The following is a 57671-nucleotide window of genomic DNA, read 5'->3' on the forward strand; positions in this document are numbered from 1 at the left end:
CTGTCACATTGGGTTTGTGTGGCCGAAAGTTATCTGCAGGATCAGGATGATGCAGTTGAAATGGCTATTAAACATGCCGACCATTTACACGCAAGGGTAGGCCATATCCAGGGCCCACAGGTAACTGATCCCCGAAGTCCTGAAAACGCTGAAGCGCTCAATAATCACCTGCAATGGTGGGATAAATGGATTGCCCTGCAGGCGGCCAACAATGCTGAATTTTGTTCAATCACACCCGAATTTGGCCCTTATCCTTACATGAGTTATCAGCCCGGTACAACTAAACCCGTTGCAAATCAGTGGGAGATCAATGTTTACATGAAAGACCTGTTGAAAAAACGCTATGCTAAATATTTATAATAAGCTTATTGCCGTATTGTTTATAGCGGCTATGTTAAGCCCGTCATTAACTAAAGCGCAGGGAATAAATTATCAGGCTATCACGGCAAAGAGATCGGGAGCGACAAATCCGTTGTCGCCCGATCCATTAGTTAATTATAGCTGGCCTAATCCTAAAGCAACCGACGATCTGCAAACATATTCATTGCACTCCGTAAGTTTTAAAACCAATGATGCCGGTTTTGATATGTCTAAGTTTAAAGAGGATAACCTGATAACGGTAAAAGGTAAAGGGGATATCCGATTTGATTTTGGCCGTACGAACGCCGGATGGCTGGAATTTGAGTCGGATGATTTAACGGATAGCATAGCCTTAAGCATCAGCGAGTATAACGAACCAGCTATTGTTAATGAAGGCGCTCTGCACAGATTTAAAACGTTGGCGCCGGTTAAACATGGAAATACTTATCGATTGGAATTGAACCCTGAACTTTATGAAGGCGTACGCTTTGGCTGGGTACATGTATTATCCCATAAAAAAAACTGGCATATCAAAAATCTGCGCCTGATTTGCCAAATTAAACCAACCAATTACAAAGGCAGCTTTGCGTGCAGCGACCCCGAACTTACCCGGATATGGTATACCGGCGCTTATACGGTTAAGTTAAATTTACTCAAAAGTTATTTCGGTGCTATATTGATGGAAAGGAGTGATCGCCAATCATGGACCGGTGATGCCTATCCGTCGCAAGCGGCATCAATGGTAGCATTTGGAAATTATGATTTTGTTAAGGCCAACCTGATTAATACTTCAGGGCTGGACAACGGTATAGCCAGCTATTCATTATACTGGGTATTAAGTTTGATTGATTATGTCAACTACTCCGGCGATACTGAATTTGGGGAAAAATACATTGAAAATGCTTGCGAAAAGTTGGATAAGGCCTATCAGAATTATGGTAAATCACCCCGGCTTGGGTTTTACGGTTGGGATGAGCGGCTGGGTGCTGGATTTGAAAATCCTGATAATCCAGAAACGGAAAATGCGTATTCGATGCTTTCTATCCGTTCATGGGCAGAATTTGGCCGGTTAATGAAGCAGATCGGCAGAGCCGATCTGGCTGAAAAGTACACCGGTTATGCACAGGCAAAGATCAATGAAGAACGTAACCAAAATAGCTGGTTAACTACGTTCGGCCTCCATGCATCTGCCGACGCTGTTAATACCGGCTTAACCAACTTTCATGAGGATTCGGTTTTTTATCAGCTCAATTATACCGACAGGGTAAATCGGGTATCGTACTCGCCCTTTAATGAGTATTTTATAATTGGTGCGCTGGCAAAAATGCAACGGTATGATGATGCCTTAAGCTCCGTAAAAGATGTTTGGGGCGGACAGTTGCGATATGGTGGCACCACTTTTTTTGAAGTATATCGCCCAAGTTGGAACCAAATATTGGCTAATAATGACGCGCCGGTAAATAACCAATGCGGTTATACCAGCTTAACCCATCCCTGGAGTGCGGGTGTGGTGAAATGGTTGTCTGAAGAAGTTCTGGGTATAAAACCTTTAGAACCCGGTTTTAGCGTATTTCGAATTTTGCCGCATTTAGGATCGAGACTTACATCGGTTAAAGGTGTCACTCCGACGGTACACGGTTTGATATGTGTTGATTTTAATTTACGCTCGGGTATTAACAGGTTTACCATCCCGACAGGGGCAATTGCAAAAAGTGTCGCTATTCCGCTGGCGGGTACAATCAGTTCTGTTTCTCTGAATGGTAGATTGATCTTGCATACGGGTATGTCGCGTAAGAATATAGAGATCAAAGATCGCTATCTCAATTTATATGAAGTGACGCCAGGTAAATATGAATGCAGGATAATTTACAAATCCGTTAACAATCAAACTCTGACAAAGGAGGTTGCCTGGAAATACGCGATCAATAAAATAACACAGGATAGCCTGACAGGTGGTCAATGGATAAAACGATATGGTAAAGACGGCTATATGCTGTTTAACTATTTTAATAGCGGTAAACATTTGCAAAAGTTACCTACCTGCATTTCTGCGATAGGCTTGAGGCACGAGGCTAATGTATTGCATACGATTGCTACACCTGGTAACTATCTGTTAACTGATACTGCGGGTTTTGCCCATCATCTGGGTGCAATTACTACCCGCGATCCCAAGGCTTGTTTACAAACCATGACGCTGGATATTAAGGTCACTGACAGCAACGTGCATCAAATAGCTTTATACCTTTTAGACTGGGATAGCAAGGATCGTCGGAGTGCCATCGAAGTTTTTGACTTGAAAACACTGAACCTGCTGGCGCCGGTGCAACTCGTAAAGAATTATCAAAAAGGAAAATATATGGTGTTTAATTATTCGGGGAGTATAAGGATACGTATCAATCAGATCACGGGAAAAAACGCGGCCCTAAGTGGTGTATTTTTTGATCCGGTATTATAAATTATGTTATATCTGATTTTACCAATGTGATTATGTTTTATTCAAAATTATCTATAGCTTTTCTGTTTTTGATGAGCGGCCTACTTGTTCAGGCCCAGATTGTGAAATATCCACCCATCGTCGCGAAAAGAAGTGGCCCGGCAAATCCGTTATCTCCCGATCCATTGGTTAATTATAGTTGGCCAGATCCCAAAGCTGACGACGATCTGCAAACTTACCCACTGCGCCCTGTCAGTTTTAAAATAGATAATGACGCTGGCTTTGACATGTCGGGATTTAAAAAAGATAATGTGATTGCCGTAAAAGGTAATGGAAATATCCGCTTTGATTTTGGCCAGACCAACGCCGGTTGGCTAGAGTTCGAGTCGGACGACTTGGCTGACAGTGTCACGATGAGCATAAGCGAGTACAACGAGCCTGCAATTGTTAATAATGGTGCCATACACCGGTTTAAGACCCTGGCGCCTGTAAAATATGGGCATACCTATCGCCTGGAGCTAAATCCTGAGCTTTATGAAGGTGTCAGATTTGGCTGGATCCATGTGCTTAACCATAAAAAGACCTGGCATATCAAAAACTTTAGGGTACAATGTCAGATAAAGCCGACCAACTATCGGGGCAGCTTTGTGTGCAGCGATCCCGAGCTTACCCGCATTTGGTACACTGGCGCCTACACGGTGAAATTAAACATTCTTAAAAATTATCTGGGAGCTATATTGATAGAAAGACAGGACCGTTTTTCATGGACGGGCGATGCCTATGTCGCACAGGCGGCATCAATGGTTGCGTTTGGTAATTATGATTTTGTTAAGAAGAATATCAATTATACCTCGACGCAAGATAATGGTATAGCCAGCTACGCGCTTTACTGGGTTTTAAGTTTGATTGACTATGTTAATTATACCGGCGATATTGAATTTGCCAAAAAATACATAGCTAACGCGACGGGCAAGTTAGACCGGGCTTATCAAAATTTCGGTAAATCGCCGCGATTAGAATTTTACGGGTGGGATGAAAGGTTGGGCGCCGGATTTGAAAATGCTAATAATCCCGAGTCGCAACGCGCATATTCGATGCTAAGCATCCGTACCTGGCTCGAATACGGAAGGTTGATGAAACAAATCGGCGACGATGACCTGGCAGCTAAGTACACTAAATATGCCAATGAGAAAATTGCCGAAGAAAGAAGCAAAACTACCTGGCAGGATGATTTCGCACTGCATTCGGCCGCGGATGCTATTAATACCGGCCTCCTGACATCCGGGGAATCGGCCGCATTCTACAACCAAAACTTTACCGATAGGGTGAACCGAATCTCATATTCGCCGTTTAATGAGTATTTTATTATCGGTGCATTGGCCAAAATGCAAAAGTATGATGACGCGATAAGTGCAATTAGAGATTGCTGGGGTGGCCAAATAAAATACGGCGGAACAACCTTTTTTGAAGTGTACCGTCCCAGTTGGAATGCTATTTTAGGTAAAAATGGTGCGCCGCCCAATAACCAATGCACCTACACCAGTTTAACTCATCCGTGGAGTGCGGGCGTGACTAAGTGGTTGTCCGAAGAGGTTTTGGGTATTAAGCCCTTAGAACCGGGATTCAAAATATTTGAGATTGTGCCACACCTGGCCGATACGATTACGGCTGTTAAGGGCAGCACACCTACCGGGCATGGAATTATCTCGGCTGGGTTTGATTTAAAAACGGGCCGGTCGACCATCGTAATACCAACAGGAACTATGGCAAAACTGACAGCCGTCCCGATAGGAACAAATACGGCTAAAGCGCTTTATTTAAACGGTAAGTTAATTTGGAATGGAAAAGCAATAAAAAGCATTTTTCATAACGATATTGAAGTTAAAGACGGTTATTTAAACATCGCCGGACTATCTGCAGGTAAATATCAATTTAAAGTTGTTTATACTGGTTATCATAAACCAAAACCAGTTACCGGGCTGCCCTGGCATTATGTCATAAACAATTTCAGGCAAGATAGCGTGACATCCGGAAAGTGGAGAGGCCATTATGGTAACAATGGTTTCGTACTGTTAAATCAGGCAGAAAAAGGTAAGAACGTGCAAAAAATGCCCTCTTACATATCATCTGTTAATTTAAAAAACGAAGCGAATGTTCATTTAGATTCACCGGCAGATAGCAGGGTTTTAACTGACGCCACCGGTGCTGTTACCGGGTTTGGCGCAGCAATAACCCAGGACCCGATACCGTTGCTGGAAACAATGACTGTTGATATACAGGCGAACGGAAATCAACAACATCAGCTGGCTGTTTATTTTCTGGATTGGAGCAGTGAAGCGCGCCGGTCGGCAATTGAAATATACGATGCCGGAACCTTAAAACTGTTAGCGCCGGTTCAAATGGTTAAAAACTATCAAAACGGACGGTACCTGATATTCAATTATACCGGCAGCATCAGATTACGGATTGACCAGGTACGTGGCCCGAATGCCGCAATAAGCGGATTGTTTTTTGACGATCCTAAATAACTATTTGATTAAATATGGTTTAATAGCGCTTTCCCAGATGGCATAGCCTAATTTGGTCATATGCAGTTTATCGCTAAGATAAAGTTCGGGCCTTAGCTTACCGTTGTCGAGCATTAAAGGGTATACATCAATAAATACGGCGTTCTTTTCTGTAGCCAGGAAAGTTTTGATCCTTGAGTTAAATTCAATTTCCTGCGGCATTATTTTCTCACGCGAGGGGCTCGGCTTCATACCTATATAAAGTATAGACACGTCGGGCATTTTTAGCCTTATAGCCTGGTATAGCTTCATCGTGCGGTTATATACCGAATCGGCAGTTGATACTTTGTCCATCAAATCATTTTCGCCAACATAAATTGCAATTTGTTTTGGCTGATATTTAAAAACAATATCATTTAAATAGTAGATAATATCATTGGTAACTGCGCCGCCAATGCCGCGGTTTAATGCGTTGTATTCGGCAAACGTCCATTGAGCATCGTCCCATTTACGTATAGACGAACTGCCAATAAACAAAACGGGGTGTGCCGGTGGTGCAAACATGCTGTCATATTTTTTGATCACCTGTACATCTTCCCAAAAGGCTGGTTTTGGTTGCGGTATCTGTGCAAAAGACGCAGCAACAAATAAATTAAAAATGACTGTAACTACCAGGTGCTTTTTCATTTAAATGGTTTATAAGATGTTTGAATTGGTCTGGCAAATTATGCAAATTTTTAAACAATCACTATGCGCCTGCTTCAAAGTGCTGGCGCAGTTTTTCTTCTTCCAGGTCTAATAGTTCTAATTGGTGCCTGATTAATATGTCGCTGATGTTTTCCTTTTTGTTTAAAGTTTGCAAGAAGACCCGCTGTTCTTTCAACAGGTGGGCCATGATGTCGCGATAATCTTTATAAAACTTATCCGCACGACTAGCATTATCATCTTTCTCCCAATCTTTCAAAAATTCTGCGTCGGCAGCATAGCGTAACTTAAGCGCTTTAATCATGCCGTTATGCACAGTATACTCATGATAATTTTCTTCTAATATTTTAAGCGAAAGATAGGATAACTTCTTTCTTACTAATTGCCGTTGCTGCTCAATTGACATAACGGCAAAATCAGGATCGGGCATATTTACCAGTTTTACCAATGCAGGTAATGTCAGTCCCTGCAAAACCAGTGTCACCAATATTACGCTAAAGGTGATAAACAAAATCAAATCACGATTTGGAAACAGGTGCCCCGTATTCAGTGTGATAGGTATGCTCAATGCCGCCGCCAATGATACTACACCACGCATTCCGGTCCAGCCCAGCAATATTGGTGCCCGCCAGCCCGGATTGGGATCAGCTACGGTAATGATCTTACTCATAACCATAGTGATAACCGTTGCGCCAAAGGTGCTTGCAAACCGGGTCACAATTAAAACGCCGGTAATAATGGCGCTATACCTGATGGCTGACGATAAACCATCGGGCCCTAAGTTTTTGATCACCACAGGGAATTCCAATCCAATTAGTATAAAAACTATTCCATTTAACACAAAAGCTACAGCCTCCCATACATTAACACCCTGCAGCCGGCTGCGATGCGACAGGAATTGCTGCTGCCGGGCAGACAAAAACAATCCGCCACTAACCACGGCGAGTACACCTGAAAAATGAAATTCCTCAGCTGCCATATACATGGCATAGGGGGTGATAAAAGTAAGCACCACATCCATATTGTTTGAGGTAGGTAACCAGCGATGAATGGTATAAAATATAAATCCAACGAGCAGCCCTATAGCAACTCCCATAACAATCACCAGTACAAAATCTGTGGCTGCATTAATAAAAACAAAATTACCTGTAAGCACAGCTGCCAGGGCAAACCTGAATACTACCAAACTGGAGGCATCATTCATCAGACTCTCGCCCTCCACAATGGTGATAAAACGCTGGGGTACTTTAATGTTTTTGAGTATGGCACTTGCCGATACCGCATCGGGTGGCGAAACTATACCGCCAAGTAAAAAGCCGGTAGCCAAAGTAAAACCAGGTATCAAACTGGCTGATACCAAAGCCACCACACACGAAGTAATAATAACCACCGGAAAAGCAAAGCTACTGATTACCCGCCGCCACTTCCAAAAGTCCTTCCATGAGGTGTTCCAGGCAGCTTCGTATAACAATGGTGGCAAAAATATAACGAATATTAATTCGGGTTTTATTTCAACACCGCGTAAAAAAGGGACGAAACCAAGCGGCAGGCCAACCAAAACCAATACGATAGGGTAGGCTATCTTTATTTTTTGCGCCAGCATTACACTGAATAAAACAATGGCAAGCAGGCAGGTATACTGTATAACGGCATTATGCATAACAATAAAAATACAATAAACTGCCAAAATATAATAACGCTATTTGCTGTTGTATTATTAATTAAAAACGCCGGTTATTTCGTAATTAAGTGTAATAAATACAATTATGGTTACTTGTAAATACAAGACGGCAGGTTTAAGTTCGTTAATCTAATTTTTGGCAGCTATATTTTTAGAGAGTATATTTTTTTAGGATTAGAATTACTGGGATAATTAACTTATTAATTACATATTTGTACAAACCAATATTTGCAATTCTTTCAATTGCCTTATTAAATTAAAATCATGCAACACAAGTACCTGCCAAAATTTATCCCATTAAAGGTGTTTTTATGGGCAACCTGTATCCCGTTTTTTGCTGCGGCACAAAACCGGTTACCTCAGCAAATTTCGCTGAATGATCTTTCGGCTTTTAAAAGCCCAAGTGCAAACTGGTCTATAGCAAGCGCTGTAACCGCCGATTTTGCTAAACCGGAAACCATGACCAAAAAAGAGGGCACGGGCATTTTGGTAAGCATCCCTACGAAGGGGAAAAATGAAGATCTTTTTACCAATATGGAACATGGTGATATTGATCTGAGTGTTGATTTTATGATGCCAAAAGGATCAAATTCAGGCATTTACTTACAAGGTCGTTATGAAATTCAGCTATTGGATAGTTGGGGTAAAGAAGCGTTAACCAGCGGTGATTTAGGCGCTATTTATGAGCGTTGGGACGAAACTCGGCCGGCGGGACAATTTGGGTATGACGGCGTTGCACCACGTATAAACGTAAGCCGTGCACCTGGCCTTTGGCAAAATATCCGTATCGTTTTTCAGGCGCCTAAATTTGATGGCACCGGAAAAAAAATCGCTAATGCACGCGTAATCAGGATCGTGTTAAATGGTGTCATAATTATTGAAAATGCAGAGTTGCAGGCGCCAACCCGTGGTTCGGCTTTTGCTGGTGAGGCTGCTACCGGTCCATTGCGCCTGCAAGGTGATCACGGACCGGTTGCCTTCAGAAATATAAAATATGGTACCAGGGTTAATAGTTTCCAGGTTGACGGTACCAAAAATGTTTGGGACGCAAACGATAATCCGGTTGCTATAGATGTTAAGGGCGAGCCGGTTGTTTTCCGCAGCTTTGTTGATATTCCTGGTAAAAGGGTTACCCATTCTGCAAGTGTTGGTTTACTACATCACATCAGCTATGGTTATGATTTGAGCAATGGCGCGGTTTACCAGGTATGGAAAGGCGCGTTCCTTGATGCCTCACCAATGTGGTTATCACGTGGTGATGGTAATGCCCGCCCGGTTGGTAGCGTAGTAGCCTTAGGCGATAAACCTTCGCTGGCTTTAATTCATGATGATAATCAGGCTTGGCCGGATACTTTAGCAAAAGGCGTTTTCCGCCCTAAAGGCTATGAGCTTGACGAAGCCGGTTTACCTACATTTAAATATATTTTTGAGGGTATTTCAATTAATGATAAATCAACCAGTGATGATGGTAAATCTTTAATGCGTAAGATCAGCGTAGATGGCCCGGCGCCAAAAGATTTATTTACCCGCGTTGCTGATGCCCATGACATTACCGACTTAGGGAATGGTTTATTTGGCATAGACGATTTTACCTATTACGTGCAGCTGGATAAGGGTGTAAAGCCAATTATCCGCCCGTCGGCAAAAGGTAAAGAGTTATTGTTGCCGATAAAGAATACCGACAAGGGTACCTCGGTTCAATATTCATTGATCTGGTAATTTAAAACACATTAAAATGAAAACTATTTTTAAAAATATATTAGTTACTGTTACAGCAACTTTAAGTTGCACTGCCACTTTTGCGCAGAGCAAGGCGGTCCCTACCGAAAAAGATTTTTATCGCATTGTTACGGTTCCGGTTCCTGAAGGTGTAGAGTTAGAAGTTGGTGGACTGGCATTGATGCCTAATGGCGATATGGGTGTGTCAACCCGTCGTGGGGATGTATATATCATACAAAATCCCTATCAGCTTAACGGAAGCCTGCCTTATTATAAAAAGTTTGCCACAGGTATGCACGAAGTACTGGGTTTGGCCTATACCGGTGGTAATTTTTACTGCGTACAACGCGGGGAACTAACCAAATTAATAGATAAAAACGGCGATGGTAAGGCTGATGTTTATGAAACAGTTTACGCGTGGCCGGTTTCAGGCAATTACCACGAGTACTCATACGGGCCGGTAGTAATGCCCAATGGCAACATGATGGTGAACCTTAACGTAGGTTTTGACAACGAATGGTGGCGCGGTAAAAGTTTAGTACCCTGGAGGGCCTGGTGTTTGGAGATCACTCCGGATGGCACAATGAATCCCTATGCCACTGGTTTCCGCTCACCATGTGGGCAGGGATTAATTGATGGAAAATATTTTTATTCTGAAAACCAGGGCGACTGGGTTGGATCCGGTTATATTATGCAGCTAGACAGGGGCGATTTTGCAATGCACCCGGCCGGTTTGCGTTGGGCCGCCGATCCGTCATCGCCAGTTAAAGTTCGTACTGAAGATATCTATTCGCGTGTTAATCCCCGTTTTAATGATCCGGAAGGAAAGATTGAAGACAGGGATCCAAACCGCCCGTTTAAAACATTGGCTGAAGTGGCCGGCGAGGTTAAGAAAGGTTTTAAAACACCTGCTGTTTGGTTGCCGCATGGTACAATGGGTAACTCCACATCATCAATGGTACAAATACCTAAAGATGATAGCTTTGGCCCGTTTGCCGGCCAGGTATTGGTAGGCGACCAGGCACAGAGCCGTATTAACCGCGTGTTTTTAGAACAGGTTAAAGGTTTATATCAGGGCGCTGCATTCGCTTTCCGCGAAGGTTTTGAGTCAGGTGTGTTAAGGCTGGCCTGGGGCGCTGATAATTCTTTATTTGTTGGCCAAACAAGCCGCGGCTGGGGATCAACCGGGCAAAAAATATTTGGCTTGGAGCGGTTGGTATGGTCTAAGAAAACGCCGTTCGAGATGAAAGCTGTGCGGGCAATGCCTGATGGTTTTGAAATTGAATTTACTGAACCGGTAAACAAAAAGGCAGCAGCCGACCCGGATAACTATACTATTACCGGGTTTACTTATAAATACCACCCGGTATATGGCAGCAGCACCATAAGGGAGAAAGTACATTTGGTTAACGCCGCTATCGTATCAGAAGACGGCCTACGTGTACGTTTGGTGGCAGATAGTCTCCGTGAAAAATATATTCATGAAATTAAGGTTGATAAAAATGTAGTTTCTGCTGATAGCAGTTTTAATTTGCTGCACCCGGTAGCTTACTATACATTGAACAATATCCCTGACGGTATTAAGCTTAACTTGCCTAAAAGAAAACCCAAAATGGTGCATAATATGGCTGGAATGAATATGGACATGGGTGCTGTTAAGTCATCAAACGCCAAAGCTGTTGCGGTTGCCGGTGTTGCGCTTAAAAAGAACCAAACTGTTAAGCCGGCTTCATGGACAAAAATTGATCAAACTGTTGTACTGGGCACTAAACCGGGTTTAAAATATGATAAAACGGATATTACCGTAAAATCCGGCAGCAAAATTAAATGGACATTTAACAATAATGATGATATGCCGCATAACTGTGTAATTGTACCGCAGGGAGAAGCAATTGCCGTTGGTGAACTTGGGTCAAAGCTTGGGTTACAAAGTGTTAAATTAAGCTATATAGCAAATACGCCAAAATTGTTGTTTAACACAACACTTGTTGGGCCGGGATCATCACAGACAATTTATTTTGTGGCCCCTAAGCCTGGTAAATATACTTACGTTTGTACTGCACCCGGGCATTATTATGTAATGCAGGGTACATTATCTGTTGAATAAAAGTTAAAGAAATAAACAAATAATTTAAAGCTGGATGGTGATACTGACGAGACATATAGTCGAATCAGTATTACCATTTTTTGTTGGTGCTTTTTAAAGTATAAACTTGTATAAACAGGTTCATTTATTGTAAATTAGTTTATCAATATATATCTGATGGCGCTTTTTTTTCAAAAATGTTTTGTTTTTCCCGCTCTCGTTTTAGTTATTGGTTTGGTATGTCCTTTTACTATACAAGCACAGGAAAAATCATTTAAACAAAATTTTATGTGGGCTCATGCAGATCCGGAAACTGAGGGAATGTCAGGTGTTAAGCTTGATGCTTTTAAAAAGGCGCTTTTGACAACCGGGACAAAAAAAATACTTATCATCAGGAACGATAAAATAATTTGCGAGGGTTTTGCCAAGGGCTGGGCTGATTCGGTTACAACCAGCGGCACGGCATCATTAGCTAAAGCGCTGGTTAGCGGCATGTCATTAAATGCTGCAATTGCTGATGGTTATATTAATGCCGATGCGCCTGCTTGCCTGTACATACCCGCCTGGAAAAAATCAGACATAAAATCAAAGATCACTATCCGCCAATTAGATACGCATACCTCCGGTTTGGAAGACTCGGAGGGAACGGACGAACAGGAGCAACAGTTAATCAAACAAAAAAAAGACAGGCACATGGATCTGCCGGGGTGGAAGGGCCAATTTTGGCGAAAAGATCCCGACCCAATTACATTGTCGCGCGATAGCGCAAAAGTTTTATTTAAACCCGGTAGCAGTTCGGGGTATAGTAACCCGGGCATTGCTATGGTAAATTATGCGGTGACCAAAAGTCTTCAAGGCTCTCCTTACAATAACATAGCAAGTTATTTAGACCAGCGTATATATAGCCGCATCGGTATTAAAAAAGGAACTTATTCAATAGGATATAAAGCCTCTTATCACGTGGATGGCCTGGACGTAATTCCGGGTTGGGGAGGCGCTGCTTTCACGGCGGATGCTGTTGCGAGGATTGGCCGGCTCGTTTTGAAAAAAGGAAACTGGCAGGGCGGCCAGATTATAGATTCATTGGTTATAAAAAGAGCGTTAAGCTTTAACGGGACCGCAATGCCGTCGGTCTTAAACAATATCCACAGCCCAACCTGGGATAATAGATCAAGCGATAACCCTGTGCCGGTTGCAGCATTGGGTTGGTTTACCAATTATGACGGTGTTTTTAAATCATTGCCCAGGGATGCTTTTTGGGGCGCCGGTGCGGGCGAGCAATTGTTATTGGTGATCCCCAGCTTAAATATAATCGTGGTAAGAATGGGAACCACGATGTATAAAGATAGTGACGGAAGTTACTGGAAGTTTATTGAAAACAATATTTTCGATCCGGTGGTTGATGCGGTTGAAGCGGCACCTTACCCTAAAAGTGATTTCATTACCGCTGCGACATTTGCGCCGGCGAAGGACGTCATCAGAATGGCAGAGGGGGGTGATCTGTGGCCTTCTACCTGGGGCGATGATGGCGCAATGTATACCGCTTATGGAGACGGAAATGGATTTAAACCACAAACAGATATCAAATTAAGCTCTGGTTTGGCCGTGGTATCCGGTACGCCGCCTGATTTAACCGGAGTTAATATACGTACACCATCAGGCGAGCGTGTTGGGGAGGGCCCGGCAGGTGAAAAGGCCAGTGGCATCATTATGGTTGATGGTAAGTTATACTTATGGATGCGTAATACAGGAAACGCACGGTTAGCTTGTTCTGCAGACCATGGAAAAACCTGGGTATGGGCCGACTGGAAGTTTGACACTAGCTTTGGCTGCCCAAATTTTATTAACTATGGAAAGAATAATGCCGGTGCTAAGGATGATTATGTTTACACTTACTCTGTTGATGATGCCAGCGCCTACAAATATGCCGACCAAATGGTGATGGCGAGGGTGAATAAAAACCACATAATGGATTGGGCGGCCTATCAATTTTTTGCCGGTTATGACAGCGCCGGCAGGCCGGTATGGTCTGAAGATATCAGGAAAAGAAAAGCATGTTATGTAAATCCGGGCAAAACCTATCGTTCAGGTATGACCTACGATGCTCCATTGAAAAGATATTTATGGTGCCAGATAATACCGTTATCCGGAAATAAAGAAGAGCAGGGTCCGAGATTTAAAGGTGGCCTGGGAATATTTGAGTCTCGTGATCCGTGGGGGCCGTGGCGAACCGTGTTTTATGCCAGACAATGGGATATGGGTCCGGGAGAGTCTGGTAGTTTGCCAACTAACTGGATGAGTAAAGATGGCAAATCGCTTTATTATTTATTTTCAGGAAACGATTCTTTTTCCGTTAGGAAACTGGTACTTCAAACAAAGTAATATTTGTATCCCCGGCTAACAGACTTATCGGCAATTACATTTAATAATAGGCCAATACAGCTTATTAAATGGAATGATCCTTTGAATACATTTATCGTAAATTAAAGATTTATGCTAAAGAAAAATATTGCCTTGCTTATTTTACTAACAGTGTTTTTTAATGCTTTTAGTAATAATGTAAATAAGCCGCAAATCATTCCGTTCGGTAAAAAGAACCAGCTCATTATTGACTTAGCTACAGGCACATTTAGTATTAAATACAGCGGGAAAATTATAATAGCTAACGCCTATGCAGCTTTTACTACCGGCGAAGACAGATATCAGACTACCGATTATGGGAAGCGTTCGATAGATATAAAACATATTAGTGATAAAATAGGCGCGGGCAGCCTGGTAACGCTTACATCGTTAAAAACAGGCGTGCCAGTTATGAAGCAGCTTTTTTATTGCTATAGCAACAGCGATTTTATTATAACCGGGTTAGAAATAGATGGTCATGACTTAAGTTCAAACTACATGGCACCTTTAGTTACAGGTAAAGCCAGCCTATATGCGGGACAAAAGTTGCAAACATTATTTATCCCATTTGATAATGACACTTTTATCAGGTATCAGTCAAATACATTAAGTGATGATGTTAATACCAGCGCGGAAGTGGGCGTAATATACGATAACGATTCAAGGAAAGGATTAGTTACGGGCTCATTGATGCACGACAATTGGAAATCGGGGGTTAAAAGCAGCGGCGGTAACGGGCAGATTAATAAATTAGAGGTTTTTGCCGGTTTAAACGAGGTTACAATCACGCGCGACTCAATGGCACATGGTTCTTTAAAAGGTGACAGAATAAGGTCACCCAAAATGTTCATCGGTTATTTTGACGACTGGAGAACAGGCTTAGAAACGTATGCGCGCACCAATAGCAAGGTCGAGGGCCGTTATATACAGCCATGGACGAAAGCCACCCCGGTGGGTTGGAATAGCTGGGGCGTTATTGCGCAACATATTAATTATGAAAAAGCAATAGGTGTGGTCGATTTCTTTGACAAGAAAATCCCAAAATTTCGTAATAATGACAGAACAGCTTACATAGACCTTGATTCATTCTGGGATAATATGGTTAAAGGTGGCCTGAAAGGCGATTTTTCAAAACTTAAAGAATTTGTTAATTACTGTAAAGAAAAAAATCTTCAACCCGGGGTTTATTGGGCGCCTTTTACGGATTGGGGATTTAGATCAGCTAATACTAACCGCAAAGCCGAAGGAAGTGATTACAAATTTGCAGATCTGTGGACAAAAACAGATAAGGGTTATCATGACCTTGATGGTGGCAGAGCACTTGATCCGACGCATCCCGGCACACAGGCGCGCATTGCTTTTGTACTTGGTAAATTAAAAGACTGTGGCTTTAAAATGATAAAAATTGATTTTCTGGGTCATGGCGCTGCCGAATCAACCCGATTCTATGATTCTTCAGTTACTACAGGTATGCAGGCCTATCGCGTTGGTATGGAAACTGTTACCCAGGCCCGGGATAATTCTATGTTGGTATATGCAGCTATATCTCCATCACTGGCGACTGCAAGATATGTACACATGCGAAGGATCGCCTGTGATGCTTTTCACTCTATTAAAGATGCAGAGTATACGCTGAACAGCATTAGTTATGGCTGGTGGCAAACCTATTTATATGATTATGTGGATGCCGATCATTTGATCTTTGAAAAAGAAAATGTTGGCACAAACCGGGCGCGGTTAATATCAGGTTTAATAGCAGGTTCAGTGATTTTGGGTGATGATTATAGTAAAGAAGAGCCGTGGCAACAACAGGTAAAAGTTTGGTTGCAGCGCCCCGATCTTAAGCAACTGATAAAAAGTGGTAAGGCGTTTATGCCGGTTGACGGAGATGAAGACGGCGCCGCTGCCGGAGTGTTTATTAGAAAAAAAGCTGACGGGTTTTATCTGGCAGTTTTCAATTATAAAAAACAGCCCGCCATAGTATCGTTTAATGCCAAAAGGCTAGGCTTGGTGGCAGATAAAAAATACAGGCTTACCGAAGTGCTGGGTGGCGATAATATTATTATGTTAAATGATGCCAATGTAAAATTTAACCAGGAGGGTGCTTATTTGTACAAAGTTAGTTTGATTAAATAACTGCTTATTTTTTTATCATTATATTTTGAAGAAATATCCTTGCATTTAATTCACAATCGCCTATTATTTTATTAAAATCATGGTTTACTTGTTTGTAAAATTCGGGTGCTGAATTTTGCAGGTTTGGGCTCTTTAAAAGTATTGACGAGATATAGATCTTCAAAAACTTATAGCTTGCTTTACTAGTGATGTTATTTATGTTTTTCATCTCGGCCGCAATCAGGTTTTCTTTAGATGTATTTATCAGCGTCCGGATTTTTAAACTATAAAAAAGCACCTTCATATAAGGAGTTAATAAATCGTCGTTTTTTTTGAAGGTAACAGCTATTGAATCATATATCTCTTCAACCTTGGCGCGTTCACCAAGTTCAAAATAGGCGTTTGCAGTTAATATTTTTAAGAAAAATCCATATTGCGACATCTGATCTTCCAGATTATCAGTCCTGTAATTCTGTTTCAAAAAAGAAATAAACCTGAGTGTTTTTTTGGGATTATTAGCTAACAATAATGTATATGATCCTAAAAGATAAAGCAGATCATTCGCGGCGCTTTTATTTAATTCCAATGAATTTCCTGAATTAAAATATAGCTTGGTTAAATCGGATAATGCCTCTGTTTTAATGATACCGTATTTTAAGTGGTAATATACGGCATCGAGGCAGTTTATGGGATTTATCGAAAAAGATTCAAATTCGGCTTTCGGGAATGCTTTAAGTTGGGTCAGGCTCATTTCAAGATCATTCAACTCAAGCTGAATGATCGCGATAATTGACAATGTGGAATATATCAGAATTTTCTTTTTATCAGATAATTCAAATTTGAGCAGAACATGAAGGAATTTTTTATAATCAGAATTTATTAGCTCCAGCCCAAAAAAGTAATCAAATAATTTCTCGCTAAATGAATGTTTAAAGTATTGGATTAATGATTCATTCCTGTTGGTTGATGAGTATTCGCTGTCTAGTACTTCGCCAAGGAACGTTATCAGTTCTGATTTTTCATTGTCACTCAGGCATACGCCGATAATATATTCAATGCTTTTTAACTGCCCTGATTTAATGGCATGTATCACACACCATTTTATCACATTTACCTTATGCTCATTGTTAATCAGTAGCTTGTTTATCGCATTAATAAGATCACCATCAAAAAGGTTACTGTTATCATAAAGCAGGGTTTTGGCGATACTATGATCCATAAATTCATTATTGCCAAACACTATATAGATGTCAACCAGATATTCGTTGCTTTCATTAAGCTCTCTTACAAACCCCACACTTAACAACTCCTGGTAAGCATGATTATATTTTTTAATGACATCATTAACGCTTGGTTTATCTATCTTATATTGTTCATTTTTTATATTCAGTTTCTCGACCAGATTTTTTATAAGTAATATTTTCTCGGTTGAATAATTGCCGAGGTAAACTTTTTTGAGAATAAAAGCAGAGACTGTTTCATAAAAGGAAAGATGATCTATGCTGTTTTTGAAAAAAACATTTTTATGTTGCTGATAATAAAATTGAAAATACAGTGGGTGATTAAAATTTTCGATTACTTTAGCAGCTATAAGGTTCTCGATTCCCGGTTGAATTTGATGGCAAAGCAATTTCATTTCGGTCAGGTTGAATAAGGGTACGTTTATACAGCCATCGTCCTTTTTAAACCCAGTGTGCCATAAGTTATCACCCGTTTCAAGTTCATGCCTGTTATTGATCCATGTGGCTGTACGGACCACCAAAACCAGTTTAAACCAATCGTGATCTTTATAAAAGGAAAAAATATCAATAAGCTGGTTGAGTATAACCTTAAAATGATCACTTTTAAACATATGCTCATCGAGGCCATCAATAATAAAATAAAACTTGTTTGATCCCCTTTGTCTTATGTCAAGAAGTATATCAATATCATTATTATAGCCCAACAAGGCCAGCATCCAGTCATGTATGTCTCGGCCTCCCACCAGGACACTCATAATGGCATTACTGCTAAATAATAATATGATATCATTGGTATTATTCAATTCATCAAATTCGATTTTTTTTTCTACCCACTGGCAGAGTGCTATGGTTTTTCCATAGCCGGCCGGAGCAGCCAGTACGGTACCTGTACGGCCCGATTTTATGAATTCATCAAAGTGAAAATCAATAAACGCCCTGTTTATTGTTTGACCATAAGGTATGCCTGATTTGTTTTTTAACGCCCGTAAGGTAAACTCTGTTATTTTATGGGCGCCTTGTCGTAGTAACTGCCAGTTGAAATCTTTTGATGATGTTAATTCTTTTTTGTCTTGCTTTTCGCAAAAGTCGTCCCAGCCTTTATAATTGCAATATTTGGCTAATACATTTAAGGTAAATAATGAAGGGCTATACTTACTATACGCAAAACCATATATACGTTTAAAAGTGGTTTCACTAACTCGGTTGCCATTTTTTTTAAATACCCTGTCTGACAAGGCTCTGCACTCTGACGGGAGGACCTGGGCAATGTTGGCATTAATAAGCACCAATTTTTTTAGTTCCTCATACTTAGGCAATGAAATTTTACCCATATCATTTCCCTTCATTGATTTTGTGGAAGTCTTTCTTTAAATTTTACAGCCTGGCAGTTTGTTATTTTAAATGTAATAAATATAGTTGTCGGGTTTGCTATTATTAGCAACAATAGCTAAATATTAATTTTTTGAAGATATCTTTTATTTTTCAAAAGTTTAATAACTTTTCAATTTCTGAAGATTTTTCTTCAAAGACGATGTGAATTCTTTACCGGAAAGAACTAGCAGGTAGGAATTATTAGCTGAAAAATGTTTATTATGGTTAAGGAACGTCTGATCAAATTTATTCGCTTAAAATATGAATTTCTGTCCTGCGGTTTATCTGATGATCGGCTTCGGTGCAATATTCGCCTTTTACGCATTGATTAAGCAATTGGGTGTCGCCATAACCTTTAGCAACCAACCTGTAACGGGCAACGCCATGCCTGACTAGATAGTCGACAGCAGCAGCAGCTCGTCTGTTAGATAATTCCAGATTATATTTAGATGGCGCACGCGAATCGGTGTGCGAGCCAACCTCTATCCGGATTGACGGACGTTGCTTTAAAACAGCAGCCAGTTTGTTAAGCTCTCTGGCGGCGTCCGGCCGGATGTTTGATTTATTTAAATCATAATAAATCTTATTTAAAATAATGCCCTCACCTTTCTTTAGTGTTAATAAAGCGGTGGCTGGCTGTGGCGCAGGAATAAAAACAGGTTTGGTAGGTTTACCGGCTATCTTAAGAGCAGGTGGCGGGGGCTTATATCCGAAACTATATATATCATCGTTACCCTTTCCGCCTTCCCGGTTTGACGAAAAATAGCCGGTTAGGCTATCACTGGTTATAAAATAAAAATCGTCGCTGGTACTATTAACCGGGAACCTTAGGTTGACAGGTTTACTCCAGCTTGCTTTTTGACCTTTTGCCTTAAATATATCAAGGCCGCCCATGCCCGGTAAACCTTTTGATGAGAAATATAAAGTATTATCGCCACTGATGTTAGGGAAAGATTCGTCTTCTTTAGTATTGATATTTTTACCGCAATTTACCGGAGCTTCCCAGTCGCCGTTACTCTGTTTAATGCAATACCATATATCCGTTTTACCTTCGCCGCCAGGCATGTCTGATGTGAAATAGATCACATCGCCGTTTTTTGACAACGCGGCGTTTCCAACTGAGTATTCTTTTAGATTATTAAAAGGGAAATTCTTGAAACCTGCCCACTGACCGTTTATTTTGGTGGCCATAACTAACTGGAGACGACGGGTATAAAGTCTTTGTGTGCTGTTTTCAGACTTGCTGTCCAAGGGTAACTTCTTTGCCGGGACAGTCGTGGTAATAGTGATGTAAGCGGTATCTCCTGAAGCTGAGAAAGCCATTGGGCCTATATGATAATTATTATCAAAGATCGGGTTGTTTTTGGTGTTTAACTCTAGTGGGATAACGATATCCCCACTTGTTTGATACAGGTTAAAATAACCATCGCCCGTTCTGTTATAAACGTCCTTTTTCTTCGTGTTTGTTATCCTGTCAGACGTAAATACATAACTTGATTTGCCCGTATTGGTTAAACCCCAATCAGAATATTTACTGTTATATTTTTGTTCGTTAGTTACTGTAAACCCATTTTTGGGGGACCTTATCCATTTTTCGGCAGTATCACAGGTAGCCAATTTAAATGGAAGCTGGTCTGAATTCTCTGCTGCATAATAGATTTTGTATTGCTCGCGTGCTTCTGTGAATTTTTTATTGCGCAATAATACCTCGGCGTAATAATAATGGTCGATAGCGGCAGCTTCAGTAAAAGCTATCGCTTTTTGATACCATAGCTCGGCCTTTTCATAGTCATTCATTAACCGGTAACAATCGGCAACGCGTTCAACGGCATAATACCTTGACCCATTTTTACCGGCTAATTCAAGATAAATGCTAACGCTTTTAAAGTATTCATACCGTTCAAAAAGATTATCGGCCAATTGTTTTTTATTAAGCTGTTCCTGGGCGTTTACCCGCGTTAAAAAGCTAATTATTAGTAGGATAAGAATAGTTATCTTTTTCATATAATCGCCTTTAAAAAAAACGTGGACTTAATATTCTTCCTTTAGCTCTTTTGAAACTATAGCTAAACGAAACTTCGTGCGATGCACTTTGATAACCAGATAATTTACCCGTGCCGAAATCATAAGAGTAACCAAAACGGCATTGTGGCGTAATATTTACTGCTACCGCGCCGGTAAGGGCGCCGTTTTTGTTTAAGTCGCCTTGCAAGTTCGGTTTATTCCAGAGTGATATGCTGGTGCTATAGGAGGCACCAACCCATAATATATCACCAAAAAGAAAATAGCTGGCCGCGCTTATGTTGCTGGGCCCTTTAAAATCCTCTTTATATAATACGGAAGGTTTCCAGTTAACATCCGAGGATACAGGTATTACAAATCCAGTGGTTAAATAGTACGTTCTAACTTCCTTGATAAATATGGATACAGGATCCGGATAGGCGTTAGGAATCAAATTAAGTGCGGATGCTCCCAGATAAAACAAAGGCGAATAATAATAAACGCCAGCCCTAAAGTCGGGCGCCAATTTGTTTTGAAGATATGGTGATATAGCGGGATCGGTACTACTGCCTGTATTAAACAAAGAACCATCTATAGTATAAACTATGGCGCCAACGCCAACGCCAAAGCAAAGGCGCTGCGAATCATCATTGTTTAAGCGTATCCTGTATGCGTAGTTGGCGTAAACAGCCGAATTGTTCTCGGGGCCAAGTCGGTCATTGGTAACTAATAAACCCAGACCAATATTTTTTGTATCAGGATCAGTAACACCGTCTACAGATAATGTGCCTGTTTTAGGGGCACCATCAACACCAACCCACTGCAGGCGGCTGCTTAAGTTTACGGTCCAGTCTTCTTTATAACCTGCATAAGCCGGATTTACAACTAGGCCGTTAAATATATACTGGCTTAGCTGTATGGTCTGCTGCGCATAGCTTTTGCTTAGCCCAAGTATAATTATTATGGATAAGATATATTTCTTCAGACAATTCATCTCAATGTTTTAAATATATCCAGCCTTTAAATACCTTGATTTCGCCCGTTTTCTCTTTACGGTTATACATATAAAAATAGGTACCTTCTGCCAGACCTTGTCCAGCCCAGTTGTTAGCATAATTATCTGAGTGAAAAACCTCATTACCCCAGCGGTTATAAATTGATAATTTACTTCCCGGATAAAGTTCTATGCCGGGGATCACTAAAGCATCGTTATTGCCATCGCCGTTTGGTGTAACAACATTATGCACATCTATAGTTGAGGAGGTTACGTTAATAATTACGGTATCGGCACAACCATTGGCGTTAGTGAAAGTAAAATTATACGGTCCCAGATCTGTTAAGCCTGATATTGTAGTTTTGGCGCTTGCCGGTGCGTTAATATTCGCTATACTTGGTGTAATGCCCAATTGTGCCCAGGTACCCGTTGTGTTAGCTGTTAATGTAGCTACGGTGTTTTTCTCCACCACCTGATCGGCACCGGCGTTGGGCGAAATTATAAAGTTTGTACTGTTGGTTTTTATGTTGTTGCATCCGATACCTGATGGTTGTGAGTCACATTCGGCAAGAGGATCTGAAGGAATGGCTGCGTCTGGATTTGTAGCATCCGGGTCAGTAACATCTGCAGGCCGTAAAATAGCCGCAGTCACATCTAAACTTGCGGCTGGCAAGATCGCGACGATACCGGTAATGGTAAAGGTTCTTACGGCGCCATTTGCAATGCTGAGTTTTGTTTTATAAGAGTTGGTTGACGTTGTGTCGCCGACAATGGTTGATACGCCGGTAGTTGCGTCGCTGGTTGCTTTTACGCCAGTTAATTCTTTCGGAAAAGTAAAGGAAAAAGGCGCGTCTGTAACATCATTGGGTCCGTTGTTTTTTACCACTGTAACATAGGTCACTTTTTGCCCGACGCAACCCGTGCTTATATCTGACGTTAAATTAACGACTTCCAGGTCAGCCTCCTGAATAACAAAATTAACCGTTGTAGTGATAGGAGGGCTGCTTACATAGGCCCAGGTGTCCAGGCTTCGGTTATCACCAAAATCAATGCCGTTACTTGGGTCGGCGCTTGGGCTTCCCCATTTATGTCCGTTACTTAAGCTGCTGAGCCCGGTTACGTTTTTAATAGGGGATGATGGTGTACCAATTATCGAAATCTGACTATCATCCCAATAAATAGTATTATCAGGCGCGCCTGCCCCAGTACTCCTGGTTAATTTCATTCCGTTAACGTTACGTTCCACATCAAAAAAAGGAAAATGAACCTCGGCGCTGTAAAGTTGCAGCGTAATATTTACGGTATAACTAATTGTACTGGCAGGCAGTTTATTACCTAGGCCATCTAATCCGTCCCAGTTTACTGCGTTTGCGCCGGCTGCCGATATGCCTGTTAGTTTACGGTCAATAGGATCAGTAAAAACCCCGTTATGATTTGCGTCTATAACTATGGTGTAGCTGCCGTTACTCGTAGCCGTAAAGTTAATCACTCCACCCAGTGGAGCTGTTCCGCTTTTATTTAGCGTTCCTTCAATCCCGGTAAAATTAACGCTGGTTATACTTGGTACAAACGGAGGGTTTGCCAGCCAGGTGCTACCTCCGCCGGGTGTATTAGCCGTTGCCGGCAGATCTAGTGCCGGTGGATTGAAAAATATTTTATGGGTAATGTCTGATTGTGTATCAGGAGCCCTGGGGTCTTGCACATCCGGATTAACAGTGTTATTGAGACTTTGATAACTTGCTGCCCCACCCGGCGTTCTGAATCCCTTATTGTTAACAAAAAAACAAAAGCCGTTGCCGGCTTGTCCGTTATTATCAAGGTCATATTGATATCCGTCTTTAGTAAGGATATGAAGTATACCGTAAAAACCGGTATTATAATTGTTGATCAGCCCTGAAAAAACGTTGGTAAATACCCTGCCTTTTAAAAATGCTGTATTTGCGGTATTTCGCACAGAAATGTCGAACGCCGCAATAAAACTGCCTGAAGGCTGCACCCAATTAGAAACCGCAGTGGTAGGTGTTGGATTTGATTCGACATCATTTGAACTGCTGGGTGCTATAAAGTCGATTTCCCAAATACCTTCCTGTCCCGCCGCAACAGTACGGGTGTATGGATTATATCCGCCAGCGTTCGGTTGTGGCCCGGCCAGTTCCTGGTTACGGCTGTTTATAAGACCTATAGTTGTTGATGTGCCGCTTGTGTAGGTATTGCCGTTAGGTGATCTTAAGTTAATGGTTCCTGTGCCAATCCCCTGCGCGCTTGAACCCAGGTAAATGGTTTCACCAACCTTTACATACACTTTCATAGTGCCTAAAGTAGGGAAGGGGAATGACGACTGACTATTGGTGCTTGAATAAAGAAAAGCACGGTTACCACCATTTGAATTTAATTCTTTACTTCCTTCGGCAAAGTTTTTTTCAGGCAAAAGCAATGATAATAACAGACAACAGCCTAATAGCCACTTTCTGAAAAAAACCTTTAATTGTGATGTATTCTTACTATTATCAGCCAAATATGGTCGCAGCATTTATTTAAAAGGCTTAATGCATAAAACTAAATATAAAATAAACAGATGCTACAATATCTTTGAAGTTTATTGCGCAATTTATTCACCCCCAACAATATTAATTATTTGAAAACGAAATTATATTAATTACCTAAAGAATAATAATCGAAGGTTTAACAATATTTTAATAATGAGTTTTAACGTAAAAAGCCGGTCGTTGGTTACGACCGGCTTTTTAAATTTCCTTTTTTTCTTTTTATATCCAATGGCCTCTGTGCCAGGTATAACCGCGCGGCCCCGAATACCAGCTGCCGCTAACCCAGGTTCTGCCCGCACGCGGCCTTACCCAATGGCCCCCGATATAATTATAACGTCCGCCGCTCCATACCCATTCCCCACCAATCCATACCGCACCTGCATATGGTGAAACCGGTCTTACATAATAAGGTTCTTCGGGGTATGAAGCTACATAATATTCGCCGGCACATGAAGTTAATAAACTGCCGGTTAAGGCCAATAATATTCCAATTTTTGCTATTGTTTTCATCTCTCAACGTTTATTTTATTGACAGCTGATTATTGAAAAAGTTTAATTTTTTATTTGCTAAACCTGTCGGCTACTATTAATTCTTTGTTTCCGACGGTATATTTATAAAATCCGCTCCCAGTTTTAACGCCCAGGTTTTTAGTTGCAACCATATCAATTAGCAGGGGACAGGGCGCATATTTTTCATTGTTGAAACCAGTATATAATACCTTCATAATTGCCAGGCAAACATCCAGCCCGATAAAATCTGCTAACTGTAGCGGCCCCATTGGGTGTGACATACCCAGTTTCATAACTGTATCTATTTCTTCTACGCCGGAAACCTGCTCATACAGCGCATAAACAGCTTCATTTATCATTGGCATTAATATACGGTTGGCTACAAAACCAGGCGCATCATTTACTTCTACTGGGATTTTATCCAGTTGTTTAGCCAGCTCCATTATGGTTGCGGTAACTGTATCCGTTGTTTCTTTGCCTTTTATTACCTCAACCAGCTTCATTAACGGAACAGGATTCATAAAGTGCATACCAATCACATTGCCCGGGTTGCTGGTTACAGCGGCAATCTGTGTTATAGATATGGATGAGGTGTTTGATGCAAGTATAACATCAGCACCGCAAATTTCACTCAATTGTTTAAACAGGTTTAATTTAATGTCGTGATCCTCGGTGGCGGCTTCAACAACAAGTCCGGCGTTTTTAACAGCTTGTTTCAGATCAGTATAAGTTTTAATTCTGCTTAAAGTAACTATTTTCAGCTGATCGGTTATTGTGCCTTTTTTAATTTGCTTATCGAGGTTATTGGTGATAATTGAAATCGCCCGTTGCAGTGCTTCATTGTTTATATCTGCCAGCGCTACATCAAAGCCATGCTGAGCAAAAGTATGTGCAATCCCATTGCCCATAGTTCCTGAACCTATTACTGCAATTTTTTTCATAAGGCTTATAATTAAAGGTCTATTTTAATCCGCGCTATATTTTGTTTGTTAATATCATTAATTGCCGGGATGATTATAGTTTTACATTTGGCGTAACCGGTAATTACACTTTCTGACCACTCATCGCTATCGCCATTAAATATAATGGCTTTTAAAGGTATGTTTCTGCTCTTTAATGCATCTAATGACAGTAAGGTATGATTGATACTACCCAGGTAATGTTTTACGATCAAAACCACTTCGGTATTTAATTGCTGTATCAAATCGATCATTAAAAAATCCTCATTTAAGGGAACCATGAGCCCACCGGCCCCTTCTATAACTAATTGATTGTCAGTGCATGGTTTGGCTATTGTTAAAGGATCAATCCTAATACCATCAAGCGCCGCCGATTTATGCGGAGAATAGGGCTGTGTTAAACGATAGGCTTCCGGATGAAAAATAGATTTGGTATTGGAGACCAGCTCTTTTACTTTTAAAGTATCGCTGTTTTCCAGGTCGCCTGATTGTATGGGTTTCCAATAATCAGCCTTCAGGCTTTCAACCAAAATGGCCGAGACAATGGTTTTGCCAATGCCAGTACCAATCCCTGTGATAAATAATGGTTTATGATGCATTTGCTAAAGTATTGATTTTATGAGCCAATAAATTTATTTCCCCGGTGGTGTTAAATGAATGCAGGCAAATTCTTATTCTTTCGCTTCCCTGAGGTACAGTAGGGCTTACTATCGCCCGGACATCAAAACCTGCCCGTTGTAATTCGGCTGCTGTGTCAGTGGCTTTCTGACTGCTTTTAAGTACTATACATTGGATCGAACTGTCGCTTTCAATCAAGTTACAGGGACTATCTGCCGTTAGTTTTATTGCTTGTTTAAATAAGGCGATGTTTTTGCGCAATTGTTCTGTTTCAATAGCTTCATTAATCAACATATCGGAAGCTGCTTTTATGCCCGCAAGCTGATGGAACGGAGCGGCGGTAGTATAAATAAATGACCGGGCAAAATTAATAAGGTATTGCCTTAACAAATTGCTGCCTAATATAACGGCACCATGACAGCCTAATGCTTTACCAAAGGTTACTGTACGGGCAAAGATGCGGTCTTGCAGTCCTAAATTGGTAACGATGCCTGTTTTATATAAACCGACCGCATGGGCCTCATCTACGATCAGGTTGGCGCCGTATTTTTCTGTCAGCGTCAGTATTTCAGCAAGGGGGGGTGTATCGCCATCCATAGAGTATACGCTTTCTATTACAACATAAACTATCCCTTTGGCGCGCTGTAATTTGGCTTCTAAGCTCACCAGGTCATTATGTTTAAAGGTGTACCGGTTTGCATTGCTTAGGCGCCCGCCGTCAATTATAGACGCATGTATCAGTTCATCATTAATTATGGTATCACCGCGTTGGGGTAGGGATGACAGCAGGCCTAAATTAGCGTCATAGCCCGAATTAAACAGTAACGCGGCCTCGCTATTAAATAATGCGGCAATTTCCCGTTCCAGGAATTCAGTATAAACGAGGTTCCCCGATATTAATCTTGAGCCGGTGGCGCCATTTAAACTGGAATGTTTATTTAACTCAGCCGCTATATTGTTTTTAAGTACAGACGAACGGGCGAAACCCAGGTAATCGTTCGAGCAAAAATCTACCAGGCTATTTTCAGGTTTTAGGGATCTGTAACTTCCTGCCTGTTGCCTGGCTGTAAGCCGTGCTCTAATGTGGTTTTCTGCTGTCGTCAATGCCAAAAAATTTTAGCTAAAATAAAGAAAGCCCCGGTTTTATCGGAGCTTTCTTTATAATATCATTTTTTGATTAATTGCCTTGCATGCGGGCTTTCATTTGTGCAGCGCGCTCATCTGCTATTTTTTGATAAGCCTTAGCCTGGTCGGCAGTTAAAACTGCTTTAATTTTTGCGTCGGTTACGGGCATCATTTTCATGAAAGCACCCATCATTAAGCTGCGGTCGCCGTTTGCGGCAGTCATTAAGCTATCACGCTTTTTTGCAGCTTCAGTATAAATAGCCGTGATTTTTGCAGCCTGGTCATCGGTAATGCCCGTGATTTGCTCTTTTAAACGGTCAGTTTGTTCTTTCGGGGTTCTTCGGTTGCCGCCCTGGGCTAAGCTAACAGCGCTAACGCCAATTACAAAAGCGCATACTAATAATAACTTTTTCATCTTTGGTGTTGTTTTATTTGGTTTATTATAAAGATAACGGGTTATAACACAATATTCAATGTGTAACTTAATTGTTGCTATGGATGCAATCCGTTATAAATAATAAAAGCGCCCGGTAGCCGCTCTTATTAATATGCTTTTAATATTAGTTTCCGTTTCCGTTACTATTTTGCTGCTGTCTTGCAGCTATATCAGCCAACTGTTTTTTATAAATAGTGGCCTGATCAGGTGTCAAAATAGCGAGGATCTTTTCAGTGGTCGCTTTCCTTAACGCTTGTTGAGCGGGCCTTATTGCAGCTCTGTCGCCACCTGCATTAGCAGTTCTTAAGCTATCCTGAACTTTAACCTGAGCAGCATAAATAGCTGTTACTTTTGCCACCTGGTCGTCATTAAGTGTTAATTGCTTTTTTAACCTTTCAGTCATTTGTGCCGGATTTCTTCTGCCGCGACCCTGACCACCCTGGGCTGTTTGATCCTGTGCGAAACTAACAGCGCTAACACCGAACACAAAGGCGCATACTAATAATAACTTTTTCATTTTCTTTTCGATTTATTGTTTGGTGTTTTGATAAAGTTAAATGAATAAGGTTTAACAATGATACTGTAACTTAATTGTTGCCTTCCAGTTTTGCAATCGACCTTTGCATTTGTGCCATCATATTGGTAAGGCTTTCCATGGTTGGTTCGGGTGCGGGCAGCGGCAGATGCGTGGATATATATGCCTTAGCTTTCCATACTTCTAAAATATCTTCACCGTTAATTTCATAAGGTTCATAGACCGGATTGTCAGATACCAGCTTCAGCTTCTTATTATCTTTAAATTTATTGCCGATACGTTTATAAACCACCCCATCGTTTTTTGATATAATAACGTAAGTTTCTGATGGTTTAATATCACCCCAATTCTCTACATACTCACCTATAATAGTAGTGCCCGAAACGAGCGGTAACATTGAATCGCCTTTTATTTCAAACCCACGGTACGTGCCCTGTTTAAACATGGGCAGGTATAACTTAGGGAGCTGCGCCACATATTCAGGGTCGGCATAGCCATTCATATAGCCGGCGCTTGCTTTTAACGGCACCATCTCTATATTCTCATTATCTTCTTTATCAACCGATATACTTAACACGCGTAAGCCGCCCTGGTTAGGCTTGGGTTTAGCTAGCCATTTCTCATCAATGGTCTCGTTTATAAAGTCATCAACAGTAATTTCAAAAAACGATGCTATATTTTTTAGCAAATCATACTTGGGTTCGGCTCTTTCTTCTTCATAAGCGCCCACCAACGATCGTTTTATACCTACCTGATCTGCAAACTGTTGCTGGGTAAGGCCTTTCTTTTTCCTGAGAAATTTAATATTTGATGAAATTTTTGTCATAAAATTTGCATTTGCTAAAATTATTAGTATTTTTATGCTCATAAAATTAGTAATTATTTTTTAACCAGCAAATTTTATTATCAAATGAAACGCTTTATCTACATTATTACAGACAGAAACAGGAATAATTTACATGTGGGCCTTTGCTCTGATCTATTAAAAACGCTTAATTTTTACAGCGAAATGCCTACGTTATTTTTTGACAGTGCACAGCAGCTAAACAGGCTGGTTTATTTTGAAGAGATTAATACCGAAGAAATGGCAATGGAGCGTTTTAAAACGGTAAGTACTTATACCCGGCCCCAAAAAGAAAAAATGATCAGACCCGTAAACCCCGACTGGGTAGATCTGACCATTGGATTAAATTATGAAAGCAGCGTGCGTACCCGGCCGCAGCTACGTCCGGCAATTAGCGCGCGCCGTAGTTCAGTTACTTTTTGATAAATTTTAGTGCGCCCGAATTCATGCAGTATCTTTTGCCCCCCCTGTCTGCAGGGCCGTCATCAAATACATGGCCCAGGTGCAGTCCAGTACTGCGTTCTATAACTTCGTTACGCGTTTCACCGTAACTGTTATCGGTTACGATCTTGATTTTTTTCATATCAACCGGCTTAACAAAGCTGGGCCAGCCGGTTCCGCTATCATATTTATCTTCTGATGAAAACAGAACGTCGCCGGTAGCAGCGCTTACGTAAACCCCTTTTTCATGGTTATTATAATAGGCATTTTGGTATGGGGCTTCGGTGCCGCTTTCCACCATAATATGATAGGCATTGGCATTAAGTACTTTTTTCCATTCAGCAGCCGGCTTGCTTAGTCTTTTAGCATTATTTTGTCCGTTGCTGTTTTGACAGCCAAAGGCGGTTACTACAACTAATGCCGTTACCGCTAAAATTAATTTTTTCATGATTTGTAGTCTTTTAGGATTATAACTAACTACGTAGATATATTTTGCATGGTTTGTCATGCCTGTGCAAGCTTAAATATTTTTAAACCTGGGCATTAGTACGCCGGTAACAATATGGATTAAGCCGTTGTTCTGCCCCAGGTTAAATGTGCTTATCACGCTTTGCCCCCCATTCTCGTCAATTAAAACAATGTTATGGTTTGAGTCGAGCTTAGCCATTAACTTATTTCCGGTGAGCGTTATTAACGTTGCCAGCCCTTTATTTGAATTTATCTGATGAACAATGTCTTTTGAGGTAACTACTCCGGGTAATGCATGATAGGTTATAAAAGCAATCATATCATATTTGCGCTCAGGCCTTTGCAGACTGTCTAATTTGCCGGCCGACAAATTTGCAAAAGCCTGATTAGTAGGTGCAAAAACGGTAATAGGGCCTTTGCTTCTAAAAGTTTGATCTAAACCGGCGCGTTTTACCACTTTATAAAAAGTATTTAGTTCTGGCGAGTTATAAATGTTGGTGACGATATCGGTAGCAGAAGACATGGCGGCGCCCTCCGACTTTTTTAATGAAGAACTGGTCAGCCTGGGCTGCCTGGCCAGGGAATCCTTTCCTACTGCAGGCGCATTTTGGGCAAAGACATTTAAACCGGCTAACAATATCAAACAAACCAAAGAAGTTATTTTACTCATGCTTATATAACCCAAAAGCTATTGATATGTTTAATAATTACCATCCCGGTGTAAATCCTAAACCAAATACCGGTTTTTTAACATCGTTGCGGTTTAATGGTACTGCTAAATAGGGTTCTAAAACAAAATAGCCAAAGACATTTACCCGCAATGATAACCCGGTACTTAGTGCCGGAACACGCTGATTGGTATTGTAAATGCCATTACCATTGGCGTCGGTGCCCACCCTGTCTGGTGCCATCTGGAATTTTACCTGGTTACCTGAGCTCCAGGCCAGGCCTGCATCAAAAAAGAAGTTAAGTTCTGAAAAGAAAAACTTTGATTTTACCGCTGATAATTTCTCAGGCCCGGTAAACGGTAAGCGGACTTCGAAATTCGCTACTGCTGTGCGTGTACCGGATAGCTGATCAATAGTGAAGCCGTTGCTTGGTTTACCGCTGCCGTTATAGAAAGTCTGGGCCTCGTAACCCCTTATCAGGAATGGATAGCCGACATATAACGGGTAAAGTCCATCTGAATTGCCGAAACGCCCATAACCATATAAACGCGCCGCAAATGTTATCGGAGCAACCCTTACATATCTGCGCAGATCAATTGTAGGAGCAAAGAATTTATAAGTGCCAAAATCATATTCGCCCTGGATCCGGTAACGGAAACCATTGAGGGGAGATGCTACACCAAAAAACGAATTATCGCCAACAAGCGAAGTGCTGACATTGTAAACGGTAAATGGCCTTAACAAAGTCCCGCCGTTTAATGGGTCGTTGTTATAATCCGAGTTAGATATGTGGCTTTTTTTATAATCAAGTACATTACCTAATGTATCGTACAATGTGCTGTAGCGATCGACTCTATAATAATATTGTGAAGCGCCGCCACCGAGTTCAACACGTGTTGACTTTGAAAGAGGATAGGAGGTAAATAATGATGCCTGATCCTGGAAAATGCGGATAATGTCGTAACGCTCCTCGGTAACGGGGATTATTTTACCGTTAAAATTATGGTTAGTTGCCACTACATTATAATTGGCAAACTGGTAGGGGATATGTGATATACCGCCACCAAAATTCCACCGGCCTTGTTGATTGATATAAATAACCTGTCCTCCAAAATCATATACCTCACCATTTATTGCCGCCCCGGCATAGATCTGATTTCGGCCAAGAATATCGCTAAACACCCCTTGAACACCGCTTGCCAAACCCGTTCCGAACGAGCTTACAGACGCACCAATGCCGCTGCTGGCTAAATAGTCTAATTTAAATTTTGGTTTATAAGGCTGATCTTTGATAGAGTCGGTTGATATTTTTTGGTAAGCCAGGTAATTCTTAAGGTTTGAGTTTATCAGGTCGACACCTACCGCACGCGCAGGCGGAAGCATAGCCGCGTCAAAATTAATTGACGAACCACCAACGGTTTTAGGTGTAAACTCGGAAGCTTTAGCATTGTAAAGCTGGTATTTTTGAGCGCGGTAGTAAGAGTAAACAATATCATTATTAGCCGAGATGCTTAATGCCGGTGAAAACTCGGTTATACCGCAGATTCCTGTAAACAAGTCTGTCATCTGCTCAACTTTACCGCCGCTGATAGTGTAGCGATACATATTGCGGAAACCGTCGCGGTTTGATAAAAAGTAGATTTGTGTGCCGTCTGACGAATATTGAGGATTTAAATTATTGGCGCCGTCAAATACCGGGATGTCTGTGGTTTTGCCGGTGGCAAGGTCATATTCGGCCAGATTGAAGGTTATATCTTGTGACAGCGTACGGTCATAAGTAGTCCTATCGCTCGAAAAAACGATCTTTTTGCCATCTCTTGAAAAGCTTGGCTGATAGTCGGAGTATTTATCATTGGTTAACTGCTTAACCATTTTCGTTTTAAAATTGTAGAGGTACAGATCACCCTGACCCTCTGATAACCCCTGGAAAACCAGTTGGTTACCATCCGGCGACCATGACAGGTTACTAAACTGCTCGGCTTTGCCCATTGAAATGTCCTCTATGATTTTACCGCTCGGTACCTCAACAACCAACATCCGGTTACGACCTTTGTTAAACACGCTGAAAGCAAACTTTTTACCGTCAGGAGACCAGGCACCTGCCGACTCAATAAAGTTAAATTCGTCAATATGTGTATTTGATATTTTACTGGTGAGTTTCTTGAGTATGACGCCGGTTTTTGCATCGGCCAGAAAGAGGTCTATCGTAAACAAATTTTTCTCTGACAAAAACGCCAGGTATTTACCATCCGGACTAATAGCCGGCGCAATATTCATCTTACCCGAGTTTTTATCGCTTACTACTAATTGCCCCACAGGTTTTTGAACAGTATCTTTCAAAAAAGGCTTGTAAGTGTTCTCAATCGACGTCTTCCATAGTTGCGACAATGTTTTATCATCATAGCCAAATGTGCGTCTTATCCCATAAGACAGGCCGAAACGGGCCGTATTTTTAAAAAATGGCGTGATTATCGTATCGCCGTAAGTCGAACCAATAAAACTCCAGAAAGCCTCGCCGTAGCGGTAAGGAAAGTATTTGTTGCTTTCAGTAAGATCTTTTACCGTTGGGATATCGTGATTTAAATAAGCGTCTCGCATCCACATGGCCGTATAGGAGTCTTTTTTTCCTAAAGACAGATATTCGGCCATACCCTCAATCATCCATAAGGGCAGGTTGTTAATGTTCTCGTAATTGTTATCCTCCTTGCCCAACAACAGGTGATACTGAAACGCATGAACCAGCTCGTGCCCGATAACGTGACGGGTCATCTGGTTGTTCTCCATCACCGGCATTACAACCCGGTTTTTTAAACCTTCAGTGATGCCGCCTGTACCCACGTCAATCTCTCCGTCAATAGCGGTAGTTTGTTGGAAATCGGGATGATTGGCATATAAAATAATAGGATTAACGTTCCTGAAGGTATCCCTGAAAACCTGCTGATGCAGTGTGTACCACAATTCACTTTCCTGAGCAAAACGTTTGATCATACTATCATTTTTCAGGTAGTAGTAGATCTCAAAGTGCGGCGTTTTATAAACCTTGAATTTTAATTTTTTGTAACGCACTTTATTTTGCCCAAAATATTGCGCTTTGGCTATGGGGCTAAATAGCAGCAAACCAATACAACAAGTTAAAATGAATGAATATCTTTTTGCTTTGGTTATATGCGGATTACTTCTATTCATAAGGTCAATATATCAGCGCTAATTTAATAAATCACTATCAATAATACATCAAGGATTGCCGCCGGGCTGGTTCAAGTCGGGCGGAGGTGTGTTGTTTAACGTATCAACCGGCATTTCCAGGCTGTCTGTAGCCGTTGTATCTGCTGAGATCCGCGGCGAAGGGCAGTCATAACTTTTGGTGATCTTTGTCCACGGTTTTGGGAATGGCCCGTACGTATAGCCTGACTCTTTATCAGCATAAACCCGCTCCATAAAACTGCCAAAAATCGGCAGTGCCGTGTGCGAACCCTCGCCGCTTTCTGAAGTAGTGAAGTGAACGCTTCTGTCATCGGCCCCAACCCATATACCGGTAACCAGGTCCTTTGTAATACCCATATACCAGCCGTCAACATAGTCAGACGAGGTGCCGGTTTTTCCGCCGATCTGATTGTCTTTTTTCCATAATCCGGGATATTCCCATAGCGCCTGTGAAGTGCCTCCCGGTTCTTCCATGCCACCTCTAAACATATATAACATCAGCCATGCCACCTCTTCACTTATGGCGCGTTCGGTCTTTAGGGCAAATTCCTGTAAGGTGTTTCCGTCCTGGTCTGTTATTCTGGTAACCAACAGCGGATCTATCTTTTCGCCTTTATTTAAGAAGGTGCTATATGCGCGCACCATTTCATAAACAGATACGTCATTTGATCCCAATGAGACGGATGGCACCGCTTTGAGCGGACTTTCGATGCCGCATTTATGCGCATATTCAACAACTTTATCCCAGCCCACTTTTTCAGTTACCTGCGCGGTTATAGAATTCACAGATTTACCCATCGCCCAGCGTAGTGACATTTCCTGGTACGAAAACTTAAAATCTGCATTATTTGGCGCCCATACCTGTTCTTTGCCGCCATCTTTGTATTTGATCGATACGGGCTGATCTGTAAACTTATCGCAAGGTGTAAACCCATTATCCAGAGCGGTTAAATAAGCAAATGGCTTAAAGGTTGAACCCGCCTGCCTTTTTGATTGGTTTACGTGGTCATAATTAAAATATTTGTGATTAATACCACCAACCCAAACCTTTATTTTACCGGTTGAGGGCTCAATGGTCATCATACCGGTATTTAAAATGCGGGTATAATATTTTATGGAATCAACGCTTGAAAATGTAGTGTCTTTTTCGCCTTTCCAGGTAAACACTTTCATCCGCTTGCGTTTTTCAAAATACTGATTGATCTGGGTAGTGTCGCCATGATACTTTGCCAACAGCATTTTGTAAATTGGCAAGTGCTGCTCGGCTTTTAGCAGGAAGTCCTCAATTTCATTTCCCTTAGAGTCGCGCCATGGATTTTTTTTGCCCCAGATATTATCGAAACGTTTTTGCAGCATCTTCATTTTTTCTGCTACTGCTTCCTCCGCATATTGCTGCAGGCGCGAATCAATGGTGGTGTATATTTTTAAGCCGTCTTCATACAGATCATAATCATTGTCTTTGCACCATTTTTTTAACCAGCGCTCAACCGCCTCACGGATGTAAGAGTCGCCATGCGAATCATTTTCAACGTAACTTAAATTTAAGCCGATGGGCAATTTAATATCATTATTGTATTCAGCGGCACTGATATAGCCATACTTCTGCATTTGGCTTAAAACCGTATTTCTTCGCTCAACAGAACGCTCAGGATTATTGATCGGATTATAAGTTGAAGTTGCTTTAAGCATGCCAATTAATGTAGCAGCTTCGGCAGGGGTAACCGCATCAGGTGTTTTATCAAAAAATTTCAAAGTGGCCGTTTTAATGCCGAAAGAATTATTGCCAAACGGAACCGTGTTAAGATACAGGGTAAGGATCTCTTGCTTATTATAAACATGCTCAATTTTATAGGCAGTTAACCATTCTTTACATTTTGAAACCAACGTACGCACCAGCGGGATATGCCTCAATAATCCCTGCGATTTTCTTTTGCGGGTTGAGTACAGGTTCTTCGCCAGTTGCTGGGTGATGGTGCTGCCGCCACGTTTGTCGCCTTTGGCTGTTGATAGTATGCTGGTAAAAAACGAGAAAAAATCTACGCCGCCGTGTTTATAAAAACGCACATCTTCGGTTGCGACCAATGCATTGACAATGCTTGGAGAGATCTCCTTATATTCAACCGGCGACCTGTTTTCGCGATAATATTCGCCAATTAATTTGCCATCAGCAGTATAGACCTGTGAACCCACAGACATGTTTGGGCTTTTAATATCCTGCATATCAGGAGTGTAACCAAACAACCAAAGGAAGTTTAATTCGACGGCACAGAAAAAGATAATTATAGTGTAGATAAATATGGCAAAATATCTCAGGTATTGGTTTTTTATACGTCTGAACATGCGGTAAAGATGTAAATTATTGGCTCAAAATCATAGCCGGTTTGTAAATAGGTAACAACGCAATTTTAACAGTTAAATTTTAGGGGAGATGCCGGTAACACAAATTTCACTGCCTTACTTTTTGGTTGCCTTTGCAAACTTATTAAAAGCCACCGATCTGTTTATCCAACTGTCAAATTCCTTTTTAGTTTTCATAGCTTCGCTGCTTACAAATACAAAATCTTTTAATGCCTTTCCAGCGCGGATCATACCGCGCACGCCATTTAGTTCTAATGCGTCTTTATATCCGGGACCTATGCGGCAAAGCATTTCGTCGCCGCTTACACAAATACACATTTTGCCATTAACCATAAAACATAGTCCGCGAAACATTTTCTTTTCTTCAATATCCGTCAATTCAAAACCGGTGAGCGCTTCGCGTATTTTATCTGCTAATTTTTCATCGTGAGCCATTGTTTTAAATTGATGCTGTTAGAAATGGGCCTCAGTTACAAAACTTGATTTACCATTTTTAACCGCTATAGCTTTTATAATTGTTTTTACTGATACCGGGATAGGTTTAACATAAACAGGCGACAATGGGGTTGGCGTAGAACCATCCGTTGTATAATGGATCACATTAACTTCGATATCATTACTATTGATAGCTGCCTGTACGGGCGGGGCAAATGTTTTAAGCAGATTAATGGTAGGGTTAGGGACAATAAGATTATCTGTTATGCCCGAGGTTGATTTCTCCAGATCCTGCATAAAAATTTTGTTGGCCAGCCGGCCGGTATAAACCTCAAACTCGCCACCATTGGCTATATCTTCATAATCAAGATAAAGCTTATTATAGGTTTTTTTATTTAAGTTGATCCCCTGCAGATAAATATTATTTCTGGCTACAGACGAACCCGAATTTAAAACAGTGAATTTTTTACCATTTTCCAGGTTAATCACTGCTTTTTCAAACTGGGGTAAACCTATCTGGAACTGCTGTTGGCCCGGTGCAATATTGTACATACCCAAAGCGCTCATAACATACCATGCAGACATTTGGCCGCAATCATCATTTCCGGAAAGACCGTCAGGTTTATTGCTGTATTGTTCTGTTAATATTTTGTTGACGAAAAATTGGGTCTTGTCTGCATCATCGGTAAAGTTGAATAAATAGGCCATGTGATGACTTGGCTCATTACCATGTGCGTACTGACCTATCAGGCCCGTAATGTCGGATTGGTCGATGCCGGTTAACGGGGCCGTGGTGGTAAATAACTCGTTTAGCTTGGTCCCGAAATTAGCCTTGCCGCCCAGGCGGCTAATCAGCCCGTTAACATCCTGAGGGGCCAAAAAGGAATATTGCCAGGCATTGCCCTCAACATAGTTTTTGTTTACTTCATTTGGGTCAAAAGGTTTATACCAATCGCCATTAACCCGTGCCTGCACAAAACCATTATCTTTGTTCTGTACATTTTTCCAATATTGAGCGCGTTGGGTATATTCAACGTAATCTATTGGCTTATTCAGCATTTTTGCCATTTGGGCAATGCACCAGTCGTCATAAGCATATTCCAGTGTCTTTGATACAGATTCCTGGTTATCATCGGCCAGAACCAAACCGTTTTTCCGGTACGAATCAAGGCCAAACTGATCGCGGTTTACCGAGGCCTTCATGGCAGTAAAGGCCTTCATAACGTCAAAATCCCGTATCCCTTTTGCATAGGCGTCTGTGATAACCGGGATAGCATGATTGCCTATCATGCAATAAGTTTCATTTGATGCTAGCGACCATATAGGCAACAATCCCTGCTGATCATAAATAGCCAAAAAGCTCTTAATAAAATCAAGCGTACGTTTCCTGTCTATTAATGTGAGTAAGGGGTGCTCGGCCCTAAATGTGTCCCATAATGAAAATACCGTATAATAATTAAAGCCATCTGCAGTGTGGATCTGTTGATCCATGCCGCGGTACCGGCCGTCAATATCACTATAGATATTTGGGGACAACATGCTGTGATATAGCGCAGTATAAAATATGGTACGCTTTATTTTTCCGTAATCAACTACGGCGGTTTTTTTACTCGGCGGGCGTCCGTAACCATACGTCATTGCTTCTGCCGACTGTTGTTGTTCTTGCTGAACAGGCGGCGCACCACCCTCTATTTCAATTTTTGCCAGCGCATCTGCCCAGGATGTTTTTGCCGCTTTCTGGATCTTTTTGAAATTAAAATCAGGGATCTCCGCGTCCAGATTTTTCAACGCGCCGTCAGCACTAACTGCCGATATGCCAACCTTGGAAATTACTTCGCCCGGATCATTAAAACGGATATAGAGTTTGATGTTTTTTCCTTCGGCTTTTTTCAGCCCTTCCTGCAACTGATCGTTAACAGCTATACCGTAAGTTTTAAATGGTTTTGAAAACTTTGCATAGAAATATATATGCTGATCATTCGCCCAGCTTCTTGACTCGCGGTAACCACGGATCTCATGGTCATTGATAACCTCAATCCATGAATTTAAAACCTGGTCGCGGTGTTGCAGGTCGATAATAATATTTGCCTGCGGTGTTGATGGATAATGATAGCGGTGCATCCCGGCCCTGATGGTAGCCGTTAGCTCCACATCGATACCGTATTTATCCAGTGTTGTTTTATAATAACCCGGAGATGCAGTCTCGTTCTTCTTTTTAAACGGAGAACTGTACGCGGTGTTTTTAAACTGAGGATCGCCGGTTGTCGGCATAAACAAGATATCGCAATAGTCGGCAATGCCCGTACCGCTTAAATGGGTGTGCGAGAAGCCGTATACCACAGAGTCCGTATAATGATAGCCCGAGCAGCCGTCCCAGCCCTCTAAACGGGTATCGGGGCTTAGCTGTACCATGCCAAATGGCAGTACCGCACCCGGATAGGTATGGCCGTGCCCGCCCGTGCCGATAAACGGGTCAACATACGGTGTATAATCCTTTTTCTTTTGGGCCGATGCACTGAAACCACAGGCCAGCGCAACCAACAGCAAAATTCGGGAAACCTTTATCACTTCAGATGAGTTTAGTTAAACCGCAAATTAATAAAGTAAACAGATTTATAAAAAATTAACCGGTTAAATAAGGTTAAAACTATCAGCATCTTTTAAAAAAGGCAGCGCCCTTCGCGTTTTTAATACCTCATCTGCAATTATAGAGAAAGTATAAACATCTTCTTCATCACGTTTATAATAAACCACATTGCCGTTGGGGTCGATACAGGTCGAGTCGCCGGAATGATATATTCCATTGCCATCATGCCCCACGCGGTTAACCCCGATAACATAGGCCTGGTTTTCAACAGCGCGCGCCGGTATCAGTGTGCGCCAATGAAGTGCCCTGCGCTCGGGCCAGTTGGCCACAATCAACAATAAGTCGTAATCTTCATTATTATTACGCATCCATACCGGGAAACGCAGGTCATAACAAATCATCGGGCAAATTTTCCAGCCTTTTAATTCAACAATTAACTTATTTGTTCCTGCGGTATAGGTATCATCTTCTTTAGCTAGTGCAAACAAGTGCCTTTTATCATAATATTTACAGGTTCCATTGGGTAGCATCCAAATTAGCCTGTTATAATACTTACCCTTTTCAGCGACGATCAGGCTGCCGGTTACCACGCAATCATATTCTTTGGCAATTTTGTGCATCCACTGCATTGTTTTGCCACCCATAGGCTCAGCAAGTTCCTGCGCGTTCATCGTAAAACCCGTGTTAAACATCTCGGGTAAGATGATCAAATTGGTTTTCTCACGTATCCCGGTCAGCCGCAATGCTATGTTTTGCAGATTTTGGTCTATTTTTTCCCAAAATAAATAACCTTGAAATACAGTGATCTTTAAATTCTCCATAGCAGTTTTGGTTCAGATTAACTAATAACTAATACGTGATAGTCTCCATCAAAGTTTAAAATCTATCAATCTATTAACGGCATCATCTAAAGTTTCTTGCTTTTTGGCAAAACAAAACCTTAAAACATGGTGGTCTGTGCCCTGTGTATAAAAAACAGAGGTGGGTATACAGGCCACGCCGGCGTCTTTAATTAACCTTAAGGCAAAATCGGTATCAGCTTCATCAGTTAAGTGACCATATTTAACCGACTGGAAATAAGAACCATATGAAGGTAGTAATTCGAATTTGGTTTCAGCCAATCCTTTCCTGAAATAATCTCTTTTTTCCTGAAAAAAAGCGGGCAGGTTTAAGTAAGTGTTTTCATCCTTAAGATACTCAGCTATAGCATATTGCATAGCTGAGTTTACGCTGAAAACTAAAAATTGATGGATTTTTTTAAACTCCTGCATCAAATAAGCCGGGGCAAGGCAGTAGCCTACCTTCCAACCGGTTGCATGAAATAGTTTGCCGAAGGAAGCCACTATCAAACTGCGTTGTTGCAGTTCGGGGTAGCGCGCCATGCTTTGATGTATTTCTCCGTCATAGATCAAATGTTCATAAACCTCGTCGCTTAATATTAAAATATCCTGGTCTTTAACTATGGCGCTTAATTCTTCAATATCTTCCTGGTGCAAAATAGTAGCGGTAGGGTTATGCGGCGAGTTAAGTATGATCAGCTTAGTACGATTGTTTATCAATTTTTTAACCATGCCCCAGTCAATCCGATAATTATTATATGGTTCCAGTTCCAGCGATTTTACAATGCCGCCCATCAATTTAATGGCGGGCGCATAAGAATCAAAGGCAGGCTCAAACACAATAACCTCATCATTAGGATTTATAACGGCGCATATCGCGGTAAACAGGGCTTGTGTGGCCCCCGCTGTAACGGTTATTTCCGTATCCGGATCATAATCAGCGTTATAGAGTCTTTTTGTCTTATAAGCTATCTGATCGCGTAGCGCTTTAACGCCGGCCATCGGCGCATATTGGTTATGACCATCTTTCATGGCTTTGTTTACCAGTTCGATCAATTCAGGAGCGCAGTCATAATCCGGAAAGCCCTGCGACAGATTTATTGCACCCACATCTGCTGCCAGTGCCGACATGGTGGTAAAAATGGTAGTTCCTACCTGTGGTAGTTTTGATATTATAGAGGTCATGGCCGGCTAAATTACTAAAAAACGCTAAAACCAGAGGTTGTAACGTTTGTGCGGGTTGTCTAATTTTATTTTCACCTTTTGCTTTCTGTTTTTGCCTTTCAGCACTAATAGTTAACTTAGTAAAATGAAAAAGTATCTATCGTTTATTTTCTTATCCGTAACTATGGTTGCCTGTCAGTCGCCCAGGTCTAATAAAGGACCGGTTGTTGGCTTTGTTGATGCTTTTGAGGATGCTACCATATCCCAGGCCAAAACCGGATTTACTGATGCGCTAAAGAAAAATGGATTTAGTGAAGAAAAAAAAACGGTTCAGATCGAGTACCGCAACGCACAGGGTAATATCCCAACTTTAACACAGATCGTTAATTATTTTGTATCAGAGAATGTTGACCTGCTGGCTACCTGCACTACACTATCATCTGTGACCGCAGTACAGAAAACCAAAACCATACCTATTTTTGAAATGGTTTCGCCTACGCCCGAACGCATGAAAGTTTTGGATGACAAAGGTAAAGCACCGGCTAATTTATTTGGCGCGGTTGAGGACCTGCAATATATCGACACATCCTTTTCCATCATCCCGAAGTTGTTGAAACCGAAAGGAGCGAAGCTGGTAATAGGGATGATTTATAATGAGGCCGAACCCCAGTCGGCCGATGCGATGCAGCGTATAAAATCATTGGCGGATAATCTGAACGTCTCGCTGATAGCTTTACCGTTAAATTCATCAGCCGATGCCCAGTTGGTGACGCAGGCATTATTAGCTAAGAAGATCGACGCTTTTTTCGCTAATCCTGACAATACGGTATTCGCCTCTTTTGAAACCATATTAAAAAATTGCAACCAGGCTGGTGTGCCTATATTTACCAGCGAAGCCGGCCTGGTGCAACGCGGTGCCGTGGCGGCATTTGGCGCTGATATTTATCAATGGGGATATCAGGCGGGATTGCAGGCTGCACAATATCTTAAGACTCATAAAACCGATGGTTTAAAGCCGGAAATGGTAAAGATCAGGAAACGAGTTTATAACCCCGTAGCTGTTAAAAAGTACAACCTGGCCATACCTTCAAACTTTGAAGCAGTAAACTGATGGATTTTTATCTCACCGCTTTATTGCAGGGGCTTTGCTTTTCGGGAATAGCGTTAGGGATCTATATTTCCATGAAGATCTTTAACATCCCCGATATTACCACCGATGGCAGCTATACGCTGGGTGGAGTGGTAACGGCCATCTTGCTTACCCGCCATTTGCCGGGATATTTAATTTTGCCGGCTGTGCTGTTCGCCGGTGGGATAGCGGGGGCCGTTACCGGATTTATCCACACCAAACTTAAAATCAATCCCCTGCTTGCCGGTATATTGGTGATGACGGCGCTCTATTCTGTTAATTTAACATTAATGGGCCGCTCTAATTTACCGCTGATCGGTACTTCATCTATATTCACATTGTTACAAATTTTAAGTAATCCCAATCAAAATACTTTTCTGATTTTGTTTTTCTTTGTGCTGGTAGTTACCTTGTTGATTGGTTATTTGCTGAAGACTGATTTTGGTATAGCCATGCGCGCTACCGGAAACAGCGAATCAATGATAAGGGCACTGGGCGTTAATACCAACCGGATGAAAATAATAGGCCTGGCGTTGGCCAACGCACTTACCGCGGTAAGCGGCTATCTGATAACCCAGTTTCAGGCCTTTGCTGATATGAATATGGGGATAGGAATTGTGATAGTAGGGTTGGGGTCGGTAATTATTGCCGAAACATTTATCGGCTGGTTACATACTACATCGGTATGGTTGAGCCTGGTACTGGTGTTAGCTGGGGCTGTTATATTTCAGTTGGTATTGGCTCTTACATTACGTATGGGTGTTGATGCAAATTTATTAAAACTGGTAACAGCTGTTTTTGTATTGTTAATTGTAAGTTTACCACGCTTAAACCGCGTTAAAGAATAAACCTGATAAAATGAAAGTATTATATAAAAGTTGCCCGGTTGTATTGATAACCCTTTTTGTGTTTGCTACCTGCTTGTTCTCCGGCCTGTATGCGCAAGCTGCATCGCCGTATTATTATCAGTTAAAGATTTATCATTACAAAACAGCATCCCAGGAGAGTCGTCTGGACGCTTACCTGCAAAGTGCTTATTTACCGGCATTGCATAGGGCCGGCGTTAAAAACGTAGGTGTATTTAAAGTGCTGAAACAAGACAGCCTTGACAAAAAGATATATGTATATGTCCCATATCGTACCTGGGACGCATTAGAAAACACGGATCAGAAAATACTAAAAGATCAAACTTATCTGGATGCAGGCAGGGATTATATCGATGCGCCCGCCAATGATCCGGCTTATACAAGGATAGAGACCATTGTATTGCGTGCGTTTCCGGCTGCCCCCGAGCCTGGTGTGCCCAACCTTACGGCAAAAAAATCAGACCGTATTTATGAGCTGCGCAGCTATGAAAGCGCTACCGAAAAATTTAATGCCAGTAAAGTAAAAATGTTTAACGTTGGTGATGAAATAGGGATATTTAAAGGATATAATTTTAACGCCATATTTTATGCCGAGGTTATAGCTGGCAGCCATATGCCCAACCTGATGTATATGACAACTTTTAACAGCTTACAGGACAATAAAGATAAATGGAAGCTATTTTTTAGCGACGAAAGATTCAAAGCACTGGGCAAAATGGCCGAGTACCAAAAAAATGTTTCTAAAGCCGAAAGCCTTTTTCTGTATCCCGCAGATTACTCTGACTATTAATTGTCTGGAAATTCTGCGTTAACTGATTGCGTGGTATTTTGCCCGCTATCTGTGTACCTATCGGTTTTTTTAGAATCCTTTGACGTAATATTGGTGTTATTTTGGTGTAAAACAGTAGCTATTAATACAACTTCGGATAAACCTGAAAGAAAAACACCTGCAAACAGAATAATTGCAAGTTTTGATAAAAAAAGCGAGGGCGACTTCTGGTGATGCATATTTTCGACTTTACTATTAGGGGTTAGTATGTAGCGATTGAATAATAATTAAAATATTAAAATTTGATTTCCAACTTTTTATTCAACAATTAACTATTTTTTTTAAAATTCATAAACTTTAGTTTTATTATACTAATACGTGTTTAGTTTTTAAAAGGTTTAACTAAAATGAATTAATTAAACTCATTATTAAAATTAATTGATAAAAATTTGCCAAATGGCGTCAAATAAGTTTTTTTTAATAAGAATTTACAGTTTAGGCTCATATTAATTCAAGTGACTTATGCATTCATCAGATGTAAATATGAGCAAAAGCAGGCTGGAGGCTTTCAGTGACGGCGTTATAGCTATTATCATCACCATTATGGTTTTGGAACTGAAGTTGCCTCAAGGGCATAACCTGGAATCTTTGATCCCAATGTGGCCCGTTTTTGCCAGTTATGTAATGAGTTTTGTTTACGTTGGTATTTACTGGAATAATCATCACCATTTGTTACATGCTATTAAGTCCGTAAACGGCGCTATATTATGGGCCAATATGCACCTGTTATTTTGGTTATCGTTAGTACCCTTTGTTACCAATTGGATGGGCGAAAGCCATTTTTATGAGATATGGCCGGTTGTATTATATGGCTTTATATTACTTATGAATGCTATAGCCTATACCATTTTAGCCGTATTATTGGTAAGACATGAAGGTGAGGATTCTTTGCTTGCCAACGCCATAGGAAACGACTGGAAAGGTAGGATCTCATTAGCATGCTATTTTGTAGCGATCGGACTGGCGTGGGTAAGTACCTATTTAAGTTTAGCTTTATATGTGTTAGTAGCCTGTATTTGGTTTATCCCAGACAGACGTATTGAGAGAAAGCTGGCTACAGAACACGTTAAACCGTAGACATCTAAAATCTACGTCTTCTAGGCATTTGAGCGTGGTGATCGTACCCGCCGAACCAAACTGAATCGTTTATGGAATTAACAGGGAACTTTTTATTAGAAATTGACCGTATATCTGGTTGATAATCTTAGATAAGGATAGTTGCTGCTTACGTCCGGATATTTTTGATAATAACCATGCAGGTTAAAATACCCCGACTCAATACTAAACGAAAACCCTTTAGCAATTATAATGCTTGCCTCGCTTGATACCGCATGTAAAAAATAATGGGATGGGTGGCCGTTAACTGTAACTGTCCAGCCACCACGATAATTTATTCCGTAGATAAACCTGTTGACCAGGGTTAGCTGTCCGCTGGCATTAATTGAAAATCCGGGGCCATAGTCGTAGTTTCTGCCATGAGGCAGAGATAGATAGGCGTCCGGTATGGCGGCTAATAATACAGGCCCCGCACCAAAAACGGTATTGATCCTGGTTTTGCGGGTGATGTCATATTCTGAAAGCAGGTTCATTTTAACGCTTTGCCCACCATAAAAAAATGCCGAGTTATGCAAGAAATCATAATTAGCTGATACAACAAGCAAGTGTTGCAGTTTATCGTTTGATTTTAATTCCCATCCGGCTAATGAACCATAAACGCTCACCATATTGACTTTTGAGCTGTCATCTTTACCAAACTCTACGTTAATGGCTATATTGCTGAAGGGCGTCTCATAATCTTTATAAGGCGTGCCGTATAGCAATTTGATATGCCCGTACCAGCCATAGTTGCGATTATGCAAGATGTTTGAATTATCCCGGTTAAAAGTCCGGGTCCCGGCATCAAACTCGGCAGTTATTTGTGATGAGTCGCGTTTTAAGTTTTTCGATACCTTTCCCCATTTACCATCTAAAATGCGGTTGATGCCATTTGCGGGGTTAATTACAAAGCCCAATACCTCGGTTGCCTGTCTTCTTATTCCCGTACGTTCATTGTTTATAAGTTTGTTGGCCAGCCGATAGGTCATCTCACCAAGTACTATACCGCCAAAAGTGGTATTGATAAAATCATTTATAGCCGGCGGTTGGTTTTCGGCGGTGCTTTCCCAAATAAAGCTACCTATCGCCGCGGCGGGTGCCGACTGCCAAAATGTATAGCCGTTTGATCTGAATGTATTATAAAACTGGCTTCCATGAAACGGGTGGCCAAATTGATTGGTTTGAAAGTTGTCATCATCCCAGGTCCAGCTGCCGGGATTTAAATTATGGCCGACGGTTTTGAAGGAGATATCGGCATAGTCGGCCTTTTTTAAAAACTTATCAAAGGCCCATGGCAGTACCTCAGCGGCGCCAAGTTCAATAGCGGCGCGGCCAAATTTTTTATTCCCGCCGTGTAGTCCCCGCCTGGCCGGTTTAGGCAAAGTGTCTTTAATTGATTTTTGCTCATATCCAATTGCAATCTGGGCATGCAGTGCTGCAGATGGCAAAAAAACAGCTAATAACAAGATTAATATTACTGCAAAGCATTTAGAAAAAGTCCTTTTTTTATAGAAACAGGTGTAGGTAAACAACATACAATACTAGCTTCGGGAAATGATTAATAATTATAGAAGCTTTGAAGTAAAAGAATTGTTTTATGATATATAATTAAAACACAAAGTTTATATATTTGCCCAATAATAGTTTATATATCTGATATGAAAAAGACCTTAGGACTTATAATTACATTAATTGGCATTTTAATAGTAGCCGGATCATTTGTTTTTACGCCTGACCACGCATTGAATGCTGCTGATTCAGGAAACGGAATAAGCGCGTCTGCTCCATTGTGCTATGGCGGATTTATAATTTTTGGTATAGGTATAGTTCTTTATATATCAAGCCTGCCACTTGCCGGCGAAAGAAAATAAATATTCTATTTTATTTTAAGTGTTAAGGGGCCATTAGCTTTAAAGCGTGGTCAGTAGCGTTAACACATAAAGTAAAGTATGTATTAGAAATGCCCGATATCTTTGTGTCGGGCATTTTTTGTTTAACACCAGTCAGTTAAAAGAATATGCCCAACTGTAAGGCGGTAGTTAATGAAGTACCTGTGTTATTGCCAAATCGAGTGGCGAACGGGATGGCCACAAACGGACTTGCATCCTTACCTTTTACCAATATTTTGTTAAATATAGTGGTAAATCCAAAGCGGCCACTGGTTTCAAATGCTACACGTTGCACAATAGCAAAATTATGCTGGAAGCGGAATATCCCACCCGGACTAAATGCCACCGAACTAACTTTAGCGATATTTTTCTCTGTACGAATGCTTGGCGATATTTCAAAACTTACTCCAAACCTATCGCTTTTCAGTAAATTAAGTCCGAACGGGAAGTTAATTGTATATGCGCCTGAAAAATTGCCTCCTATCTTTCCGTTAGCTAACGTGGCCAGCGGGTTTGCGATACTGAAATAACCTACTGTTTTAGGATAAGGCAATTGCTGTGCAATGGCTGATTTTGCAAAAGAGATTAAAATAACTATGGAAATAATACCCAGTCTTAAAAAATTAATATAAAATGTGTGCATAGTATAATTAGGATTACGGTATAAAATGCTGCGAATATAATAGTTGTCAGCATAAATTAAGCATAAGGCCCGGGTTAACTACAATATTTCTGCCGATTAGTTTTACTTTAATACTTTAATATTGGCAAATGATATACATCACTTTTGCAGCCGGTATACATTATTTATTTACAAAAAAGCGGTAGATGGTTTGAGAGGTAAATAACTGCCCCGGCCTTAAGATCACGCCGGGGAAATTTGTGTGGTTAGGCGAGTCGGGGAAATGCATGGTCTCCAGGCAAAGCGCTCCCCATTGGGTAAATGGCTTGCCTCCCCGGCCAATTATCCGTTCGTTTAAATAATTTCCGGTATATATCACCACGCCGGGCTCGGTGGTGTAACATTGCATTATCCGGCCACTGGCTGGCTCGTAAACGGTGGCGGCTAATACCAGCTTACCGGTAGCGTTGTGCAATACAAAAGTTACGTCATACCCATGTCCCCAGATTAACTGATTATCACTAACAGTAATGTCTCTGCCAATGGGTTTGGGTTGAGTAAAATCATAAGGCGTGCCCTTTACGTCCAATAGCCTGCCGCTGGGCATATTATCTTTGTCAGCCTCGAGGTATTGATCTGCTGCTATGGTTAGTTCGGTGTTTACCACCTTATCGGTAGTCCCGGCAAGATTGAAATAAGTATGGTTGGTTAAAACAACAGGCGTTGGCTTATCTGTAGTGGCCGCATAGGTTAATTTAACTTCGTTGTTATTAGTTAGCGTATAGGTAACGGTCAGGTTTAAATTGCCAGGATAACCGCTCTCGCCATCTTTACTTAAATAGGTTAATTTTAAAGCCACTTCCTTGTTGCCAGGCACTTCCTGAATCGCCCATACCTTCTTATCAAATCCACGCGGCCCGCCGTGGATATTAGAGGTCAGGACATATTCCTTACCATCAAGCGTGAATTTTTTATTGTTAATGCGGTTGGCTACGCGGCCGACCACAGCTCCCAGTAAGGCGTTATCGCGGCCCAGGTATTGTTTTAATGAATCAAAGCCCAATACAACGTCGCTCATTTTTCCGTTTTTGTCGGGCGTTATAATGTCTGTTATGGTAGCACCGTAATTGATAACCTTAACCTGCATGCCTTTACTGTTGGTAAGCGTATACTGATAAATCCTCTGTCCCTCAGTCTCTCCATAAAATATTTTAGTAATCAACGGCTTTCTGGCCGTGGCGTGATAAGGCACCGGCTTGGCAGTACCGACTTGTACTATTGATAAGAAATAAAACAGAGGAAAGAAGAACGGCAGGTTTTTCATTATATATAATTGAAGAGTTACGTTTGAATTTGCTTAATACAAATAACAGATTAAATCAGCTTACTGCAAAACTATTCAGAACCGGACACGATCTAAAAGAAAGAGATGGCCATTCAATGCTAAAATAACCTGTAGATTTTGTTTCTTTGTTTTATGGGCACGATGGTTACGGCAGATAAAGTGAAAGCAGATCAGGAACAAAAGCTGCAGCAGTTGTTATTACATATAAGTCAAAACTCTCCTTTTTACCGGGAGTTGTTTGCCGAACATAATATCGATATCAGATCTGTTAAAACAATTGAAGATCTGGCCGCTATACCAACTACCGGCAAAGAAGATCTGCAAAAACGCAATAACGATTTTTTATGTGTGCCGGTAGAAAAGATCATAGAATATGCTTCTACATCAGGAACGCTGGGCAGCCCGGTTACCATTGCCCTTACAGATAATGATTTAAACCGCCTGACGCTCAATGAATATAATTCTTTTATTTGTGCCGACGGGAAGCCAGAAGACATTTACCAGTTAATGCTAACGCTTGACAGGCAGTTTATGGCCGGTATTGCTTATTATTCCGGTTTGCGCAAATTGGGGGCAGGCATCATTCGCCTGGGCCCGGGCGTGCCATCGTTACAAATAGAAACCATACAGCGGTTAAATCCAACGGCTATTGTTGCGGTGCCGTCTTTTATATTGAAACTGATACAATTTGCAAAGGACTTCAATATCGATCTGAATAAAACATCTGTAAAAAAAGCGATCTGTATTGGCGAGAATATCCGTAATACCGATTTTTCATTAAATATCCTTGGTAAAAAGATAACCGAAGCGTGGGATATACACTTGTACTCAACCTATGCCTCAACCGAAATGCAAACCGCATTTACAGAATGCAGCGAAGGACATGGCGGGCACTTACAGCCCGAACTGGTTATTGCAGAATTATTAGATGAAGAAAACAACCCTGTGCCCCCCAATACACCTGGTGAGTTAACCATTACCACGTTAGGTGTTGAGGGAATGCCTTTATTGCGCTACAAAACAGGGGATATGTGTATGTATTATCCCGGGTCGTGCGTCTGTGGCCGTACAAGTTTGCGTTTGTCGCCCATAATAGGCCGTAAAAAGCAAATGATAAAATTTAAAGGCACTACGCTTTATCCGCCTGCCATGTTCGATCTGTTGAACGAGATGGAAGAAGTGTTGGATTATGTGGTTGAGGTATACTCCAATGACATCGGGATGGACGAGGTGTTGCTGCATCTCTTACCTGTAGACGATACCAAAGCATGTGATAACCGCATAAGGGCCTACCTGCAGGCCAGGTTACGGGTAAGCCCGCATGTCAGCTACCTAACAGCCGAACAGATGCATAAAATGCAATTTCCGGAGGCAGTACGTAAGGCCGTAAAGTTTGTAGATAAAAGGGTAAGCCAGTCTACAGGCAACTAATCACCAATCTCTGGTCACTAATCATTAAAATCAATTATATTTGTCATCCCTCACGGCAAACTATTAAGCTGTATATGGGTTTAAAAGATTGATTATTAATATTCGCCTATGATAACTGTTGGACAGGATGTCCTTTCTTTAGCTGACTTTAACGAGATTGTGTTTAACAAAAAGTCGGTTTCTTTATCTCCTTCAGCTTTAACCAAAATTGAAACTAACTTTAAGTTTCTTCAAAACTTCTCATCCAATAAATTAATTTATGGAATAAATACCGGTTTTGGCCCCATGGCCCAATATAAGGTAAGCGAAGAAAATCTGTTAAACCTGCAATATAACCTGATTCGGAGCCATAGCTCGGGCAGCGGTGCGTTGCTGACCCCAACACTGGCAAAAGCACTGATGGTTGCCCGTTTAAATAGTTTGATCCAGGCTTATTCAGGCGTGCATACGGATATAGTTGAATTGCTTAAGGCACTAATTAATAACGATATAACCCCGTGTATCTATGAGCATGGCGGAGTTGGAGCAAGCGGCGATTTAGTACAACTGGCGCATTTAGGTTTAGTTTTAATTGGCGAAGGCGAGGTATTATATGAAGGTGTTTTACGCCCAACAAATGAAGTATTTAACCAGTTAAATATAAAGCCACTTACTATTCATGTGCGGGAGGGGTTAGCGACGATCAACGGTACCTCGGCAATGACCGGGATCGGTATGGTGAATGTTATACAGGCACAGAAGTTATTGGGTTGGTCGGCTATGTTCTCGGCAATGACTAATGAGGTGGTTGAGGCTTATGATGATCACTACTCGCACGAATTAAATGTTGTTAAACATCATAAGGGTCAAAATAAAATAGCCGGCATGTTGCGCGATATTTTAAAGGACAGTAAAATGATCCGCAGCCGTACCGATCATTTATATCATCCGGACAATATTGATCAGGAGATATTTGAAGATAAAGTGCAGGAATACTATTCGTTACGCTGTGTAACACAGGTATTGGGGCCGGTTTATGATACAATAGCCCAGGCAGAAGTGGTATTGGTTAATGAGCTTAACTCGGTAAATGATAACCCGGTGATTGATCATATTAACCAAAACGTATTTCATGGTGGTAATTTCCATGGTGATTATGTATCGCTTGAAATGGATAAACTAAAGATAGCCATCACCAAACTATCGATGTTATCAGAGCGCCAGTTAAATTATTTGTTAAACGATAAACTGAATCAAAAATTCCCGCCGTTTTTAAACCTGGGCGTTTTAGGATTGAACTTCGGTATGCAGGGAGTGCAGTTTACCGCCACATCTACAGTGGCCGAAAATCAGACGCTATCGTTCCCGATGTATGTACATAGCATCCCTAATAACAATGATAATCAGGATATTGTAAGCATGGGTTGCAATGCCGCTTTAATGACCGGCAGGGTAATAGATAACACCTTTACCGTGTTATCTATCCAACTGATGACGATATTACAGGCCATTGATTATTTAGGCTGCCAAAATAAACTGGCGCCTAAAACACTGGCGCTTTACAATGAAGTCAGGGTAATATTCCCTAAATTTATTGAGGATGCCCCGAAATACAAGGATATGGAACGGGTAAAGAATTTTTTGGAGAAGAACAATCCGTCAATTGCCTGACAATATGAAATGTGCTTTAGTTACAGGTGGGTCAAGAGGAATAGGAAGGGCGGTCTGCGCTAAAATGGCCGCTATGGGTTATTATGTGTTAATTAACTATAAAAGCAACACAGAAGAAGCTAATAAAACCTTACACTTGGTTAAAGGCAACGGGAGCAATGGCGAATTACTTCAATTTGATGTGGCTGACAAGGAGCAGATTAAAGAAGTATTAGAAAGCTGGATTAACGCTAACGGGGATAAGATCATAGAGGTGCTGATTAATAACGCCGGGGTCCGTGATGATAGCCTGATGGTATGGCTTAAAGATGAACAGTGGGATAAAGTAATAAATACCAGTTTAAACAGTTTCTTTTATGTAACCCGTTTGGTGTTAGATAGCATGATGGTTAACCGTTACGGACGAATTATTAACGTTGTTTCTTTGTCGGGTATAAAAGGTTTGCCGGGGCAAACTAACTATTCGGCTGCCAAGGCGGGCGTAATAGGTGCCACCAAGGCGTTGGCACAAGAAGTAGGTCGCAGTGGTATAACCGTAAATGCGGTGGCGCCGGGGTATATTAAAACAGATATGACCGAAGAGTTAGATGAAAAAGAATTAAGACGGACTATACCGGTAAACAGGTTTGGCTTACCCGAAGAGGTAGCGCACGCGGTGGGCTTTTTAGCCTCGAAAGAAGCATCCTATATTACAGCTGAAGTATTGTCAATTAATGGTGGTTTATATTCATGATTGAAGGTAAAAGTATCCTGGCGTTGATCCCCCAAAAGCCACCCTTTGTAATGGTGGATGAACTGCTGTTCTCTGATGACAATATTACCAAAACCAGCTTTACCATTACCGCTGACAATGTATTTGTAATAGACGGCGAATTTAGTGAAGCCGGATTGATGGAAAATATGGCGCAGACCGCAGCAGCCGGTTCAGGTAATATGGCCCGGATAGAAAACAGGGCCGTAGCTAACGGTTACATAGGGCAGGTAAAAAACTTTGAGATCCACAGCTTACCAAAAGTAGGTGACGTGCTTTTTACCGAAGTGAAGATGGAGGTACAGGTATTTGATGCGGGTATTGTATCCGGCAAAATATGGTGCAATGAAATCGAAGTAGCACAGTGCGAAATGAAAATATTTATTAATCAATAATGCCCGCGGTTTATCTTGTTTCTGATAATATCTATTCGCCCATAGGCACCACCACCGCTCAAAACTTCGAGCGGATTAAACAAGGTGGTTCCGGTATCCAACAACATAATAAATTAGCGTTATCCAACGGGCCATTTTATGCTTCGTTATTTAATCACGACGAAGTAAAAAACCATAATAGCCTTAATTGCAGTATTTTTGAAGATTTACTTATAGAATCTATTGAACAATCTTTGTCTGGTATTGAACTGGATGTCACTGATGATAAAACCATCTTTATTGTTTCATCAACCAAAGGAAATATTGGTTTGCTGGAAACAAACGGTAGTGATCCCGATCTGGAGGAACGCATCGCAATGCATACTTCTGCCAAATTGGTTGCCGGACATTTTGGTTTCGTCAATCAGCCGCTGGTTGTATCCAATGCCTGCATATCAGGTATTATGGCAATACTCGCCGGCGCCCGGCTGATACAGTCAGGCCGGTATGAAAACGCGGTGATAGCAGGCGCTGATGTGATTACTAAATTTATATTGTCGGGTTTTCAGTCATTCCAGGCCATAAGTGCTGAGCCCTGTAAGCCTTTTGACGAAAACAGAACAGGCATTACCCTGGGTGAAGGTGCGGCTACCATGGTTTTGTCTTCAAACTCAAAATACGCCGATAGAATCAAAGTTTTAGGCGGGGCGGTAAGTAATGACGCCAATCACATTTCGGCGCCTTCACGGACAGGAGAAGAGCTTTGCGGGGCAATTAAACGCACGTTGAGCATGGCCGGTTTGGTTTCGGAAGATATAGACCTGTTGTCTGCACATGGCACAGCTACCAGTTATAATGATGAAATGGAGGCGAAGGCTATTACATTGGCTGGGTTGAGCCTGGTGCCTGCAAATAGTTTAAAAGGATATTACGGACATACTTTAGGCGCGGCCGGTTTAATTGAATCCATCGTTTCCATACAATCTTTAAAACAAAATTTGATTTTGCCTACTTTAGGTTTTGAGAAAATGGGAGTGAGTAACCCCATCAATGTTTGCACTGCTCTAACACCAAAACGGCTTAAGACCTGTTTAAAAACTGCGTCGGGTTTTGGCGGATGCAATGCGGCGGTTTTATTCAGTAAATAGTTTAATTTTAAGTGTGACAAATTGTCATTTTTATAATTATAAATAGTTTATAATCAAATAATTACCAATTGTATATAAAGAGCCGCATAACATCAAATTGCACCATCAGCAAAAATGTGATTTACAAAAACGAAGTACCCGTTTTTGAAAATCGCGGCGCTGATTTACCTGCATTTTTGTTATCAGCGTATCAGAACTTCGGGTTAAATTATCCCAGGTTTTATAAGATGGATAATCTGAGCAAACTGGGTTGGCTGGCGTCTGAAGTATTGCTGAAAGGAAGTGGTATAAAGCATTATGAACCGGAAGAGGCCGGAATTATTCTGTCTAATGCTAATTCAAGCCTGGATAGCGACAAAAAGTATATCCAAAGTGTCAGCGATATACCCAGTCCGTCATTATTTGTGTATACCTTGCCTAATATCATGATCGGCGAAATATGTATCCGCAATAATTTTAAAGGCGAGGATGCATTTTTTATCTTTGAAAAGTTTGATGCAGCTTTTTTTGAAACCTATGTCAGTAATCTTTTGGAAAACGACGTCTTAAAGGTTTGTATCTGCGGATGGGTAGACGTGTTGGACGATGATTATAAAGCAGTTTTGTTTTTAGTGGAAAGGCAGGAGACAGAAGACGGAATACCGTTTTCTGAAAAAAACCTGAATAATATATTTGATAATTTAATAATTGATAAAATATAAATGAGTTCACCGGTTTATGTTGCAGGTGTTGGAGTAATTACGGCGGTTGGCAATAACGTGGCCGAAAATATGGCGGCGTTTGAGCGTGAAGAAGCGGGCATGGGAGATATCACCTTGGTAAATACCATACACCGTGGTGTATTACCGGTCGCCGAAGTAAAGCTGGATAACATTCAATTAGCTGAACTGGCAGGCCTGTCATCAAAACTGAGCCGCACCAAACTTTTAAGCCTTGTGGCAGCGAGAGAAGCTTTAACTGATGCGGCGATTCCCGGTTTTGGTGAGCTTCGCAGCGGTTTTATATCGGCCAATACAGTGGGCGGAATGGATAAAAGCGAAGACTTTTTTGTTGACTTTTTAAACGATAACAATAAAGGAAAGCTCAGAAATGTATTTGACCACGAATGTGGCAGCATGACCGAGGTCGTAGCTGATGAATTGGGGATAACTGATTATATGACCACCATCAGCACCGCATGTTCATCATCAGCCAACGCTATATTTTATGGCGCCAGGCTAATCAAAAATGGCTTATTGGATATGGTAATCGCCGGTGGGGCTGATGCTTTAGTAAAATTTACGCTTAACGGCTTTAATACCCTGATGATATTAGACAAGGAATATTGTAAGCCTTTTGATGACAACCGGGAAGGATTAAATTTGGGGGAAGGAGCCGGTTACGTTGTATTGGTGTCCGAAGAGGTCGCCAGGACCTTAAATAAGCCCCTGTACTGCACTTTAAGTGGTTATAACAATAGTAACGACGCCTATCATCAAACTGCGTCCTCGCCTGACGGTACGGGCTCGTACCTGGCCATGCAGGGCGCCCTGGCTAAAGCGGGATTGCAACCAACGGATATAGATTACATTAATCTGCACGGTACGGGTACCCCCAATAATGACAGCGCAGAGGGAACGGCTATAAAGCGTTTGTTTGAGCCTAATTATCCGCCAATGAGTTCGACCAAGTCATTTACCGGGCACACTTTAGGCGCCAGTGGCGGGGTCGAGGCGGTTTTTGCTGTTCTGGCTATTAAAAACGGCGTAATTTATCCTAACCTGCGTTTTAAAACACCTATGAAGGAATTGCCTTTTACACCCGAGACACATTATTTAAAAGATCAGCCTGTAAAAAATGTATTGTCAAATTCGTTTGGATTTGGCGGTAATTGTACATCTTTAATATTTTCGGCTGTTTAATATGAAGATCTACATCCGTTCAGCAGCCGCTATATCAGCCCAAAGAACCTTTGGCGACGTCCCGTTTTTAACCGAACCGGTCGACTATCAAGGTACCCGTTTAACCGCAATAGAACCGGATTACAAAGAGTTTGTTGATCCGAAGCTGGCCAGACGTATGAGCCGCATTATAAAAATGGGTGTGGCCGCGGCGTTGCAATGCCTTAAAGAAGCCCAGGTAACGATGCCTGGCGCAATTATAACCGGCACTGCTTTAGGCTGCCAGGAAGACACTATTTCGTTTCTGACCCGGATTATTGAACTGGATGAAGAGATGCTGCCGCCGACGGCCTTTATACAATCAACACATAACACAGTGGCGGCGCAGATAGCTTTAACCTTAAAGTGCCATCAATACAACAATACTTTTGTACATAAAGGAATCTCTTTTGAAAGCGCATTACTTGATGCCACTATGCTTTTGAACGAAGGCGACGCTGATAATATACTGGTAGGCGGTACCGAAGAAATGACCGACACCGCATTTAAAATATTGACGCGTTTGGGTTTATATAAACGTTGGCCGTTATCCAATCTTGATCTGCTTAAAACAAAATCAAAGGGGACAATAGGAAGTGAGGGTTCAGTTTTTTTCTTACTCACAGAAAAATCGGCTGCTGATAATCTGGCAGAATTAGTTGCTGCTTGTACTTTTTACCGGCCAAAAAATATCAGCGATATTGAATTGAATATTAATAAGTTATTAGATGTCAATTCAATTAAAATGGAAGATATAGACCTGGTTATCACCGGCAAAAATGGCGACCTTAAAAATGACGGAATTTACGAAATTTTGGGTAACTCGATATTTGCAAATTCATCATTGGCAAACTATAAACATCTAAGCGGCGAGTATCCGACATCTGTTTCATTTGCCTTATGGCTGGCAGTAAACATTATAAAAAGAGGCGAAGTACCTGTGATAGTAGCAGAGAATAATCTAAAAAATAAATCGCCCAAAAAGATCCTGATCTATAATCATTATCAAAATACTTACCATTCATTAATGCTGGTATCTGCCTGCTAATCAAGTTATGCTTAAAGAACCCCTGTTTAAGATATTATCGCTTCAGCAAACAGAGCATGTAATAGAAGTTGTTTTAGAGATAGATCAGCTGAATAAAATTTTCGCCGGACACTTTCCGGATCAACCTGTAGTGCCGGGTGCATGTATGTTACAACTGGTCAAAGAAACCTTAGCCGGAGCTTTAAATAAGCCCCTGCGGTTAGCAAAGGCTGATAATATCAAAT

General features: G+C 41.4%; 46 protein-coding genes (2 of these 46 cut by a window edge). 22 read left to right on the forward strand and 24 right to left on the reverse strand.

All coding sequences use genetic code 11. The features are described 5' to 3' along the window. The 3 genes in view from LJ658_RS12775 to LJ658_RS12785 are tightly spaced (at most 32 nt apart) and all read left to right on the forward strand, a layout consistent with a single transcriptional unit that may run on beyond the window. Nucleotides 1-360 carry the 3' end of a sugar phosphate isomerase/epimerase gene (locus LJ658_RS12775; protein ID WP_230546908.1) on the forward strand. The gene continues 480 nt to the left of window position 1, outside the view, so the window shows 360 of its 840 coding nt (coding positions 481-840); the start codon falls outside the window, past its left edge; the stop codon is at nt 358-360. Continuing rightward, on the forward strand, nt 344-2815 hold the full coding sequence (locus LJ658_RS12780; RefSeq protein WP_230546909.1) for an alpha-L-rhamnosidase C-terminal domain-containing protein: 2472 nt from the start codon (nt 344-346) through the stop codon (nt 2813-2815). Before LJ658_RS12775 ends, LJ658_RS12780 begins: the two co-directional genes overlap by 17 nt. Before the next feature lie 32 nt (nt 2816-2847). After that, the gene (locus tag LJ658_RS12785; RefSeq protein ID WP_230546910.1) at nt 2848-5322 is read left to right on the forward strand and encodes an alpha-L-rhamnosidase C-terminal domain-containing protein; all 2475 of its coding nucleotides are present in this window, start codon (nt 2848-2850) and stop codon (nt 5320-5322) included. On the opposite strand, the gene LJ658_RS12790 is transcribed toward LJ658_RS12785, so the two are convergent. Next, nucleotides 5323-5988, reverse strand: a complete 666-nt coding sequence (locus LJ658_RS12790; protein ID WP_230546911.1) for a GDSL-type esterase/lipase family protein — start codon at nt 5986-5988, stop codon at nt 5323-5325. A 61-nt stretch (nt 5989-6049) separates the two neighbouring features. Beyond that, nucleotides 6050-7666 carry a Na+/H+ antiporter gene (locus tag LJ658_RS12795; protein ID WP_230546912.1) on the reverse strand — a complete coding sequence of 539 codons (1617 nt, stop codon included), beginning with the start codon at nt 7664-7666 and terminating at the stop codon, nt 6050-6052. Between the two features lie 285 nt (nt 7667-7951). Between LJ658_RS12795 and LJ658_RS12800 the strand changes: the two genes are divergently transcribed. From LJ658_RS12800 to LJ658_RS12815, 4 genes are all read left to right on the forward strand, one after another. After that, entirely contained in the window at nt 7952-9406 is a 1455-nt protein-coding gene (locus tag LJ658_RS12800) for a DUF1080 domain-containing protein (RefSeq protein ID WP_230546913.1), read from the forward strand. 16 nt (nt 9407-9422) lie between these two features. Beyond that, a complete protein-coding gene (locus tag LJ658_RS12805; RefSeq protein WP_230546914.1) occupies nt 9423-11513 on the forward strand; it encodes a plastocyanin/azurin family copper-binding protein in 2091 nt (696 codons plus the stop codon). 267 nt (nt 11514-11780) lie between these two features. Beyond that, the gene (locus LJ658_RS12810) at nt 11781-13874 is read left to right on the forward strand and encodes a serine hydrolase (RefSeq protein ID WP_230546915.1); all 2094 of its coding nucleotides are present in this window, start codon (nt 11781-11783) and stop codon (nt 13872-13874) included. A 111-nt stretch (nt 13875-13985) separates the two neighbouring features. Continuing rightward, a complete protein-coding gene (locus LJ658_RS12815) occupies nt 13986-16028 on the forward strand; it encodes an alpha-galactosidase (RefSeq protein WP_230546916.1) in 2043 nt (680 codons plus the stop codon). Nucleotides 16029-16032: 4 nt separating this feature from the next. Here the strand turns inward: LJ658_RS12815 and LJ658_RS12820 are convergent, their stop codons facing one another. The 11 genes from LJ658_RS12820 to LJ658_RS12870 form a co-directional block, all read right to left on the reverse strand. Beyond that, nucleotides 16033-18594 carry a hypothetical protein gene (locus tag LJ658_RS12820; protein ID WP_230546917.1) on the reverse strand — a complete coding sequence of 854 codons (2562 nt, stop codon included), beginning with the start codon at nt 18592-18594 and terminating at the stop codon, nt 16033-16035. A 271-nt stretch (nt 18595-18865) separates the two neighbouring features. Then, the gene (locus tag LJ658_RS12825) at nt 18866-20623 is read right to left on the reverse strand and encodes an OmpA family protein (RefSeq protein WP_230546918.1); all 1758 of its coding nucleotides are present in this window, start codon (nt 20621-20623) and stop codon (nt 18866-18868) included. A gap of 10 nt (nt 20624-20633) precedes the next feature. Next, entirely contained in the window at nt 20634-21614 is a 981-nt protein-coding gene (locus LJ658_RS12830) for a type IX secretion system membrane protein PorP/SprF (protein ID WP_230546919.1), read from the reverse strand. A gap of 1 nt (nt 21615) precedes the next feature. Continuing rightward, on the reverse strand, nt 21616-24144 hold the full coding sequence (locus tag LJ658_RS12835; protein ID WP_230546920.1) for a gliding motility-associated C-terminal domain-containing protein: 2529 nt from the start codon (nt 24142-24144) through the stop codon (nt 21616-21618). A 235-nt stretch (nt 24145-24379) separates the two neighbouring features. Then, complete coding sequence (locus LJ658_RS12840) at nt 24380-24670, reverse strand: hypothetical protein (protein WP_230546921.1); 291 nt, start codon at nt 24668-24670, stop codon at nt 24380-24382. A 50-nt stretch (nt 24671-24720) separates the two neighbouring features. Continuing rightward, nucleotides 24721-25611, reverse strand: a complete 891-nt coding sequence (locus LJ658_RS12845; RefSeq protein WP_230546922.1) for a 3-hydroxyacyl-CoA dehydrogenase family protein — start codon at nt 25609-25611, stop codon at nt 24721-24723. Between the two features lie 11 nt (nt 25612-25622). Continuing rightward, entirely contained in the window at nt 25623-26228 is a 606-nt protein-coding gene (gene bioD / locus LJ658_RS12850) for a dethiobiotin synthase (RefSeq protein ID WP_230546923.1), read from the reverse strand. Next, nucleotides 26218-27351, reverse strand: a complete 1134-nt coding sequence (locus LJ658_RS12855) for an 8-amino-7-oxononanoate synthase (protein WP_230546924.1) — start codon at nt 27349-27351, stop codon at nt 26218-26220. Before LJ658_RS12855 ends, bioD begins: the two co-directional genes overlap by 11 nt. 73 nt (nt 27352-27424) lie before the next feature. Further along, nucleotides 27425-27787, reverse strand: a complete 363-nt coding sequence (locus LJ658_RS12860) for a hypothetical protein (protein WP_230546925.1) — start codon at nt 27785-27787, stop codon at nt 27425-27427. A gap of 145 nt (nt 27788-27932) precedes the next feature. Then, complete coding sequence (locus LJ658_RS12865) at nt 27933-28325, reverse strand: hypothetical protein (RefSeq protein ID WP_230546926.1); 393 nt, start codon at nt 28323-28325, stop codon at nt 27933-27935. 70 nt (nt 28326-28395) lie between these two features. Further along, a complete protein-coding gene (locus LJ658_RS12870) occupies nt 28396-29169 on the reverse strand; it encodes an XRE family transcriptional regulator (RefSeq protein ID WP_230546927.1) in 774 nt (257 codons plus the stop codon). Nucleotides 29170-29253: 84 nt separating this feature from the next. Here LJ658_RS12870 and LJ658_RS12875 point away from each other — a divergent pair, with 84 nt between their 5' ends. Next, the gene (locus tag LJ658_RS12875) at nt 29254-29610 is read left to right on the forward strand and encodes a GIY-YIG nuclease family protein (RefSeq protein ID WP_230546928.1); all 357 of its coding nucleotides are present in this window, start codon (nt 29254-29256) and stop codon (nt 29608-29610) included. Here the strand turns inward: LJ658_RS12875 and msrB are convergent. The 8 genes from msrB to LJ658_RS12915 all read right to left on the reverse strand — a co-directional run bounded on the left by msrB (nt 29600) and on the right by LJ658_RS12915 (nt 41372). Beyond that, the gene (gene msrB, locus LJ658_RS12880; RefSeq protein ID WP_230546929.1) at nt 29600-30076 is read right to left on the reverse strand and encodes a peptide-methionine (R)-S-oxide reductase MsrB; all 477 of its coding nucleotides are present in this window, start codon (nt 30074-30076) and stop codon (nt 29600-29602) included. The two genes, LJ658_RS12875 and msrB, sit on opposite strands and share 11 nt — an antisense overlap. A gap of 72 nt (nt 30077-30148) precedes the next feature. Further along, nucleotides 30149-30766, reverse strand: a complete 618-nt coding sequence (locus LJ658_RS12885; protein WP_230546930.1) for a fasciclin domain-containing protein — start codon at nt 30764-30766, stop codon at nt 30149-30151. Between the two features lie 37 nt (nt 30767-30803). Then, nucleotides 30804-33950 (reverse strand): DPP IV N-terminal domain-containing protein, encoded by a 3147-nt coding sequence (locus LJ658_RS12890; protein WP_230546931.1) that lies wholly within the window; start codon nt 33948-33950, stop codon nt 30804-30806. A gap of 48 nt (nt 33951-33998) precedes the next feature. After that, nucleotides 33999-36308, reverse strand: coding sequence for a penicillin-binding protein 1A (locus tag LJ658_RS12895; protein WP_230546932.1), 2310 nt, complete (start codon nt 36306-36308; stop codon nt 33999-34001). Nucleotides 36309-36422: 114 nt separating this feature from the next. After that, a complete protein-coding gene (locus LJ658_RS12900; RefSeq protein ID WP_230546933.1) occupies nt 36423-36761 on the reverse strand; it encodes a TfoX/Sxy family protein in 339 nt (112 codons plus the stop codon). 18 nt (nt 36762-36779) lie between these two features. Continuing rightward, nucleotides 36780-39329, reverse strand: coding sequence for a GH92 family glycosyl hydrolase (locus LJ658_RS12905; protein ID WP_230546934.1), 2550 nt, complete (start codon nt 39327-39329; stop codon nt 36780-36782). Nucleotides 39330-39392: 63 nt separating this feature from the next. After that, nucleotides 39393-40169, reverse strand: a complete 777-nt coding sequence (locus tag LJ658_RS12910; RefSeq protein ID WP_230546935.1) for an amidohydrolase — start codon at nt 40167-40169, stop codon at nt 39393-39395. 48 nt (nt 40170-40217) lie between these two features. Next, entirely contained in the window at nt 40218-41372 is a 1155-nt protein-coding gene (locus LJ658_RS12915) for a methionine aminotransferase (protein ID WP_230546936.1), read from the reverse strand. Between the two features lie 124 nt (nt 41373-41496). Between LJ658_RS12915 and LJ658_RS12920 the strand changes: the two genes are divergently transcribed. The 4 genes from LJ658_RS12920 to LJ658_RS12935 all read left to right on the forward strand — a co-directional run bounded on the left by LJ658_RS12920 (nt 41497) and on the right by LJ658_RS12935 (nt 45252). Then, the gene (locus LJ658_RS12920; RefSeq protein WP_230546937.1) at nt 41497-42462 is read left to right on the forward strand and encodes an ABC transporter substrate-binding protein; all 966 of its coding nucleotides are present in this window, start codon (nt 41497-41499) and stop codon (nt 42460-42462) included. Further along, nucleotides 42462-43328, forward strand: a complete 867-nt coding sequence (locus LJ658_RS12925) for an ABC transporter permease (RefSeq protein ID WP_230546938.1) — start codon at nt 42462-42464, stop codon at nt 43326-43328. Before LJ658_RS12920 ends, LJ658_RS12925 begins: the two co-directional genes overlap by 1 nt. Before the next feature lie 10 nt (nt 43329-43338). Beyond that, on the forward strand, nt 43339-44136 hold the full coding sequence (locus LJ658_RS12930; RefSeq protein WP_230546939.1) for an NIPSNAP family protein: 798 nt from the start codon (nt 43339-43341) through the stop codon (nt 44134-44136). A 522-nt stretch (nt 44137-44658) separates the two neighbouring features. Then, entirely contained in the window at nt 44659-45252 is a 594-nt protein-coding gene (locus tag LJ658_RS12935) for a TMEM175 family protein (protein WP_230546940.1), read from the forward strand. Between the two features lie 95 nt (nt 45253-45347). Here LJ658_RS12935 and LJ658_RS12940 read toward each other — a convergent pair whose 3' ends face one another. Then, nucleotides 45348-46736, reverse strand: coding sequence for a DUF3943 domain-containing protein (locus tag LJ658_RS12940; RefSeq protein ID WP_230546941.1), 1389 nt, complete (start codon nt 46734-46736; stop codon nt 45348-45350). 192 nt (nt 46737-46928) lie between these two features. On the opposite strand from LJ658_RS12940, the gene LJ658_RS12945 reads away from it, so the two are divergent. Beyond that, nucleotides 46929-47141, forward strand: a complete 213-nt coding sequence (locus tag LJ658_RS12945) for a hypothetical protein (protein WP_230546942.1) — start codon at nt 46929-46931, stop codon at nt 47139-47141. 136 nt (nt 47142-47277) lie between these two features. Here the strand turns inward: LJ658_RS12945 and LJ658_RS12950 are convergent, their stop codons facing one another. Together LJ658_RS12950 and LJ658_RS12955 are read right to left on the reverse strand one after the other, a co-directional pair. Beyond that, nucleotides 47278-47802 carry a hypothetical protein gene (locus tag LJ658_RS12950; protein WP_230546943.1) on the reverse strand — a complete coding sequence of 175 codons (525 nt, stop codon included), beginning with the start codon at nt 47800-47802 and terminating at the stop codon, nt 47278-47280. A gap of 160 nt (nt 47803-47962) precedes the next feature. Further along, a complete protein-coding gene (locus LJ658_RS12955; protein WP_230546944.1) occupies nt 47963-49105 on the reverse strand; it encodes an aldose epimerase family protein in 1143 nt (380 codons plus the stop codon). A gap of 153 nt (nt 49106-49258) precedes the next feature. On the opposite strand from LJ658_RS12955, the gene LJ658_RS12960 reads away from it, so the two are divergent. The 9 genes from LJ658_RS12960 to LJ658_RS13000 all read left to right on the forward strand — a co-directional run. Then, nucleotides 49259-50557 (forward strand): phenylacetate--CoA ligase family protein, encoded by a 1299-nt coding sequence (locus LJ658_RS12960; RefSeq protein WP_230546945.1) that lies wholly within the window; start codon nt 49259-49261, stop codon nt 50555-50557. 108 nt (nt 50558-50665) lie between these two features. Further along, nucleotides 50666-52207, forward strand: a complete 1542-nt coding sequence (gene hutH / locus LJ658_RS12965) for a histidine ammonia-lyase (RefSeq protein WP_230546946.1) — start codon at nt 50666-50668, stop codon at nt 52205-52207. A 4-nt stretch (nt 52208-52211) separates the two neighbouring features. Next, on the forward strand, nt 52212-52940 hold the full coding sequence (gene fabG / locus LJ658_RS12970; protein ID WP_230546947.1) for a 3-oxoacyl-ACP reductase FabG: 729 nt from the start codon (nt 52212-52214) through the stop codon (nt 52938-52940). Then, on the forward strand, nt 52937-53353 hold the full coding sequence (locus LJ658_RS12975) for a 3-hydroxyacyl-ACP dehydratase (protein WP_230546948.1): 417 nt from the start codon (nt 52937-52939) through the stop codon (nt 53351-53353). The genes fabG and LJ658_RS12975 overlap by 4 nt, the downstream gene beginning before the upstream one ends. Continuing rightward, nucleotides 53353-54480 carry a beta-ketoacyl synthase gene (locus LJ658_RS12980; protein WP_230546949.1) on the forward strand — a complete coding sequence of 376 codons (1128 nt, stop codon included), beginning with the start codon at nt 53353-53355 and terminating at the stop codon, nt 54478-54480. Before LJ658_RS12975 ends, LJ658_RS12980 begins: the two co-directional genes overlap by 1 nt. A gap of 227 nt (nt 54481-54707) precedes the next feature. After that, nucleotides 54708-55181: a hypothetical protein gene (locus tag LJ658_RS12985; protein WP_230546950.1), complete on the forward strand. Its 474-nt coding sequence runs from the start codon at nt 54708-54710 to the stop codon at nt 55179-55181. Further along, the gene (locus tag LJ658_RS12990) at nt 55182-56381 is read left to right on the forward strand and encodes a beta-ketoacyl-[acyl-carrier-protein] synthase family protein (RefSeq protein ID WP_230546951.1); all 1200 of its coding nucleotides are present in this window, start codon (nt 55182-55184) and stop codon (nt 56379-56381) included. It begins immediately after the preceding gene. 1 nt (nt 56382) lies between these two features. Further along, nucleotides 56383-57447, forward strand: a complete 1065-nt coding sequence (locus LJ658_RS12995) for a beta-ketoacyl synthase chain length factor (RefSeq protein WP_230546952.1) — start codon at nt 56383-56385, stop codon at nt 57445-57447. Nucleotides 57448-57454: 7 nt separating this feature from the next. After that, nucleotides 57455-57671, forward strand: the 5' portion of a protein-coding gene (locus LJ658_RS13000; protein ID WP_230546953.1) for a hypothetical protein. Its footprint extends 146 nt past the window's final position; only the first 217 of its 363 coding nucleotides appear in the window; it begins with the start codon at nt 57455-57457; the stop codon falls past the right edge of the window.

It is taken from the genome of Mucilaginibacter sp. UR6-11 (assembly GCF_020880695.1).
Lineage (GTDB): Bacteria > Bacteroidota > Bacteroidia > Sphingobacteriales > Sphingobacteriaceae > Mucilaginibacter.

Coding starts and splice junctions, on each gene's coding strand:
- LJ658_RS12865 (WP_230546926.1), bottom strand. CDS start 28,325: ATGAAAAAGTTATTATTAGTATGCGCCTTTGTGTTCGGTGTTAGCGCT.
- LJ658_RS12845 (WP_230546922.1), bottom strand. CDS start 25,611: ATGAAAAAAATTGCAGTAATAGGTTCAGGAACTATGGGCAATGGGATT.
- LJ658_RS12840 (WP_230546921.1), bottom strand. CDS start 24,670: ATGAAAACAATAGCAAAAATTGGAATATTATTGGCCTTAACCGGCAGT.
- LJ658_RS12925 (WP_230546938.1), top strand. CDS start 42,462: ATGGATTTTTATCTCACCGCTTTATTGCAGGGGCTTTGCTTTTCGGGA.
- LJ658_RS12875 (WP_230546928.1), top strand. CDS start 29,254: ATGAAACGCTTTATCTACATTATTACAGACAGAAACAGGAATAATTTA.
- LJ658_RS12990 (WP_230546951.1), top strand. CDS start 55,182: ATGAGTTCACCGGTTTATGTTGCAGGTGTTGGAGTAATTACGGCGGTT.
- hutH (WP_230546946.1), top strand. CDS start 50,666: ATGATAACTGTTGGACAGGATGTCCTTTCTTTAGCTGACTTTAACGAG.
- LJ658_RS12895 (WP_230546932.1), bottom strand. CDS start 36,308: ATGTTCAGACGTATAAAAAACCAATACCTGAGATATTTTGCCATATTT.
- bioD (WP_230546923.1), bottom strand. CDS start 26,228: ATGCATCATAAACCATTATTTATCACAGGGATTGGTACTGGCATTGGC.
- LJ658_RS12835 (WP_230546920.1), bottom strand. CDS start 24,144: ATGCTGCGACCATATTTGGCTGATAATAGTAAGAATACATCACAATTA.
- LJ658_RS12975 (WP_230546948.1), top strand. CDS start 52,937: ATGATTGAAGGTAAAAGTATCCTGGCGTTGATCCCCCAAAAGCCACCC.
- LJ658_RS12920 (WP_230546937.1), top strand. CDS start 41,497: ATGAAAAAGTATCTATCGTTTATTTTCTTATCCGTAACTATGGTTGCC.
- fabG (WP_230546947.1), top strand. CDS start 52,212: ATGAAATGTGCTTTAGTTACAGGTGGGTCAAGAGGAATAGGAAGGGCG.
- LJ658_RS12810 (WP_230546915.1), top strand. CDS start 11,781: ATGTGGGCTCATGCAGATCCGGAAACTGAGGGAATGTCAGGTGTTAAG.
- LJ658_RS12815 (WP_230546916.1), top strand. CDS start 13,986: ATGCTAAAGAAAAATATTGCCTTGCTTATTTTACTAACAGTGTTTTTT.
- LJ658_RS12790 (WP_230546911.1), bottom strand. CDS start 5,988: ATGAAAAAGCACCTGGTAGTTACAGTCATTTTTAATTTATTTGTTGCT.
- LJ658_RS12955 (WP_230546944.1), bottom strand. CDS start 49,105: ATGAAAAACCTGCCGTTCTTCTTTCCTCTGTTTTATTTCTTATCAATA.
- LJ658_RS12795 (WP_230546912.1), bottom strand. CDS start 7,666: ATGCATAATGCCGTTATACAGTATACCTGCCTGCTTGCCATTGTTTTA.
- LJ658_RS12785 (WP_230546910.1), top strand. CDS start 2,848: ATGTTTTATTCAAAATTATCTATAGCTTTTCTGTTTTTGATGAGCGGC.
- LJ658_RS12950 (WP_230546943.1), bottom strand. CDS start 47,802: ATGCACACATTTTATATTAATTTTTTAAGACTGGGTATTATTTCCATA.
- LJ658_RS12980 (WP_230546949.1), top strand. CDS start 53,353: ATGCCCGCGGTTTATCTTGTTTCTGATAATATCTATTCGCCCATAGGC.
- LJ658_RS12830 (WP_230546919.1), bottom strand. CDS start 21,614: ATGAATTGTCTGAAGAAATATATCTTATCCATAATAATTATACTTGGG.
- LJ658_RS12985 (WP_230546950.1), top strand. CDS start 54,708: ATGGATAATCTGAGCAAACTGGGTTGGCTGGCGTCTGAAGTATTGCTG.
- msrB (WP_230546929.1), bottom strand. CDS start 30,076: ATGAAAAAATTAATTTTAGCGGTAACGGCATTAGTTGTAGTAACCGCC.
- LJ658_RS12935 (WP_230546940.1), top strand. CDS start 44,659: ATGAGCAAAAGCAGGCTGGAGGCTTTCAGTGACGGCGTTATAGCTATT.
- LJ658_RS12870 (WP_230546927.1), bottom strand. CDS start 29,169: ATGACAAAAATTTCATCAAATATTAAATTTCTCAGGAAAAAGAAAGGC.
- LJ658_RS12915 (WP_230546936.1), bottom strand. CDS start 41,372: ATGACCTCTATAATATCAAAACTACCACAGGTAGGAACTACCATTTTT.
- LJ658_RS12890 (WP_230546931.1), bottom strand. CDS start 33,950: ATGAATAGAAGTAATCCGCATATAACCAAAGCAAAAAGATATTCATTC.
- LJ658_RS12885 (WP_230546930.1), bottom strand. CDS start 30,766: ATGAGTAAAATAACTTCTTTGGTTTGTTTGATATTGTTAGCCGGTTTA.
- LJ658_RS12820 (WP_230546917.1), bottom strand. CDS start 18,594: ATGAAGGGAAATGATATGGGTAAAATTTCATTGCCTAAGTATGAGGAA.
- LJ658_RS12860 (WP_230546925.1), bottom strand. CDS start 27,787: ATGAAAAAGTTATTATTAGTATGCGCTTTTGTAATTGGCGTTAGCGCT.
- LJ658_RS12910 (WP_230546935.1), bottom strand. CDS start 40,169: ATGGAGAATTTAAAGATCACTGTATTTCAAGGTTATTTATTTTGGGAA.
- LJ658_RS12780 (WP_230546909.1), top strand. CDS start 344: ATGCTAAATATTTATAATAAGCTTATTGCCGTATTGTTTATAGCGGCT.
- LJ658_RS12960 (WP_230546945.1), top strand. CDS start 49,259: ATGGGCACGATGGTTACGGCAGATAAAGTGAAAGCAGATCAGGAACAA.
- LJ658_RS12995 (WP_230546952.1), top strand. CDS start 56,383: ATGAAGATCTACATCCGTTCAGCAGCCGCTATATCAGCCCAAAGAACC.
- LJ658_RS12800 (WP_230546913.1), top strand. CDS start 7,952: ATGCAACACAAGTACCTGCCAAAATTTATCCCATTAAAGGTGTTTTTA.
- LJ658_RS12805 (WP_230546914.1), top strand. CDS start 9,423: ATGAAAACTATTTTTAAAAATATATTAGTTACTGTTACAGCAACTTTA.
- LJ658_RS12945 (WP_230546942.1), top strand. CDS start 46,929: ATGAAAAAGACCTTAGGACTTATAATTACATTAATTGGCATTTTAATA.
- LJ658_RS12900 (WP_230546933.1), bottom strand. CDS start 36,761: ATGGCTCACGATGAAAAATTAGCAGATAAAATACGCGAAGCGCTCACC.
- LJ658_RS12825 (WP_230546918.1), bottom strand. CDS start 20,623: ATGAAAAAGATAACTATTCTTATCCTACTAATAATTAGCTTTTTAACG.
- LJ658_RS12930 (WP_230546939.1), top strand. CDS start 43,339: ATGAAAGTATTATATAAAAGTTGCCCGGTTGTATTGATAACCCTTTTT.